Source organism: Phaeovulum sp., from assembly GCF_047638075.1.
Taxonomy (GTDB): domain Bacteria; phylum Pseudomonadota; class Alphaproteobacteria; order Rhodobacterales; family Rhodobacteraceae; genus UBA6197.
On record NZ_JBLJBV010000028.1, the window covers coordinates 1 to 56,518 of the forward strand.

The following is a 56,518-nucleotide window of genomic DNA, read 5'->3' on the forward strand; positions in this document are numbered from 1 at the left end:
AAGCTGACCGAAATTGGGTGAAAAAAACGGCTTGATCAAGACGGATACTCGAGGCTGTCACCATCGGTGAAGGCGGGGAGCCGCACTTCGTAGCCATGGCGTTGCGCCACACGACCCCAGTGATGCGATGTTGCGCACGCATCCATTGCTACAATGCAGGCAGGCTGCTCGGCTAAAATCGCGGCAAACCTCGCCCGTGAAAGCGCAATTCTAAAGAACCATCCCCTCTGGCCCGATCGCGCATACTTGCAAGCTGCCTTTTGCCAAGTCGATCGCCAGCATGCTGACCATCGTCGTCATCAATCTGCCCTCCAAAAGTGATTTATATAGAACCATCAGGGCATAAAAAAATCCGTTGGGGGGGGCATCCACCGCATCAGTTCAAACCTTTTGATGGCAATATCCCAAAGGTTCATCGTTCGGATGCGCAAGCTTACGTTGCCATAACCCGTTTTCTTCGGGATTTCCGTTGCAACGCCCTTCGACGTAGCTTCGGGGGGATACGAATGTAAAGCGCTTTACCGGGCTCCAAACCATCTGTCAGCCCAATTCCAGTAAGCCGCAGCAGGCCATCACCTATATTTTCAGCGACCAAGACGCCGCGCGTCTCCTTTATCGGGCCGATCCTTTGTGGTTGAGCCGTGAGCGTGCCTTTTGCGGCGGTTCACAACTTTCGCCGCAAACTCCCAAGATGCGTGCTGATTTCTCCAGCCCTATCCCCGATAGAGTTAACCGTAACAGTTGTGGTCTGTTGACTGAACTCGGTAGTGCCGTCGCCCCCCTTCACCGCCAACGACGCCGTCATCGGCAAACCCTTCATTGAATGTGATCACATCGCGATCACCTCCTCCACCAACAAGATGATCATCCCGCCCGCCTTCAAGGCTGACACACATTTTGAGCCGATCTGCACTGTTTTCAGATAGCCACAAAGCACCGCCGACGGTGCTCTGCGACATTCCGAAACGGTGAGGATAAGTCCAATCCGTCGGCAAGAAATTCGAGGCGTTCGGCGTTTGGCCCGACACCTCAAAGCCCGCGCCTATCGCGCTATTTCAGGGTTTCGCGCGATGACGATCATCTCGACGCGCATACCCGGCCGGGCCAGGGCAACGCCGCCTGTCGCGCGTGCGGGCGGGTCTTTACGGTCGACCCATTCATCCCAGACCGCGTTCATTCCGGCAAAATCGCCCATGTCTGCCAGCCAGACCTGAACCGATGCTATGTCGGCCTTGGTTGCGCCGACCTTGGCAAGAACTGCATCTATATTGTCCAGAACCTGCCGGGTCTGAACAGAGATGTCGGCAGAAAGGTCATTGGGAACCTGCCCCGCCAGATAGATAATATCGCCAAGGATAACGGCTTCACTCATGCGCGGGCCGGGGTTCAGACGTGTGAGGGTCATGCTATGTCCTGATCAATCATTGTCGCTGGTGGTCGCCCCGGCGCCGCGGCGCGAGGCATCGGACGCCGGCACGGTCGTGCGCAGCGCAAGGGCATTCAGCCCGCGGAGCGTCGAGGCCGACAAAGCGGGTATTGCCGGTGGCGCAGAGGATGCAAGAAGCTTGCTTTCGTGCCGGGGCTCAAGGGTCAGATCCGCGGATGCCACGCCCGAAAGTTTGCGCATCGTTTGGTTGTCGAGGGCTCCATCTGCCGATATTACCGCCGCTCCACCGTCCCACATCAGCGCCAGATCCGAACCAGTAACTTGGGCCGCCCGGGCCAGAAACGGCACGATAAGCACGGGTTGGCTGACCGCCGCCGTGGTGATCGGCGCGTGGGCCGGACCGGACTCGAGGGCGGCGTGATCGTCCAGCGCGGACCCCAGGGCAATCGGGCAAAGGGCGGCACCTTGCGTTGAATGCCAAAAACGGTCGCGGATTTCGAGGGAGGGCACTGGGAAGCGACCGTCCGTGAAAGCGACAAGATGGGTCAGCAGCGCGGTCGCACCATCAATGCCGTTTGCCGCCAACCAGCCTGCCGCAAAGCCTGCCTCTTCGGCCACCCCCCAAGGCATGCCCGCGCCGCGCGCTGCCTTTAGGCAAAGCGTCTCGATCTCATTACGCGACAACTGGGTCAGCGGCGCGGGGTTGGCCGGATAGACCGTCGCAGACACGGTTGGATCACAGGGTTCTTCGCGGCTCACAAGTAGTCCTCCTGGCTCAGATCTTCCGGGTAAGGCATGTCCTGGAACAGGCTGATCCGCACCCATTTATCGGATCGCGGGTCAAACCTGCTCGCGCCAAAGAATGCCAACTTGCAGCGCATCAGGTCGATAGGCAGCATCTGTTCACCGATCAGATTGTCGCACACTTCGGCAAAGGGATGACGGGCCGTAATCTGCACCCGGCGCAAGATAAACCGGTGTTCGGGAAAGCGCATCAGAAAGGCGGCAACCGTCAGGGTATCGTCCTGTTCGGCCAAGGCTGAATGCAACTCGCTTGCCAGCCGCGCGGTGCATAGCGGCTGTTCAAGGGCGGCGCCCTCTTCCAGCATACGGTCACCTATCCGGGGTTCGAGCTTTTCTTCCGAGACATACCAGAACTGAGCCGAATTCTTCGGTTGTGCAAAATCAATCTCCAATGCCCAGCCATAGTGGTCGCGCAAAAGACCGCGCAGGGTTGCGATGGACATGGCCCCGTCGATCCGCTGGTTGGCTGTTTCGTCGGCAGACATGCACGCGCCCAGATCATCAATCAGATCGCCGTGCGGTTCCAGCATCAGTGACAATAGCGCCTCTTGCCCCTCAAGGCTGAGGGCGCCCTCCCCCCAGCGCCAGAGCGCATCCCAAGGGTGCCCCCCGGGGCCAGGCCATTGGGCAAGCCGGATATCTATCTGTGTCAGGTCAGCCCGCAGATCTGCCAGCTTGGCAACTTGTATTGGATGCTCGGACCGCCACAGATCGGCGTTTTGCTGAAAGGCTTGAAGGGCGCCCTGCAGCGCCTGGACGCGCTCAGGGCTTGCATCTTGCTGCGCGCGAACGCGGGCCAGGGCCTCTTCGCGGGCCATGGCCCAATTGTTCAAGAGCGTCGGATGGCGCACGAGAAAGGGGGCCATACCGAGGCCGGTGGAATTTCCGACACCCAACGACCGCTTGATCGCAGGTGCCAGCCGGACCGCTTGCGCCCCGCCTTTTGCGGCAGCCATATGATCTACAAGGTCGGCACAAAAGGCCCGCGTCAGCCAGACTGACAGCATCTCGGCCTGAAATGGCGCGCACAACTCCTCGCGCTCGGAAATCTGGGCGCGGTCGGCGGCGCCGAACTTGCCGGTGCCGTAGACGGCAGTGGTGCGCATCAGATAGCCGACGGCCTCCACCTCGGCGCGATCGGGTTGCAGACCCTGCGACAACCGTTCAATCACATGCGCAAAAAGCCGGACCGAACGGTTGGCGCGGCTAAGGGACAACTCTTTGGGTGAGATGCGGCCCGCCTCTTGCAGCGGCACGTTCGCTTGTAGACGGTCCAGATCGGCGGGGCTCGGGTCGCCGTCGAATAGTGTAAATGTCGCATCCCAAGCGGTGGCGATAACCCGGTCGGACCGCATGCTTTCAGGCAGATCATGGGCAAAAGCCACCAGGCTGTAGGTGCGCACCGGGCCAATCGCACGATAGACCGCGCGCCCCACGCCCCTTGCGTCGATTTCCCATAGGGGGCGATCAAAGCACCAGCCATCGGCCTGCATCCGACGCAGCATCTGGCGCAGGAACGACAGCCGCGTGGGATGGGCCGAGCCCATCCGGTCAAGACGCATAACCTGCGACGGCGGGCGGCGGAACGCTGCGGGTTGGGGCATTTGGGTCGAAGGCGCGCGGTTCATCGGGTTCAATCCTTCCAGGATAGTAAGGCGGGGGCAGCCAAAGCCGCCCCTGCGACGGATCAGATCACTTGCGACCCAGCATCAGGGTGATGCGCAGCGCGTCCCAAAGCGAGGGCAGCAGCACCAGAGAGACCGGCACCGCCGTCACCACGATAAAGCTTTGCAGCTTGCCGATGCCGCCCGCCCCCGTTGAGATCAGGATGAGCGCCATCACCCCCATTGTCAGACCCCAGAAGGCACGCAGCGGGGTGGACGGCTCGCCGTCGGACATCGAGGCCGAGATGACATAGCTCATTGAATCGCTCGTGGTTGCCACGAACATCATCGTCAGAACCAGAAACAGGATCGACAGGACCAGACCCGAGGGCATCGCCTGCGTGATGGCCAGCAACCCGGCAGGCAGGTTGAAGCCCTCGAACGGGCCAGAGATGATACCGGGTGTGGTCATCTCGAACGAGATGCCTGAACCGCCGATGATGGTGAACCAGAAGTTGGTGATCAGCGGGGCGGCGATCGACAGGGTCAGAATGATTTGGCGGATCGACCGACCGCGGCTGACACGGGCGATGAAGATGGCCATCAGCGGGCCATACCCCATGAACCAGCCCCAGAAGAACACGGTCCACCAACCCAACCAGCCGGGATCACCGAACACGCCGGCTTCGCCACGATAAAGCGCCATCTGAAAGAAGTTCTCAAAATAGACGCCCATGCCACCCACAAAGCCCGACAGGATTGCCGCCGTCGGCCCGAACACCAGAAGAAAGCCCAGAAGTCCAAGTGCAAGGATCACGTTAAGCGTGGACAAAAGCTGAATGCCTTTCGACAGGCCCGAAATGGCCGAGATCGTATAAAGGGCAACCAGCGCCAGAATGACCACCGCCTGCGTGGCAAAACTATCGGGAATGCCGGTCAATGCGTTCAACCCATAGGACATTTGCAGACCCAGAAAGCCGATCGGGCCCACGGTTCCCGCCACCACGGCGATGACGCAGGACGCATCGGCAATCAGGCCAATCGGCCCATGTATCGCACGCTCACCGAAAACCGGATAAAGCAGTGTGCGCGGTGCCAGCGGCAGCCCTTTGTCATAGTGGTAATGCATCAGCATAACGGTGGTCAGCGACCCCAGAATTGCCCAAGCCAGAAAGCCCCAATGCAAAAAGCTTTGCGCCAGGGCCGCGTTTGCACGCACCTGCGGATCAGTGCCCAGATCGCCAAAAATCGGCGGCGCAGACAGGAAATGCGCGATCGGCTCGCCCGCAGCCCAAAACACGCCGCCACCGGCCAAAAGCGTGCACATGATCATCGAGCCCCAGTTGAACAGTTTGAACTCGGGGACCTCCAGCCCGCCCAAAACGGCCTTGCCGCCGGGCAAGACACACAGCACCAACCCAATCAGGAAGGTAGCCAAAAGCAGTATCTGCCAGTAAAGGCCAAAATACCGCGCCGAGAAGGCAAACGCAGCGTCGACAAGGGCCGACAGGCCATCAATGTCGAGAAAGGCGTAAGCGCAAAACAGCAGGATGAACCCGCCCGTCACCGCGAATAGCGGTATATCCACCCGGCCAAGCCAAGTGCGACCTTCTGTTATGGTAATGTCTGCCATTTCCGTTCCTCCCCGAACGTACTGTGATGACTGCGCCCTATTCCGCAGCACGTCTTTCCCTGACCGAAGTCGCTACTTGCGGCCCAAAGCTCTTGTCGAAAAATGCGTGCCAGTTGCCACCCATGACCCCGCCTATGGTGGTGGCGTCCATGCCGCTGGCAAGCAGCCCGTCGCGGATGCGCCCGAAATCGCGGTTGTCGTGAAACCACGCGGGCATTGCAGGAAACCCCGGTGCATCGGCGCTGCCTTCGCCATAGTCGATGGTCTTGGTCCAACGCCCGACACGCATCCATTCCACGATGCTGTCGGGCTGATCCTGACAAAGATCCGTGCCAATACCAACGCCCGTCGGACCCACCAGATCGACGGCGCGCGCGACCATGTCGCACCAGGACTGCAAGGTGCAGGCGCTGCCATCCTTCAGGTGGTGCGGATAGGCCGATAGCCCCAGCATCCCGCCGCTTTCCCCAAGCGCCCGCAAAAGCCAATCGGATTTGTTGCGCAGTGCCGGATGCCAGCTTGACGGGTTGGCATGGGTGATCGTGATGGGACGCGCCGAATGTTCGATCGCATCCATGGTAGAGCGTTCGCCCGAATGGCTCATGTCCACGACAAGACCCACGCGGTTCATCTCGGCCACAATGGCGCGGCCCATCCGCGTAAGGCCGGTATCTTCGGCCTCGTAGCAGCCAGAGGCCAAGAGCGACTGGTTGTTGTAGGTTAGCTGCATGAAGCGCAGGCCCAAGGTGTGCAGCACTTCCACAAGGCCGATATCATCCTCAATGCAGGATGGGTTCTGCGAGCCGAAAAAGATTGCCGTCCGCCCCGTCTCGCGCGCCAGTGCAACGTCGGCTGCGTTGCGACCCTGAAAAATCAGGTCCGGGTGCAACTCGAACCAACGGTTCCAGCGCTCGATGTTCAGCACCGTTTCGCGGAAGGTCTCGTGATAGGTGATCGTGACGTGAACGGCATCGACGCCACCTTTGCGCATCTGGCGGAAGATTTTTTCCGACCAGTTGGCATATTGCAGACCGTCGATCAGCAGGCTCATTGCGGCTCTCCTGCGGCGACATAGGCAGTTTTGACGGTGGTGTAGAACTCGGCGGCATAGCTGCCCTGTTCACGCGGCCCAAAGCTGGAGGCCCCCCGCCCGCCGAACGGCACATGGTAGTCGGTGCCAGCGGTGGGCAGGTTCACCATCACACACCCCGCACGCATGTTGGCGCGGAAATGGCTGGCGCGCGACAAGCTGCGCGTCATGATACCGGCCGTCAGGCCAAACTCGCTGTCATTGGCGATGCTTAGCGCCTCGGCATAGCTGCCGGTCTTGATAACACAGGTGATCGGCGCGAACATCTCTTCACGGTTGATCGCCATGTCGTTGCGGGTACGGGCAAATACCGCAGGTGCCATGAACAGGCCAGTGGTTGGCCGTTCCAGCCGGTCGCCGCCGCAAAGCAGCTCGGCGCCCTCGGCACGGCCCTTGGCTATATAGTCCAGGTTCTGCACAAGTTGCCCTTCGCTGACAACCGGGCCGATCTGGGTGCCCTCTTCCAGTGCGTGACCCACCTTGAAGGCCTGTGCCGCCTTTACCAGGCGCTCAACGAAAGCATCGTGCACAGCTTCATGCACGATCAACCGGCTTGCGGCGGTGCATTTCTGCCCGGTGCCGCCGAAGGCCGCGCCTGCCGCATGGGCAACCGCCAGATCCAGATCGGCATCATCCATGATCAGCATCGGGTTCTTGGAACCCATTTCCATTTGCACCTTGGTCATATTGGCGACGGCGGCAGCGGCGATGCCACGACCAACCGGAACCGACCCGGTAAAGCTGATCGCATCGACGCTGCGGTTTTCCACCAGCCGCTGGCCGACCTCACGCCCTGAACCAAGGATCATGTTGAAAACACCCGCCGGAATGTCCTGCCGCGCGATGATTTCGCTCAGCGCCACGGCACTGGCGGGCGTCAGATTCGCAGGCTTCCACACCACCGCGTTGCCAAAGGCCAGCGCAGGCGCGATCTTCCAAGCCGGCGTCGCCACCGGAAAGTTCCACGGGCTGATGATTGCCACCACACCCACGGGTTCCCGGCGCACGTCGATCTCGACCCCCGGGCGGACACTTTCCGCCAGGTCGCCGTGGTTGCGCAGCGCCTCGGCGGCGTAATAGGTGAAGAACTGGCCAGCGCGGTAAACCTCGCCCTTGCCTTCTGCGGCGGGCTTGCCCTCTTCGCGGGCGATGATCTGCCCGATCTCCTCGGCGCGCGCCATCATTTCGGTTCCAATGGCCATCAGCACATCGTGACGCTTCTGGATACCCGCAGCCCACCAGGCAGGCTGGGCGCGGCGCGCGGCGGCAAGCGCCTGATCAAGCTGGTCTGCCCCGGCTTGCGCATAATTGCCGATCAGGTCGTCAAGATCTGACGGGTTGCGGTTTTCGATCGTGGTGACGCCTTCCTGCCAGCGTCCGTCGATGAAAAGATGGGTATTGGAGGTCATGGCGGCCCTTTCTGTTTGGAAAATCTATAGACCCTGCTGGTTATTTCAGGCAATCTGGAATTTCTTAACAAAACTTCAGAAGAGCTGTAATAAAATGAAACTGGAAATGTTGCGGGTGTTTCAGGTCACGGCCGAGCAGGGCTCGCTTTCCCGGGCGGCAGATATCTTGGGGCGAACGCCGTCGGCGGTGTCGATGATGCTGGCTCAGTTCGAGGAACACGTCGGCGGCGCGCTGTTTGAAACGGATCGCAAGAACCGCCTGACCGCGCTTGGCGTTCTGGTTCTTGAGGAAAGCAGCCGTGCGACCGAGGCGTTTGAGCGCAGCACCAACGCCATCCGCCGCCACGCGATGTCGCGCGCCGGATCGGTGCGCATTGCGGCCGTGCCATCGGCAACCGTCACCCTTTTGCCGTCCGTCGTCGCCGCATTTCGGCAGGCGCGCCCGGATGTGCGCCTTGAAATCAGCGATGTCGACAGTGCCGCCGTGCGCCGCCGCGTGCGCTTCGACGAGGCGGATATCGGCATCCTGTCTGCGTCGCCCACGGACGATTCCGGCGGTACGGTGATCTTGCGCGACGCGCTTGGCATCGTCTGCCGTGCCGATGGTCCGATCGCCCGGCGGCTTGCAGGCAGCGACCATCAGACGCAATGGGAATTGTTGACGCATGAGCCCCTGATCACCAACCCGCTGTGTCAGTTGGTCGATAACGAACGCGTTCAGGCCCTGATCGTGCGCAGCACCCTGGAGGCGCGAAACACGACCGCCCTTTTGGCCTTTGTGCATGCCGGACTGGGGGCAACGATCCTTCCCGAAAGCAGCTTGCAGGCCAAACCCGATGGGTTGCGGTTCATTCAGCCAACCGACCCGGCGGCGTTCCGCGATATCCGAAAAATTCAACCTGAGGGACGGCGGCTCAGCCCGGTCGCAAAGGCATTCTGGGACGCTCTGCCGATCTTGCAGGACGACTGACGGCAAATCGGGCTGTTTTGCGGTCAATGCGCCTATCGGCTTAAGGGGTTGTGCTTTTGCCATTAGCCGTTGAACGAACCCGCAGCTTTGTTCACGATCCCATGCCGACCCGCCAGAAACACTGACGGGCTTTGAGACGCGGGCGCGCAGTCGTGAGGCGTGTTCCCGTGCGCAATCCGTCCGGACTGGCAGCGGGTCGATAAAATATCTGGCCATTTCCATTCCCCGCAGACCCTCCTGCTACCTGCGAACCGATCGCGTGATCGCCATCCTTGGCCGGCGGATGTGGCATATTCGGCAAGGCCATGGCCTGAAACAGAGGCTCAGCACCGTGGGCCGCCGATAGTGCCGTCATTCCGTTCAAGTGCCTTGAGTACCGTTTGCCAGCCCAGAAGGCCCGAAACGCGCCCATCGGTCATGACGACAAGCGGGCGATCCCGGCGGGCCAATGCACCAAAGGCCTCTTCGACATTGGCCGAAGCTTCGATGGTTATGGCGTCTTCCAGTTTCGCTTCGCCGTTCCTTGCCCCGGTGCCAGCCCGCATCAAACCGTGCCCGCCACAGCCATCCGAAATAATGACCCAGCCCGAGGCGCCAGAGGCGGCCTGCGGGTTGGCAAAGACCTGCCCCGGTTCCGCCAGCGCGCCACAGGTGACGATCCGTGCCCGGTTCACATCGCGCACGAAACGAGCGACGTAATCATCGGCCGGGGCCATCAGGATGCTTGCACCGGTTCCCACCTGCCGCACCATCCCGTCCTTGAGGATCGCGATATGGTTGCCCAGCAGCAACGCCTCATCAAGATCGTGGGTTATGAAGACGATGGTCTTGTGCAGCCGCGCCTGTATATCGCGTAGCTGCATCTGCATGTCATGCCGGATCAGCGGGTCCAGCGCGCTGAAAGCCTCGTCCATCAAAAGTATCTCGGCATCCGTCGCCAATGCGCGGGCCAGTCCGACCCGTTGCTGCATCCCGCCGGAAAGCTGACCCGGATGGTGGTTTTCAAAACCCGCGAGGCCAACCAGCTCGATCTGCTGCATCCCCCGATCGCGAGCCGCTGGCTTTGGCACGCCATCCATGATCAGGCCGTAGATCACGTTTTCCAGCACCGTCTTGTGCGGCAAAAGGGCAAAACGCTGAAACACCATCGACACTTTTCTACGGCAAAACCGGCGCAAGGCCGCCGGGTTCAACGCCAGCACGTCTTCGCCGTCCACCAAAATACGCCCGGCAGTCGGCTCGATCAGGCGGTTGAAATGCCGGATCAGTGTCGACTTGCCAGATCCGGACAACCCCATGATCACGAAGGTCTCGCCTTCACGAATATCAAGATTGATCTCGTGCAGGCCCAGAACGTGGTTCGAGGTTTCAAGCAACTCTGCCTTGCCCATCCCGGCCCGGACCTTGGCCAATGCCGCGGTCGGATTGCCGCCGAAAATCTTGGAGACATTCTCGACCCGGATTTTCAATCTTCCTGCCATGGCTCAGCCCTCCAGCTTCAGTGACTTTTGCATCCGCCGCCCATAGGATTGCGCGATGCGGTCAAAGATGATTGCCAGGAATACGATGCCCAGACCGGCAAGCAGGCCCTTGCTGATTTCCAGCCGCTGGATACCTTGCAAGACCTGATAGCCAAGCCCACCCGCGCCGATCATCGAGGCAATAACGACCATCGACAGGGCCATCATCGTGGTCTGGTTGATACCGGCAAGAATGGCCGGAAGCGCCAGCGGGATCTGTGCCGAAAACAGCACCTGGCGGGGCGAGGCGCCAAAAGCGCGCGTCGCCTCGATGATTTCCGGGTCGACCTGACGGATACCAAGATTGGTCAACCGGATCACCGGCGGAATGGCAAAGACGATGGTTGCCAGCAGCGCCGGTATCTTTCCCGGGCCAAAAAGCATGACGAAAGGGATCAGATAGACGAAAATCGGCATTGTCTGCATGATGTCCAGAATGGGCAGGGCAGTCGCCTGCATCCGGTTCGACCGTGACATCGCAATCCCGACAGGCAGCCCGATCAGCACCGCCAGCAAGGTCGCCACCAGCATCAGCGCGATCGTCGCCATCGCCTGCTCCCATACCCCGATCAACCCGATCCCGAAGGTCAGCGCCGCGACAGCCAGCGTCACACCCAACCGTCGCGAGGCGATCCAGGCAAGGCCCGTCAACCCCAAAAGCACCGCCCACCACGGCAGCCATTGCAAGGCACGCTCCATCCACAAAAGCATTCGCAGCACCGGCAGGAATAGCCACTCAAGCGTTTCACCGTAGGCGACGACAACCTGCGTGAAGGCATCATCCAGCGCGATCGAGAAGGCCCGCATATCAAGAAGTTCGGGAAAGCCCTGTTCCATTGATTGATCTCCGAATTGAGAGGAGGCCGGGCGGTACTGCCCGGCCACGGCGCTCAGAGTCGGGCGCGGATGCGCTCGGCCGCATCGGCGGGCACCCAGGCCGACCAGATTGCGTCATAGTTCTTCAGGAAATACGTTGCCGTATCTTCCGGGGTCAGGCGGTTATCGTCTGCATGAGCCAGCAGCGCGCTCAACTCGGCGTTGGGCACCTGCATATGCGACAGAAACTCCGCGACATCTGGTGCCCTTTCCTTCAGCGATGACACGACAGCCACGGCCACCTCGCCCACGGCCCAGCCGGTCAGTTGCGGATCGGCGCAGTTGGCATCGGTCAGGCAGTTGAATTTCTCAGGGTCACTCTCGGGCATCTCCAGCCGGACGAGGTTGTATTTGCCGATCACGTCAGAGGGACCAAAGTAGTAACCGACGATTGGCTGTTTGCGAGTGGAAGCGCGGGCAAAAGAGGCCTTCAGGTTCTCGCCCGATCCCGGTGAGAACAGCTCGAACGTCTCATTAAGGCTCAGCGCCTTGAACAGATTGTTGGTGATAATCTCGCAGCCCCAACCCGGCGGGCAACCGTAAAGCCGGCCCTGACCGGGGTTCGCCGGTTCGGCAAAGACCTCCCAATTGGCTTTCAGATCCTCGACGGACTTGATTTCGGGGTGTGCTGCGGCCAGGTAGTCGGGGATCCACCAACCCTCGGTACCGCCCGAGCCAAAAATGTCGCTGGCTTTGTAGACATTGCCCTTTTCCAGCATCTGGTCCCAGATCGTTTGCGCCGTTGAAACCCAAAGCTCCGGGGCCACGTCCGGCTGACCGCGGGTCAGCATCGAGGTGGCGGTGGGCACCGTATCACCGGGCACAAGTTGGGCATCGCAGCCATAGCCGTCAGCCATGATCCGCTGTGCGATATGGGCAAGAGAACTGGACGACAGCCAGGTCATCTCGGCAATGGTGACGGTTCCCGCCATGCCACAATCTGCAGCCCACGCGGGGTTGGTTGGCGCCATGCCAAAGGCGGCTACGGCGATGGTGGCGAGGGTAAGCTTATATTTCATCTTGTCCTCCTGTTGGTCGTTTTTATTGATTGTTATTATTTCCGGGTGCGACTTTCCCTCCGTGTCCCGACGGTCGACTGACCCCGGCCACAGTCAGACAGCACGAGCCACGCTGCCATCGCATTTGTTTGATCCGCCTGATCGCGGGCGCCGTTGCGGCGTTTGGGCGTTACCCTTTCACGGGGATTTCGTCAGTCTCGTAAAGAACATGACGCACGTTGCCCCGAAACATTGGCAGGAACTTCCCGACATCATCGCGCGCGCTTTGCCGGATATCCGAGCCCATCGCCCGGTCGAAATCCGCACGGCTGGCAAAGCCAAGCTCAAAGGCGTGGTAATATCCGGGCTCGGCACCATTCCAGGCAACGCCCTTGTGATAGCGCAGCGATTGCAGCCCCGGATAACGCGCCACCAGCGGCATATGGACATTTTTCACATAGTCGTCAAAACGTTCGCGGTCAGGTTCGGCAACGTCACCTTCATAATAGGCGCAAAGTTTAAGCATGGTCTTTCCTCCCGTTGAGCCGTTCAGGCGATTTCAAAAGTTCCGTCAAGTTCGACCGGAACCCCCAGCGGCAGCGAATTGACCCCGACGCCGACGCGCGTGTGACGCCCCGCATCCCCAAAAATTTCGGCCATGAGGTCCGAGGCGGCGTTCAATACGCGGGGATGGTCCAGAAAATCCGGCGTGCAGTTGAAGAAGGCGTTAAGCCGCACAACCTTGCGAACCCGGTCAAGATCATTGCCGCAGGCTGCGCGCAACTGGGCCAGCACATTCAGCGCGCAAAGCCGTGTCGCCGCTTCGGCCTCTTCGACCGACACGGCTTCGCCAATCCGCCCGACATATTTGAGCTTGCCGTCAAGAAAGGTCACCTGACCGGCGATTACCGCGAGGTTTCCGGTTACAACATAGGGCTGGTAGCTGGCCACCGGAACCGGTGGCTCGGGCAGGATAATGCCCAGCTCCTTAAGGCGTGCGTCAATCTTGCCGGTCATAGTCTTTCCCCTCCCAAGGCTGTCTGCACAAAGGCCGCATCAATGGCAGACTGTGCTTCTCAGTGATGATAGGGTGCGCTTAATTAATCTGACAAATGCAAAGAACGGATGGATTAATTAGTCTTATGTATTAATACGTCGATGCATTCATAATGGTGCGCTCAGCTCTATCTCGCGGGGGATCTGGGCGCGGAGGTAATCCCAGGCCCTGCGCGCCCCCTGTGACAGCGCCTCGTTTCGCCGGCGGATCAGGCAGAGATGGCGATGGACCACCGGATTCGTCAGCCGCCGAAAGACCAGTTCTGATTCCACCGCCGCCGGCCGCGCCAGTTCTGGCAGCAGCGTGATACCCAGCCCGGCGCGCACCATATCAAGCATGGTTACCATTGCCAGCACCTCGCCTGCCGGGGTCGGGCAGCGCTCGACAAATTCCGGCGAGTCCTGAAGTGCCGTATAGAACCCGGTGTCAGCCGCCATGACGAACAGTCGCCCCTGGTCGATATTGGCCCAGTTATAGGGGCCTTCCTCACTTGCCAGCGGATCGTCGCGGCGACAGACCAGACCGAACCGGTCCGAGGTAAGCGGCGTGAACTCCAACTCGGGGTAGTTGCGCCAGACGTTGCTGATGCCAAATTCAACCTCATGTTCAAGCACCTGCCGGTGGACGCCGCGCCCGTTGTCGTCCCGCAGCGTGATGCGGATTTCGGGATAGGCCTCGTGGAACCCCCGCACCAGCGCGGGCATCAGCCGTGTCGCAAGCGAAGGCAGCACCGCAATCGGAACCCGCCCCTGACGCTGCTTGGCCGACGCGGACACATCAGCCAAGGCGCGGTCGAAATCGGTGATAAGCCGTTCCGCAGCGGCCAGCAGGGTTTCACCGTCGACGGTCAGCACCACTTGGCGCGTCGTGCGGTTGAACAGCGCAACACCAAGATATTCCTCAAGCTGGCGCACGGTGACTGTCAGCGCAGATTGCGACAACAAAAGCCGCTCGGCGGCACGGGTAAAGCTCGACTCTCGGGCAACCGCCACAAAGGCCCGAAGGTGCCGCAGGTTGATTGCCGATTTCATCTTCACGCTCCAGGATTAATGATTTTTGATAATCAATATGCTGGACTTTTGCATTTAACAAATCAAGCCAGAACCTGTCATCTGGAAAACAGGATGCGTTAGCCGAGCATGGAGGAGCAAGTCATGGCGGATCTGAGTGTTGAATTCTCTGGCCTGAAATTAAAAAATCCGATCATTGTTGCCTCGGCCGAACCCAGCAACAGTGTGGAAAACATCAAGAAATGCATTGACCACGGCGCTGCTGCGGTGATCACCAAGACGATTGGTGACATTCCGGGCATGGCCAGGCTGACCAAGAATTCAAAATATGCGATCCTTAATGACAAGGGTACGCTGATCAAGGGCAAGGTTCCACGCTCCTTCGTGTTCTACAGCCGCTCGGGCTATATCAGCGAACCCGCGCAGGACTGGATTTCTTACCTGAAAGAAACACAAGCCTATGCCGAGGCGAACGGCGCGCACATCATCGGCAACATTTCCTCGGGCACCATCGAGGGTTGGCGAGGGTTGGCCCGCATGGTCGAAGATTGTGGCATTCCGATGCTGGAGGTCAACTATCAGTGCCAGCACCCCGCAGGGATGGCCGAAGGCGCCGAAGGCATCTGGATTGCCCAAGACCCGAAAGTGACCGCCGAAGTCACCCGCCAGATTGTCGATGCCGTAAACATCCCGGTAATGGTCAAACTCACCCCTGAATCCAACCGCATAACCGAGATAGCAAAAGCAGCAATGGATGCGGGCGCGTCCTCGGTCGCGGTCAACAGTCGCTTTGTGGGTTTCGCGGTCGATATTGACAACGCCTCCCCCTACATCGGCGGCCCGGCGGGCGTCGGTGGGCCTTGGGTCAAGTATATGACCCAGCGTTGGGTCAACGAGATCTACAGCAAGTATGGCTACGAGATCTCGGGGTCGAACGGCATCTTCGACGCGCGCGACGCGATCGAGTTCATCATGTCCGGCGCCAAGGTCATGCAGGTCGGATCGGTGCTGATGCTGAAGGGCATCGAATGGCTGCCGAAAGTCATCGACGGGGTCGAGCGGTTCCTGGACGAGAAAGGTTATTCCAATCTGGGCGACATCTACGGAATCGCTTCGGATCAGGCACTTAAAACACCCGACGAGATGATGTCGATGGAGCCGCTCTACTGCGAGATAGACCGCGAAAAATGCAAGTATCCGTCGTGTGACATCTGCATTCGCATGTGCTTTTACGACTCGCTGTTTTTCGGTGAAGGCCAGGTCACGACGACGCCTGACACATGTATCGGCTGCGAGCTTTGCTATAACGTCTGCCCCTTCGACGCGATCAGGATGGTGCCAAAATCCGAACGTGCCGAAAGATTGGCCGCCGAGTAATCAACGCGCTGTGGGAAAGGATTGGTCATGACTTTCGTCGTTACCGAGAACTGCATCAAATGCAAATACACCGACTGCGTCGAGGTCTGCCCGGTAGACTGCTTCTACGAGGGTGAGAACATGCTGGTCATTCACCCTGACGAATGCATAGATTGCGGCGTCTGCCAGCCGGAATGCCCGGCCGACGCCATCTTTGGGGATGATGCGGGCAATTACGACGAATGGATTGCCCTCAACAGGCGTTACGCCGAGATTTGGCCGGTCATTGCCAGCAAAATCATGGCGCCCCCCGACGCGGACACCTGGAAGGACAAGCCAGATAAACTACAGCTGCTCAGTTCTCTACCCGGTGGCTGCGACCCATCAATCCCCGCCAACCCGGCGCTTTCGGAAGGACGGATCCAATGACCGAACAAATCCATGTCAACGACATCACGGCAACCCCCGTTCGGACCCTGCCCGATGCGCAGACCGTCACCGCCGTCAGACACTGGACTGACCGGCTGTTTTCCTTCCGGGTGACGCGGCCTCAATCCTTGCGGTTCCGTTCGGGTGAATTCGTGATGATCGGGCTTTTGGGCGACAACGACAAACCGTTGCTGCGCGCCTATTCAATCGCCTCGCCGTCCTGGGATGAAGAACTGGAGTTCTATTCGATCAAGGTGCCGGATGGGCCTTTGACCTCAAAGCTTCAGCATATCCGGCCCGGCGATCAGATCATCTTGCGGCCAAAGCCGGTGGGCACGCTGGTCCATGATGCGCTGTTGCCCGGCAAGCGGCTTTGGTTTCTGGCCACCGGCACCGGTATTGCGCCCTTCGCCAGTCTGATGCGCGAACCTGAAACTTACGAGAAATACGACGAAATCTACATGCTCCACACCTGCCGCACGGTGGCGGAACTGGCCTATGGCCGCGAACTGGTCGAGAGTCTGAAAGACGATCCGCTGATCGGTGAATTGGTCGGCGACAAGCTCAGATACTACCCTACCACCACGCGGGAAGAGAGCCGTTACAGGGGCCGCATCACTGACAACCTTTCGTCCGGCAAAGTGTTCGCCGATCTTGGTATCCCGCCAATCGGCCCCGCCACCGATCGTGTCATGGTCTGTGGCTCGCTTGCCTTGAACATCGACGTCAAAGAGGTGCTCGAAGGTTTCGACCTGCGAGAGGGGGCTAATAGCGACCCAAGGGAATACGTGGTCGAAAAAGCCTTTGTTGGCGACGGTATCTGATCCCGGCATCGACGGGGGGAACACCGTCGGGCTGGCAGATGTCGCGTTCCCCTTAAATCTGACACAAGGCGCGCGGGCGGGCTTTTGTTGCCCATAAAAGTGGTATTTCGGGGCCTACGGGGTAATGCCTCGCCTTTTCCGCCGGGCAATCTGGCCGACCGCAACAAGCAAAGGCTCCTTCTCGTAAGTGCAAAGCAAGCCAACTCTTGCATGTCCATCGCTACCGATGCTGTCCCCCGGAAGATGTTGGGGGCTTCCCCGGTTACGCCGACTTCGTCGACGCCATGGCAGACCCCAAGCACGAAAAATACGGCCGGATGCTGGAATGGTATGGGAAAAGTCCGACCCTGAAGAGGCCGAAATCGGCTGCATCCTCGACAACTTCGAGCGCCTCGCCAATAAATCGGCCCCAACGCCGCGCAAACCAAAAGCCGCACCCAAATGTCTTTGATCACACGGCATCGCCACGGCCTTCGGCGGATGCTTACCTCTCAACATCCTCCCTGTCATGAGGAGTATCTCCAGCCTCTGTCGAGAGAGAAGCGAACCGGCGTAAAGCGACACGCAAACCATCCCCGAGAATGAGAGAAACGAGCGGAAAATCATTACTTTCCGCCTACCGGACGCCCAGATCACCGCCAGCAGGAAATATGCAGATGCGGCCAAAAGCGCCAGACAAACAAGAACGAGAAAGTTTATCATCGAGGAGCCCTCTGGATCTCTCGACGAAGTAAGGAAAACTTTTCAATGAGAAAAATGGCTCACCAGTTGCCCCGGTGAGTCATCAATATTTGCCGTAAGGGGCTGGTCTGCTTGGGGCGCCCTTTGCCGGGTTTTGGCCTATGCCTCGGCACCGTCAGTAAATTGCAGTCGCGCCAGACGCGCGTATAGCCCGCCTTCGGTCACCAGCGCATCATGCGTGCCTTGGGCGACGATCCGGCCCTCTTCGAACACCACGATCCGGTCAGCCTTTTTCACCGTTGCCAGACGGTGCGCGACAATCAGCGTGGTACGGCCGACGGCCAGCCGTTCCACCGCCGACTGAACCTCGCGTTCGGATTCGGCATCAAGCGCGCTGGTCGCCTCATCAAGCAGCAGGATCGGGGCATCGCGCAAAATAGCGCGGGCAATGGCGATGCGCTGCTTTTGCCCGCCTGACAGCATTACCCCGCGTTCACCGACATAGGTTTCAAACCCCTCGGGCAGCGCCATCAGGAAGTCATAGGCGTGGGCCGCGCGGGCGGCGGCCTCAACCTCGGCGTCGGTCGCCTCGGGGCGGCCAAAGCGGATGTTTTCACGCGCCGAGGCGGCAAAGATCACCGGGTCTTGTGGCACCAGCGCGATGGCGCGGCGAAAATCGTGGCGGGCCATATCGCGCAGATCAATGCCGTCAATGGCGACGCGGCCATTTTCAGGGTCCCAGAACCTTTGGATCAGCTGGATAACGGTGGTTTTACCCGCCCCCGACGGACCGACAAGTGCCACGGTTTCGCCCGGCTCGATATTCAGACTGACCCCCTCCATCGCAGAGGTATGGGGCCGCGACGGGTAGTGAAAGGTGACGTTTTCAAATGCAATGGCCCCACGCGCGGGCAGCGGCAGCGGGTAAGGGTGGGCCGGGTCCGCGACGGTGTCTTCGGCGGCCAGCAGTTCTGCCAGACGTTCGGTGGCACCTGCGGCGCGCTGAATTTCACCCCAGATCTCTGACAGGGCCCCGACCGAGCCAGCGACCATGACGGCGTAGATTACGAACTGGACCAGTTCGCCCACGGTCATCACCTCGGTGCGCACATCGCGCGCGCCGATCCAAAGAACACCGATAACACCCGAAAAGATCAGGAAAATAACGATCACCGTCATCACGGCGCGGGTTGAAATACGCGACAGCGCCGTTGCAAATGATTTTTCGGTGACATCGGCAAACAGTGCGCGGGTTTGTGCCTCATGGGTGAAGGCCTGCACCGTTTGCGCCGAGGAAAGTGCCTCAGAGGCGGTGCCCGAGGAATTGGCGATCCAATCCTGATTTTCGCGGCTAAGCCGGCGCAGGCGGCGGCCCAGCACGATGATCGGCACTACCACCGCAGGCACAAGCAACAGCACAAGCCCGGTCAGCTTGGCCGAGGTCAAAAGCAGCATCACCATGCCGCCGATCAGAATTAAAAAGTTGCGCAGCGCGACCGACACGGAAGAGCCGATAACCGACAGGATCAGCGTCGTGTCCGTAGTGATGCGCGAAATGATCTCGCCGGTCAGGATACGCTCAAAGAACGCGGGGCTCATGCCCATGACACGGTTGAAAACCGCCTTGCGGATATCTGCCACGACCCGTTCGCCCAGCCGCGTCACAAGATAGTATCGCGCGCCCGTACCCAGCGCAAGAAGCACCACGATAACCATTGCCGCCGTAAAATACTGGTCCAGCAGCATTGCGCCCTGATTGAACCCATCAACCACGCGGCGCACCGCCAACGGCAGGATCAGGCTGATCGAGGCGGTCAGCATCAGTGCCAAAAGGGCCGCTACCGCATAAAACCGATATGGGGCAATGAACGGGGCCAGCGCCCTGAGCGCGCCGATGCGTTTGGTTGTCGGGCGATCCTCCAGCGGTGCCTGAGGTCTGCGTGCCATGATGTATTCCTCTTCGCGTCAACGCGGGTTTAGGGAGTCATGCGCAAGGGCACAAGGGTCGTGTGGCCGCACCCGCCGCAGGCCTTCTCGGGTCATTCGCGGTGCCACGGTTATGCTGATGCGGAAGAGATAGGAATTGAACCCGCTATCAAAATAAGGTGACCATCTTTTCGCGGGCGTCGCCTTCATCCCCCATTTTGGCGGTCTGAGGCGCGGTTCAGGCGGCTCTTTTGCGCGGCCCGGCGCCTCATTTCATGGGCTAAAGTTGCGGAAAACGCGTGAGGGTTGCGGAAAACGCGGGGGTTGCGGAAAATACTGAAAGCACCCTCTGCGCATGGTCGGGGCGGCCGTTCCAGTAAATGCGATTGCCGCCCTGGCAGATGTGCCGGCGGCAAAGGCAAAAGTGACGCAGCGGATCAAGAGGACTATGAAGAGATGGTGCGGGCGGTGGGACTCGAACCCACACGGGCACAAGGCCCAACAGATTTTAAGTCTGGTATGTCTACCATTCCATCACGCCCGCATCTGGCGCTGGGTTCAGATTTCATTTCCGGGCTATCTGGGCCCTGCAAACGCTTTCATCATCACAGCGCCTTGTTCCATGAACACATTCCGGCAGAAACGCAAGGATTTCCCGTTTTGGTGCCCCCCGTGCCGCCGGCCGGGCCCAGGGTCCGATATCTGAACCCTCTGGCTCTTGTCGGGGATCGGCGCTAAACCCGGCCTGAACCTGACGAAAGGCACACAAATGGCCCCGAATCCGCCCGTAAATTCGCACCGCCACCTGATTACCTCTGCAATCCCTTATATCAACGGGATCAAGCATCTGGGCAATCTGGTGGGCAGCCAGTTGCCTGCGGATCTTTACGCACGCTACATGCGGGCGCGCGGCCATGAGGTGATGTTCATCTGCGCCACCGACGAACACGGCACACCGGCCGAACTGGCCGCCGCCAAGGCCGGCAAACCCGTGGCGGAATACTGCGCCGAAATGCACGAGGTTCAAGCCGAAATAGCCCGCGGCTTTCGCCTGTCATTCGATCATTTCGGGCGGTCGTCCAGCGCGCGCAACCACGCGCTGACCCAGCATTTCGCGGGAAAGCTGGCTGACAACGGCCTGATCGAGGAAGTGTCAGAAAAGCAGGTCTATTCAATCGACGATGGCCGCTATCTGCCCGACCGCTATATCGAGGGCACCTGCCCCAACTGCGGCTATGACCGGGCGCGCGGCGACCAGTGCGAGAACTGCACGAAACAGCTGGACCCGACCGATCTGATCAACCCGCGTTCGGCCATATCGGGGTCAACCCGGCTGGAAGTGCGCGAAACCAAGCACCTTTACCTGAAACAGCGCAGCCTGCGCGCCAAACTGGAAGCCTGGATCGACAGCAAACACGACTGGCCGATCCTGACCACCTCGATCGCCAAGAAATGGCTGAACGACGGCGAGGGGCTGCAAGACCGGGGCATCACCCGCGACCTGAACTGGGGCGTGCCGGTCAAACGCGGCGATCAGCCCTGGCCGGGAATGGAGGGCAAGGTCTTTTACGTCTGGTTCGACGCGCCTATCGAATATATCGCGGGCACCGCGGAGTGGGCCGATGCCCACGGCCTGCCCGACAGTGCATGGCAACGCTGGTGGCGCACCGATATGGGCGCCGATGACGTGACCTATACCCAGTTCATGGGTAAGGATAACGTGCCGTTCCATACGCTGTCCTTCCCCGCGACGATCATGGGCTCTGGCGAGCCATGGAAGCTGGTCGATTACATCAAATCGTTCAACTACCTGAACTACGATGGCGGCCAGTTTTCGACCAGTCAGGGGCGCGGCGTGTTCATGGACCAGGCGCTTGAGGTGCTGCCCGCCGACTACTGGCGCTGGTGGTTGCTAAGCCATGCGCCGGAAAACGCGGATAGTGAATTCACCTGGGAAAACTTCCAGACGGCGGCCAACAAGGATCTGGCCGATGTGCTGGGCAATTTCGTCTCGCGGATCACAAAATTCTGCCGCTCGAAATTTGGCGAGGCCGTGCCCGACGGCGGCACGATGGGCGACAGCGAGACGGCACTGATCAACGATCTGACCGCGCGTATCCGCACCTATGAGGGCTTCATGGAGGCCATGGAGATCCGCAAGGCTGCGGCCGAACTGCGCGCGATCTGGGGTCTTGGGAATGAATACCTGCAAGCCGCCGCGCCGTGGACCGTGTTCAAGACCGACCCGGAACAAGCAGCGGCGCAAACCCGGCTGGCGCTGAACCTTATCCGGCTTTACGCGGTGTTGTCGGCGCCCTTCATCCCCGATGCCAGTGCCTCGACGCTGGAGGCGCTTGGCACTGATGACGCAAGCTGGCCCGACGATGTGGCCGCCGCGCTGACCGCGCTACCGGTGGGCCACGCCTATACAACACCCGAGGTCTTGTTCCGCAAAATCACGGACGAAGAGCGCGAAGACTGGCAAACGCGGTTTTCCGGTATCCGCAGCTGACCACACAGCGGCAGGGGCGCGGCCCGTGATCTGCACAAAGAAAAACGGGGCCGGCCTGCGCCCGCCCCGTCTTCTGCAATTCCCGAAATAAATCAGGCCAGCGCGAGGTTGGTCGCGGATTCGCGGCCGTCGCGGCTGGTTTCGATGTCGAAGGTCACTTTCTGACCGTCGTTGAGGGCACGGATGCCAGCGCGTTCAACGGCCGAGATGTGCACGAACACATCCTTGCTGCCGCCATCGGGCGCGATGAAGCCGAAGCCTTTGGTCGTGTTGAACCATTTCACGGAGCCTGTAGCCATCGTGATTTCTCCTTCAATATGCCACCCGCTGAAGTGCGGCGGCCCGGCTCAGTCAGTGCAGAATCGAAAGACTGGCCGTTAAAGGAAAGTCGGGTCGATCAGGTAACGTCGCAGCATTCATATGAGCACGCCCTGATGAAAGCGCAAGGGGTTCGTGGGCCGGTGACAAAAATCCGATACGCCAAGACGTGGCAAATACCTTTTTGCGCATAAATCTTATACAATTTGGTAAAAGAATGATCTTTTTGTTAAAAATATTGACTTCAACCTGCCACCATTTGCGCAAATCCTAGGTCAAACGGAGGATCACATGACGAGACACTGTATTTTAGTCGGCGCACCAGTGGATAGCGGCCAGCGCCGTCCGGGCTGCCTGATGGGGCCAGCGGCCTACCGCGTGGCCGGGCTTGCCGCGACGCTGATGGAACTGGGCCATAGCGTGGAGGACCGCGGCGATGTGGCCCCCCGCGCGGTGACGGGGTCAGCCTGTGCCAACCCGGCGGTGCATCATCTGGATGAGACGATGGGCTGGACCGAGACGCTGACAGAGGTCGGTCAGGCTGCGATGGCCGACGGCTTTCCGATTTTTCTGGGGGGCGATCATTCGCTGTCGCTGGGGTCCGTTGCCGGGGTAGCGAAACATGCCCAGACGGCAGGGCGGCCGCTGTTCGTGCTGTGGCTGGATGCCCATTCGGATTTTCATACCGTCGAAACCACCGCCTCGGGCAACCTGCACGGAACGCCGGTGGGCTATATTGCCGGGCGCAGCGGGTTTGACCCGTTCCCGCCCTTCCCTGCCCCGGTTCCGGCGCGCAACATCTGCCTGTTCGGTATCCGTTCAGTCGATCCGGCGGAACATGCGGGCCTGTTGGCGCATGATATTGCAATGAACGATATGCGGGTGCTGGACGAACGCGGCATCGTCGCCCCCTTGCGCGAGTTTCTGGACCAGGTGCGGGCGGCGAATGGGATGCTGCATGTCTCTTTGGATGTGGACTTTCTGGACCCCGCAATTGCCCCTGCCGTTGGCACCACCGTGCCCGGCGGTACCACCTTCCGCGAGGCGCATCTGGTGATGGAACTGCTGCATGAAAGCGCACTGGTCACCTCATTGGATCTGGTGGAATTGAACGCTTTTCTGGATGAACGCGGGCGCACCGCAAAACTGATGGTCGATCTTGTCGGCAGCCTGATGGGCCGCAAGGTATTTGACCGCCCAACCCGGAGTTTCGGATGACAAAAATTGCTGTAACAGAGCCGTCCAGACTGGCACTCGTACCGTTCGTTTCAGTCGCCAACATGATGCGGCTGGTGCATCACATCGGACTGGAACGGGTGCTGACCGACCTTACCGCCGAGATTGAGGCCGATTTTCGCCGCTGGCCTTCGTTTGACAAGACGCCGCGCGTGGCCAGCCATTCCGACGTCGGCGTGATCGAGTTGATGCCAACCTCGGACGGGGAAACCTACGGGTTCAAATACGTCAATGGCCACCCGAAAAACGCACGCGAGGGGTTGCAGACGGTGACCGCGTTCGGGTTGCTGGCGGATGTGTCGACCGGCTATCCGGTGTTATTATCGGAAATGACGCTTCTGACCGCGCTGCGGACGGCAGCGACCAGCGCGATGGCGGCGAAACATCTGGCCCCCAAAGGCGCGCAGGTGATGGCGATGATCGGCAATGGCGCGCAGTCGGAGTTTCAGGCGCTGGCCCTTAAGGCGGTGTGTGGGATTACCGAGGTCCGCCTGTACGATATCGACCCTGCTGCAACCGCGAAATGCGCCGCAAACCTGGCAAAATCCGGCCTGAAGGTAACGCCCTGCACCACCGCGCAAAAGGCCATCGAAGGCGCACAGATCATCACCACCTGCACCGCAGACAAGCAATATGCGACGATCCTTTCTGACAATATGGTGGGCGCCGGGGTACATGTGAACGCCATCGGCGGCGATTGCCCGGGCAAGACCGAGCTCGCGCCCGGGATTTTGCGGCGTGCCGATATTTTCGTGGAATACCCGCCGCAGACCCGGGTCGAGGGCGAGATCCAGCAGATGCCTGCGGATCATCCGGTCACCGAACTGTGGCAGGTGATCACCGGGGCCACGCCGGGGCGGACCGGGGCGGCGCAAGTGACGCTGTTTGACGGGGTCGGGTTTGCGATCGAGGATTTCTCGGCGCTGCGCTATGTGCGCGCGGCGATGCAGGGTACCGGGCTATTTGAAGAGCTGGATATGGTGGCCGACCCGGACGATCCGCGCGATTTATACGGGATGCTGATGCGGGCACGTTAAGGCAGCGGGGGCCAGCCCCCGCACCCCCGGAGTATTTTCACCAAAAAAAGCGGTGGATCAGAGCTTTGCGCCGGGGCGGCGGGTTGAGAGCAGGATGTTGGTTTCAGAGGTGTTGACGCCGTCGAGGCGGCGGATCCGGGCCAGGATTTCATCAAGATCGGCAAGGGTCTGAGTGCCGAGTTCGATGATCAGATCCCATTTGCCATTAGTGGCGTGGACCGCCTGCACAGCCGGAAGGCCGAGCAGGCGGGCGATGATCCGGTCGGTGCCACGTCCTTCGATGCCGATCATCATCTGGCCGCGCACCGGGGCGGCCGTGACATCGGCGCGGGTGAGTACGGTGAAGCCCGAAATCTCGCCCCGCGCGACCAGCCGTTCGATTCGCGTACGCACTGTGGCGCGTGACAGGCCAAGCTGGGCGGCAAGGTCAGAGACCGCCGCCCGCCCGTCCCGGCGCAGTGCTGCTATCAGACGTTGATCCGTTTCGTCCACCCTGTCAGCCCCGCGCGGCGAGAACCGACGCCTCAAGGATATCCAACGCCTCGTCAAACACCGTATCCTGGATCGTCAGCGGCGCAAGGAAACGGATCACGTTGCCGTAAACACCGCAGGTCAGCAGGATCAGGCCGCGTTTCAGCGCCTCTTCGCGGACCCGGTTGGTGAAGGCGGGATTGGGCTCATCCTTGCCGGGCACGTTGAATTCGACCGCGTTCATGAAACCGGGGCCGCGGATGTCGATGATTTCAGGCACCGCATCACGCAAAGAGGCAAGGCGCTGTTTTAGCCGCCCGCCAAGGCGCATGGCCCGGTCGCATAGTTGTTCATCCTCGATCACGTCCAGCACGGCATGGGCTGCCGCCACCGCCAACGGGTTGCCCGCATAAGTGCCGCCCAAGCCACCGGGATTGGGGCTGTCCATGATGTCGGCGCGACCGGTCACAGCCGAGATCGGCAGACCGCCGCCAAGACCCTTGGCCATGGTCACGATATCGGCGGCAACGCCGTGGTGCTGCATTGCGAACAATTTGCCGGTGCGGGCAAAGCCGGTCTGCACCTCATCAGCGATCAGCACGATGCCATGATCGTCGCACAGTTTACGCAGCGTCGTCATGAAGCCCTGCGGCACCTCGTAAAAGCCGCCTTCGCCCTGCACGGGTTCAATGATGATCGCGGCCACGCGCGAGGGCTCCAGATCGGCCTTGAACAGCCGGTCAAGTGCGGCGAGCGCGTCTTCGGCCGAAACGCCATGTAGCGGGTTCGGGAAGGGAAGGTGCCAGACATCATTCATCATCGGGCCAAATCCGGCCTTGTAGGGCTGCACCTTGCCGGTCAGCGACATGCCCAGAAAAGTGCGCCCATGAAAGCCGCCCGCAAAGGCGATGACGGCGGCGCGTTTGGTGTAGTGACGCGCGATTTTAACGGCGTTTTCAACGGCTTCTGCACCCGTGGTGGCGAAGATGGTTTTTTTGTCGAAGTCACCGGGCAGAAGCGAATTCAGCCGCTCGGCCAGTGCGACGTAGTTTTCGTAGGGCACAACCTGGTGGCAGGTGTGGGTAAAGCGGTCCAGCTGCGCCTTGACCGCCTCGATCACGCGGGGGTGGCGATGGCCGGTATTGACGACAGCGATACCGGCGGCAAAGTCGATATAACGGTTGCCCTCTTTATCCCAGATCTCGGAGTTCTCGGCCCGATCTGCGTAGATCTGGGTAAGCACACCGACGCCTTTGGCGAGGGCGGCATTTTTACGGTCGGTCATTGTGGTCATGGTTATGCTCCCGATTCGGTCTTTGCATTTTTTCTGCAAGAAATTTCCCGTTCGGGATAGCCTATTTTTCGTTTCCCTGCCACATATATGTGTGGTCTGCGAAAAAGGTTTCACAAAGTAGGTTTCTGATGTCCGATGACCCTGACCCCACCCCTTATCGCGTGACCGAGGCGGCGCGCGCGGCAGGGGTGGCCCCTTCGACGGTGCGACTGTGGGAACAACAGGGGCTGATCGCGCCGCTACGGCGGGCATCGGGGCAGCGGCTTTATTCGGCGGCGGATGTGGCGCAGCTGTGCCGGATCGCGTTTTTGCGCCGTGAGGCGGGGCTGAACCCTGCCGCCATTCGTGCCGCCTTGTTGCAAGAGGCCGCAGACCCCGCGACGGATCCGGTCCCTGCCCCTGCCCCTGCTGACACATTGGGCGCGCGACTGCGGCAACTGCGGCTTGCACGCGGGGAAAGGCTGGATCAGATGGCGGAAACGCTGGGTATTTCGGCCTCTGCGTTATCAACGTTGGAACGCACCGGCACGGGGGTCTCGTTCAAGACGCTGGCCGATATTGCCCGCCATTATGGCACCACTGTTTCGCTTTTGGCCGGGCAGGATACACCCGGTGGGGCGGTGGTGCGTGACGGGGCGGCACAGGTTTGGCCCATGCCGGTTGAGGGGGTCCGCGTCGAAGTCCTGGCGCAGGGACGCCGTCAGATGGACTGCCACCGGTTTACGCTTGCGCCCGGCGCGGCCTCGGAGGGCGGATATGGCCATGAGGGCGAAGAATTCATCCATGTTCTGGCCGGCCGGTTTCGCCTGACGCTGGATGGGGTGGAAACCCATGACCTTGGCGCAGGCGATTCGGTCTATTTCGAAAGCCGCCGCCAACATGCTTGGGCAAATGCAGCCGATGCCGAATGTGTGTTGATCTGGGTGAATACACCGCCCAGTTTTTGACGCCTCGCGCCCCGGCGGTTTGGCGCCGGCGGCAAGGCGCGCGCGTATCGCCGGGGTTGCCGCGCGCATCAGTGCAGGGCATAGCGCACCCGACCCGATCAGGAGAATACCGAAATGACCCGTCTGTTGCCCTTTATCGCGCTGTTATCAATGGCCGCCTGTCAAGATGAGGGCGCAGGCGTTGACCCCCTTGCCGCGCTGCCCACGGGTAGCCAGTGGCAGGTTGTCAGCGTATCGGGCCAGCCGGTGCCCGAGGGCATCTTCGTCACGATCGAACGGCCAGAGCCTGCGGTGCTGGCCGGAACCTCTGGGTGCAACCGCTACAGCGCAGCTTTGGCGGCAAAGGATGGCAAGGTCTCGATTGGTGCGCTGGCGGGCACGCGGATGATGTGCCCACCCCCCGCGATGGAAACGGAAACGGCGTTTCATTCTGTCATCGGCAGGGTAACGGAGATGCGTCAAACCGGCGAAACGCTGGACCTGCTGGCGGGCGACACGGTGGTGATCAGCGCCCGGAAGTAAGGCTCGCGGGCAGCACTGTGACCGGCCCCGCATCCTTGACCGTGTCCATCGCCACATAGGTCGAGGTGGCGGTGACATGCGGCAGGGTTGATATCCGTTCCCCCATCACCCGGCGATAATCAGAAATATCGCCGGTGCGCACCTTCAGCAAATAGTCAAAGCCGCCGGCGATCATGTGGCATTCCTCAATTTCAGGAATGGCACGCACCGCACGGTTGAAGGCTTGCAAGGCGGCTTCGCGGGTGTCTTGCAGGCGCACCTCGACAAAGGCGATATGCGCCAGCCCCATGCGGATCGGATTCAGCACCGCCCGGTAGCCTGAAATCACGCCGCTTTCCTCAAGCCGTTTGACCCGCGCCTGCACGGGCGATTTGGTCAACCCGACGCGGGCGGCAAGTTCGGTGATCGGCATCCGGCCATCCCCCGCCAGCGCGGCCAGAATCGCCGCATCATAGCGGTCAAGATCAGGTGCCTTTTCTGACGGGTCATTTGGCATATGAATTGCTCCGTTTTCAGTCTTATCGCCTGCATTATCACAATAATCAGGAAATATGCCTGTGATATTCCCGCTATCATGCGTCAAACGCAAGGAGCGCGCAATGAACACTCTGTGGCAAGCCATCGAAACCGGAAACCTGCAACCCGAAGCGCCGCTGCTGCGCACGCTGACTGCGGGGGCGGCGCTGGACGCTGCGGCGCGCACGCGTATCACCGCGCGCGGCGCGGACCTTGTGCGCCAGATCCGCGCCGATGCCAAACCGGGGCTGATGGAGGTGTTCCTGTCGGAATACGGGCTTTCCACCGAAGAGGGCATTGCGCTGATGTGTCTGGCCGAGGCCCTGCTGCGGGTGCCTGACGCCGAAACCATGGATGCGCTGATCGAAGACAAGATCGCCCCGTCAAACTGGGGGCGGCACTTGGGCAAATCGGCCTCCAGCCTGGTCAATGCCTCGACCTGGGCGCTGATGCTGACGGGCCGCGTGCTTGAGGACAAGGAACCCGGTGTGGTCGGCCATCTGCGCGCCGCCGTGCGCCGTCTGGGCGAGCCGGTAATCCGCGTCGCCGTGGGCCGCGCGATGAAGGAAATGGGCCGCCAGTTCGTGCTGGGCGAAACCATCACCGCCGCCATGTCACGCGCCGAAAAGCGCGAAGCCGAGGGCTATAGCTACAGCTATGACATGCTGGGCGAGGCGGCGAAAACCGCGCATGATGCCAGCCGCTACGAGGCCAGCTATGCCGCCGCGATCACCTCTATTGCCAAGGGCTGCAAGGGCAGCGATGTGCGCGCGAACCCCGGCATCTCAGTCAAGCTGTCGGCGCTGCATCCACGCTACGAGGTGGCGCAAGAGGCCCGCGTGATGGCCGAACTGGTGCCGGTGGTGCGGCGTCTGGCGCGGATGGCCGCAAAGGCCGGGATGGGCTTCAACATCGACGCCGAAGAGGCGGACCGACTGGTCCTGTCGCTGAAGGTGATCGGGGCGGTGCTGGCGGACCCTGACCTGAAGGGCTGGGACGGATTCGGCGTCGTGGTGCAGGCCTACGGGCGGCGCGCGGGCGCGGTGATCGACTGGCTTCATGCCACCGCCAAACGGCTGGATCGGCGGATCATGGTGCGGCTGGTCAAGGGCGCCTATTGGGACGCCGAAATCAAGCGCGCCCAGGTGCTGGGGCTTGAGGATTTTCCGGTGTTCACCCGCAAGGTTTCAACCGATGTCAGCTATATCGCCAATGCGCGCAAACTGCTGGGCATGACCGACCGGATCTATCCGCAATTTGCCACCCATAACGCCCATACCGTCGCCGCCGTGCTGGATATGGCCAGCGGCCAACCCTATGAGTTTCAGCGCCTTCACGGCATGGGCGAACGGCTGCACGACATCGTTCTAAAGGCCGAAAAGACCCGCTGCCGGATCTATGCCCCGGTCGGCGCGCACCGCGATTTGCTGGCGTATCTTGTACGGCGACTGTTGGAAAACGGCGCCAACTCCAGCTTTGTCAACCAGATCGTCGATGAGGAAGTGCCCCCCGAGGTTGTGGCCGCCTGCCCGCTGACCGCTGTCGAGGCAATGAACGATCCGGTCAACCCGCAACTGGCCCGCCCGGCCGCGCTGTTCGCGCCCGAACGGCCCAACAGCATCGGGTTTGACCTGACCGATACCGCCACCCTTGCCACGATCGACGCCGCCCGCACGCCCGTTACCGCCGAAGCGGCCCCCCTGATCGCGGGCAAGGCGCAACCACTGGACGGCCAGCCGGTGCAAAACCCCGCCACGGGCGAAGTGGTTGGCACCGTCCACCCCGCTAGCGCCGAAGATGTGGCGACAGCACTTGCCGCCGCCAAACCATGGGATGCGCCCGCGTCTGACCGTGCTGCAATCCTGAACCGCGCCGCCGATCTTTACGAGGCCGACTTTGGCCCGATCTTCGCCCTTCTGGCGCGTGAGGCCGGCAAAACCCAGGCCGATGCCGTGGGCGAATTGCGCGAAGCCGTCGATTTCCTGCGCTACTATGCCGCCGGCGCCACCGCGCTGAGCGCGCCGCCACGCGGGGTTTTCACCTGCATCAGCCCGTGGAACTTTCCTCTGGCCATTTTCTCGGGCCAGATCGCAGCGGCGCTTGCAGCGGGCAATGCCGTGCTGGCAAAACCGGCTGAACAGACACCGCTGATTGCCGCCCATGCGGTGCGGTTGATGCACCGCGCGGGCGTGCCCGCGACCGCGCTGCAACTACTGCCCGGCGATGGCGCAACCGTAGGCGCCGCGCTGACGTCAGACGCACGGGTAAACGGCGTGGCCTTCACCGGCTCGACCGACACAGCACAGGCGATCCGCCGCGCGATGGTGCGCACAATGGCCCCCGACGCGCCACTGATCGCGGAAACCGGCGGGCTGAACGCGATGATCGTCGACAGCACCGCGCTGCCGGAACAGGCGGTGCGCGATATCGTCGCCTCGGCGTTCCAATCGGCTGGCCAACGGTGTTCGGCGCTGCGGTGTCTTTATGTTCAGGACGACATCGCCCCGCATCTGACTGAAATGCTGTTCGGTGCGATGGATGAGCTGACCCTGGGCGACCCTTGGGCGCTGACCACCGACGTGGGCCCGGTAATCGACACTGACGCTCATGCCACCATTGCCGCCCACATTGCCGCCGCCGACAGCGATCAGCGGCTGCTGAAGGAACTGCCCCGCCCCGACTCTGGCCCCCTTACGGCAGGTCATTTCATCGCCCCCACCGTGATCCAGGTCGCCGGCATTCAGGATCTGAAACGCGAAGTATTCGGCCCGGTGCTGCATCTGGCCACCTTCAAGGCCGAAGATCTGGGCAAAGTCATCGCTGACATCAACGCTACCGGCTACGGGCTGACCTTCGGGCTGCATTCGCGCATCGACAACCGCGTCGAAGAGGTGACCGAGGCGCTGCATGTCGGCAACCTTTACGTCAACCGCAACCAGATTGGAGCAGTAGTTGGCAGCCAACCCTTTGGCGGCGAAGGTCTTTCTGGCACCGGGCCAAAGGCGGGCGGGCCCAACTACCTGCCCCGCTTCACGGCGCCCGAACCGGTCAGCACCGCCGCCGCAGACACCGCCACCGCCGATGAGACGCAGGTTCAGGCCGCGCTGAACGCGGCACCACCGCCCCCCGCCCCGGCTGCCGCCCATAGCCTGCCCGGCCCCACCGGCGAATCGAACCGCCTGACCAGCCATGCGCGCGATCCGATCCTGTGCATGGGCCCAGGGCCCGAGGCCACTGCCGCCCAGATCGGCGCCGTCACCACCCTTGGAGGGCGCGGGGTCGCCAGCAACGGCGCGCTCTCGCCCGACGCTCTGTCCCGGCTGACCGGCTTTTCCGGCGTCCTTTACTGGGGGCCAGAGGCGCAGGCGCGCACCTATGCGCAGGCGCTGGCTACGCGGCAAGGCCCGATCATCCCACTCATCGGCGCCACACCCGACCGCGCCCATATCATGCATGAACGGCATATCTGCATCGACACAACTGCCTCGGGCGGCAATGCCGCACTTCTGGCAGGGGCAGGCACTGCCTAAGCCCACCTTGACGCCACGCCGCGGATCGGAAACTGTCGCGCCATGTTTCCGATCCGCGATCATAACCCGTCCAAGGGCACGCCCTTTGTCACCTGGGCGCTCATCACACTGAACGTGGTGGTGTTCGGGCTGACCGTGCCTTGGGGTGGCCATCCAGGCACGCTTTGGGAATACTGGGCACTTTACCCGGCAGCAGTAACCCATGGCGTCTACTTGCACGGGTTGGTCACACATATGTTCTTGCACGCGGGCCTTCTGCATCTTGCAGGAAACATGCTGTTTCTATGGATATTCGGCGACAATCTGGAGGAGCACCTGGGCCATCTGGGCTTTGGCGCATTCTATCTGTTGGGTGGTCTTGCGGCCGCTTTCGCACAAATCGCCGCCGATCCCGGATCAGGCGTGCCGATGGTCGGGGCCTCTGGCGCGATTGCAGCAGTCATGGGGGGCTATCTGCTTCTCTTTCCACGGGCGCGGGTCGATGTTCTGTTCATCTTCATCATTTTCTTCCGGATATTTCCGGTGCCGGCATGGTTGGTCTTGGGCGTATGGCTCGGCATCCAGGTGCTCAATGGCAGCACAGCTGGTATCACGGACGGAGTCGCCTATTGGGCACATGCGGGCGGCTTTGGTGCCGGCGTGCTGATGACGATCCCGGTTTGGCTGAAACACGGCGGCACAGCCTATTGGGGGCGCACACATGGCCGCCCCTCGCATCCTGGAAAAGAGTATACCCGCACAAACATACCGGTCGTGCGCAGGCGCCGCTGATCGGGCTTTTTTTTGGCCAAAATACTCTGGGGGGTGAATGGGCCGCAAGGCCCAGAGGGGGGCAAAGCCCCCCTCCCTTATGCCGGCTCGCGCAGCACTTTGCACAGCGGCGCAAACAGCTCGGCATTCGCCGCGATCACCGCCCCCGAGGCGAGCATATCGCGCCCCTCGCGAACCGGACCGACAAAGCCGCCCGCCTCTTTGACAATGACCAGACCGGCGGCCATATCCCAGGCGTTCAGCCCGCGTTCCCAATAGCCGTCATAACGGCCAGCGGCCACATAGGCCAAATCCAGCGCCGCCGCGCCCCAGCGTCGCACCCCGGCACAAACCGGCATCAGCCGGGCCAGATCCTGCAACGTCGCCGGCAGCGTCGGGCGCCCGGCAAAGGGCACGCCAGTCGCAAAAATCGCGTCAATCATGTTGCGACGCCCTGAAACCCGCAGACGGGTTTCGTTCATGAAGGCACCAAGCCCCTTCTCGGCGTAGAACATCTCATCCTTGGCGGCATCGAACACCACACCTGCCACGATCTCGCCCTTGTGCTCCAGCGCGATCGAGACCGCCCAATGCGGCAACCCGTGCAAGAAGTTCGTGGTGCCGTCCAGCGGATCGACGATCCAGCGGCGGGTCGGGTCTTCGCCTTCACCCTCGCCGGTTTCTTCCCCCAGCCAGCCATAGGACGGGCGCGCGGTGCGCAGATCATCCTTGATGATGCGTTCGGCCTCGCGGTCGGCCTTGGACACAAAGTCCCCCGGCCCTTTCGACGAGACCTGAAGGTTTTCCACCTCGCGGAAGTCTTTTACGAGCGAGCGGCCCGCCCGTCGGGCAGCCTTGATCATCAGGTTGAGGTTTGCGCTACCTTGCATCCGGGGGCTCCTTCACGGTCAGGCGCTGGCTATACGCGGGCGGGCGTGGGAATCCAAGAGGTTTGCGCACTGGGCGAGCCGCCAGACGGGGGGCTGTCTGCCCCCCAAGCCGCTTTTTTTCAAAAAGCGCCCCCCCCCGAGAGTATTTTTGCCAAAAAAAAGCGATCAGGCACGTTGCAGCTTGACCGGTTCGGTCCGGGCCAGGCGCAGGAAATGCGCCATGAAGGGTTCGGTGGCGTCCTCGGAACGGGTAGCGGCGTAAAGGCGTTTGGTCAGGCCTTTTTCGGTAATCGGGCGGGTGATGTAGTCGGGCTGGTATTTCACCTCGCGCAGCACCCAGTCTGGCAGAACCGAGATGCCGCGCCCCGAGGCCACAAGCATCAGGATAACGGCGGTCAGTTCGACCTGGCGCACGCTGCGCGGCTCTACCTTGGCGGGGCCAAGAAGTTCGCTGAAAATATCCAGACGGGCGCGCTCAACCGGGTAGGTGATCAGCATCTGGTCGCGAAAATCCTCGGCCTCGACGAAGGGTTTGGCGGCGAGCGGGCTGCTGGCGGCAGCGACCAGCATCGGCGCGTAATCGAACAGCGGGTGGAACACTGCGCCCGGCAAATCCTCGGGGTCAGACGAGATAACAAGATCCACCTCTTCGCGCATCAGTGCCGGCAGCGCGCCGAAGGCGAGGCCCGGGCGAATATCGACATCGACATCGGGCCAGGCGCGGCGAAACTGTTCCAGCACCGGAAACAGCCAGTCAAAACAGGCGTGGCATTCGATGGCGATATGCAACCGCCCCGCCCGACCCGACCGCAAGGCGGCAAACTCGGCGCCTATTGCGTCAATTTCGGGCAGGATCCGTTCGGCAAGGCGCAGCAGTTTTTGCCCCGCCGCCGAGAGTTTGAGCGGTTTGGAGCGGCGCACGAACAGTTCGACCCCGGCCTGTTCTTCCAGCCCCTTGACCTGGTGCGACAATGCCGACTGGGTAATGTGCAAGATGTCAGCGGCGCGGGCCAGCCCGCCCGCATCGTGAATGGCTTTTATGGTGCGCAGATGGCGCAATTCCAGATGCATGAGGTTCTGACCTACGATGTCTTTCATAATCTTCTTGAGAATTATGAATTTGTCTCACATTCATTTTTACGACACAAGGGGAGGAACAAAAGGAATTTCACCATGACCCCACCGCGTATCAGCTTTGAGTTTTTTCCGCCGCAGACGCTGGATGCATCCTTTCGGCTGTGGGAAACGGTGCAGGTTCTGGCGCCGCTGAAACCGGGGTTCGTATCGGTGACCTATGGCGCGGGCGGCACCACCCGCAAGCTGACGCACGAGGCGGTCACGACGATCGGCAAGAACTACGGGTTGAATGTGGCGGCACACCTGACCTGCGTCGATGCGACCCGCGCCGAGACGATGGAGATCGTCAATGCCTATGCCGAGGCGGGCGTGACCGAGATCGTGGCCCTGCGCGGTGATGCCCCCAAAGGCGCCGAGCGGTTCACCCCGCATGCCGACGGCTTTGCCTCATCGGTCGAGTTGATCGAGGCGCTGGCCGAAGACGGGCGGTTCACCATCCGCTGTGGTGCCTATCCTGAACCGCACCCTGATGCCACTGACGCCTTTGCCGATGTGCGCTGGCTAAAGCGCAAATGCGACGCGGGGGCGACCAGCGCCATTACGCAGTTCTTTTTTGAGGCCGACACGTTTTTTCGCTTTCGCGATGCCTGCGTGAAGGAAGGGATCACGGCAAAGATCATTCCGGGGATATTGCCGATCCAGTCGTGGGATGGCACCAAGCGGTTCGCCCAGCGCTGCGGCACTCAGGTTCCCGCGCGGCTGGACGAGGCTTTTGCCACCGCACGGCGTGACGGGCGCGAGGATTTGTTGGCGATCTCGCATTGCACGCAGCTTTGCGATAATCTGATGGCGGGCGGCGTGGAGGATTTGCACTTCTACACGCTCAACCGGCCGCATCTGACGCGCGATGTCTGCCACGCCTTGGGCATTACGCCCACCCCATGCCTTGAGAAAGTAGCCTGACGGGCAGATCCTGGGCAGGGCCGATAAAAAAGGTGAACGGGTGGGCGCTATGCCCGCCCTTTTTCATGGCCGGGGGCTGGCAGGGCAGTTCGGCGCGCGTTAGCCTGCGGGCGCAAGAAGGAGCCCTTATATGCCGCCACGCTACGCCCAGACACCCGGTGATTTTCTGACCTTGGCACAGTTGCGGGGAATGTCGGGGTTGGAGTTCATGCAGGCTTTGGCTGAGGGGCAGTTGCCGACCGCCACTATTGCCGGGCTGATGAATTACCGCATAGACGGGGCAGAGCCGGGGCGCGTCACCGTGACCGGCGCGCCGGAATTTGGCCACACAAACGCCTTTGGCGGGGTGCATGGCGGCTGGTATGGCACGGTTCTGGATACTTGCATGGCCTGCGCAGTGATGACGCTTTTGCCCAAGGGCCAGTATTACACGACGTTGGAATACCGGGTGAACATCATTCGGCCCGTTCCCTTGGGGATGCAGGTCACAGCCCTGGGCGAGGCGCAGCATGTGGGCCGGTCTACCGGGGTGGCAAGGGGCGAAGTGCGCGGCACCGAAGACGGTAAACTATACGCCACCGGCGCCACCACCTGCCTGGTCATGGGGGATCCGGCTTAGCTCGGCCTGACGGCGGTTTTGCTTGGCAAGCCAGGGCCATACGATCAACCGCCAGTCGCGCGGCGCGCCAAGTGCGCTTTCATGAATGCGTTCGGAGGGATCGCGGCCCACCACGCGCGGCGCCCGCAACACAAACATCTTGCCCCAGCCACGCCACGACCCGACCGAGGGTGCTGCGGGATCTGTTGGAAAGTCGTCGCGCCAGTTTTCAGGCAACGACAGATTGCACCCTTCGGCACATTCCAGCATCCAGACGAGCGGGATATTGGCCAGCGGGCGCGCCGACTCTTGTTTGCCCAACTGGCCACCGATATCGCCGTGAGAACCGCGAAACCAGACCTGTTCAACGCGGGACGCCCCCGATTCCCTGCAATCCCAAATCAGCGGCTCCAGCACTGATCGGTTTTCGTTCAGGGCCAGCGCCTGATAGCCACGCTTGACGCAGTTACCCAGATGGTGGTCATGGAAACGGTAGCGCGGCTCACTGATCAGCCACAGGAACGGCAGTTGCAGACCCAAAGCCATTACGGAATCAAACACGCCGATCATTTCCACCGGCGTCGTGGGGTGGCAAAAGCGACGATGAAACGCCGCGGCCGCAGGGCGTTGAACCGTAGCCTCGTAATAGCGCCAGGCCAGGCGGATATTGCGTTCGGTTGCGACGTCGGCCCGGACCAAGCCAACGCGGTCAATAACCCCGGCAAGCGAGCGGGCGGCAAAACCACCGCGCGAATAGCCCAGCAGAAATATTCGGTCGCCCGGACGGTAGCGGCTGGCAAGCCAGCCATAGGCGCGTAGAATCTGACGATCAACGCCCCAGCCCAGCATCACATCCGATAACTGACGCCATTCCTGCCATTGCAGCCCCTTGCCGTAATAGACCGAAGCGCGCGGGTTACTGCGTCTTAGCATCTGATAAATAAGGCCGATTGAAGTTTGCTCATGCGGGCGCAGGCTGCCCATCGTGCCATCCAGCAACACCACATGATCGACCGGATCGCGCTGAATACGCGCGGGCAAAGGGGCCGCGGCGGGGTCTACCGGGGTTGCGCCACGCAGCATCGCAACGAGGCGGCCAATCAATGCGCGCATCGCCTGCCCCTTGTGCCCCGTCCGGTATTACGCCGCAGTCGCATCGCAATGGCCCAAATGAAAGATCCTTGCCCTCAGTATAGGGCAAGGATCTTGTCAGGTCATTGACGAAGCCGTGTCCGTTTCAGGCCGTTTCAAAGCGCAAAGACATGGCGGTAACAGTTTCCATCGCCCCAAAACCGTTGAACCGGGTATTGGTCGCAGAGGAATAGGCGCCCATGCCGTGAAACACGACAAAGTCGCCCTCTTCAAGGTCGCCCGCCAGGTCCAGATCGCCCGGCAGACGATCGACGCTGTCGCAGGTGGGGCCAAAAACGACGCGGGGGATCGTTGCGCCCCGGCGAATTTTTCCTTCAGGTGAAATCACCTCAATCCGGTCGATATTACCAATCAGCGGTAATTCGGCCAAACCACCATAAACCCCGTCATTGAGAAAGACATGCACCCCGTCACGCAGCGCTTTGACGCGGGTGATATGTGAAAACGCATCGCCCACAAGGCCGCGGCCCGGTTCGCACACCAGTGCCGGGCGGGCATCGCCAAATGCCTCTGTGGCGACACGATCAATCAGGGAAAATATCGTCTCCAGCACGGGTGCGGGGCCGACGTTGCGGTGCGATGGAAAGCCACCCCCCACATTCAGCCGGCGGGGCTGAACACCAGCCTCAGCGCAGATCTGGGCGGCGGTGCGGATATAGGCATCCCACGCCATCGGATCCGTGCATTGCGTACCCGGATGAAAGGTCAGCGACGGAACGAAACCCGCCTGGGCCACCCGCGCCAAAAGCTGGGCGGCCAGGTCTGCGGTCGCGCCGAATTTGGCACCAAAGTTATAGGCCGCACCGCTTACCGGTAGCTTGAAGCGAACCGAGATTTCGCAATCTTCGGCAGGAACCTGCGCAATCAGTTTCTCCAACTCGGAGATCGAATCGACCGACCAGGATTTGACCCCGGCGGCAACCGCATGGGCAATTTCGCTGCGCGCCCGCACCGGGTTGTGATAGTGCAGCGCCGCCCCGGGTGCGAGGCGACGGATCAGATCAATTTCAAACGGGGACGCGACGTCAAACCCCTTGACCCCCGCGGCAACCAGATTCTGGATTACCATCTCATCGGGGTTGGATTTTACCGCATAGGTCACGAGCCCGGGAAAACCGGCCAGAAACCGCCGCGCGGTCGCCTGAAGAACGGTGGGCGCAAACACCAGAACCGGGTGATCGGGTTCCTTGATGCGGATGATTTCGGAAGGCATAGCCCAAATAGTTTTCGAGAGTCCCATCAGCACGCTCCTGCCAACAGAACGCAGCCACCTCTTGCCCCGGCTTTACGGGTCGGGAGACGCTTACGCGTTTCAACCAACCAGGCCAGGTGCGGATGAGCCGCCCTTTTCCTGAACTTTCGTCAGGGCGATATGGGGCACAAGTTTACCGATCTAAAGACTAGAAGTGTGGTGTTGGATGGTTATAATGACGAAAACTCCGGTCAAACTGTTGGTGAGGGCAAATGGACGAACTGGATCGCAACATTTTGGGCCTGCTGGGCGGCGATGCGCGCATGTCAGTGGCCACGCTGGCGCGGCGATTGAAGGTTGCGCGCTCAACGATTCAGGCACGGCTGGAGCGGTTGGAAACAACCGGCATGATCGCCGGCTACACTGTCAAGCTGGGCGAAGCCGCGCGTCAGGGGCGCATCCGGGCGACCGTTTTGCTGACGATCGAGCCACGGGCGCAGGCGGGAATTCTGACGCGCCTGAAGGCGGTGCCCGAGGTCGAGCGAATCCACACCACCTCGGGCCGGGTGGATCTGTTGTTGCAACTGGCCGCGCCCTCCACCACGCAACTTGATATTGTGCTGGATCATATCGGTGAGATGACCGGAGTGAAGTCGTCAGAGAGCCTGATCCATCTTTCCACAAAAATGGATCGCGCCGTGTAGAGCCGGGTATGAGTATTTGGGCCAACGAAAAGGGGCAAAGGCTTTCCCTCGGCGGGGGGGTTCGTTAAACAAGCGACAACCAAGCAGGATGCACGACGATGCCGATGGAAAAAACCTACCACCCGACCGAAGCCGAAGCCCGTATCGCCGCCCGATGGGAAGCGGCGGGCGCCTTTGCCGCGGGGGCGAATGCCTCGCGCGATGAGACGTTTTGCATCATGATCCCGCCGCCGAATGTGACCGGATCGCTGCATATGGGCCACGCGTTCAACAACACGCTTCAGGACATTCTGGTGCGCTGGCACCGGATGCGCGGGTTTGACGTGTTGTGGCAACCGGGGCAGGACCATGCCGGGATTGCCACCCAGATGGTGGTTGAGCGGGAGTTGGCGAAAAATGGCCAGCCAAGCCGGCGCGAGCTGGGCCGTGAGGCGTTTTTGGCAAAGGTCTGGGAGTGGAAAGAGCAGTCGGGTGACACGATCATCAACCAGCTCAAGCGGTTGGGCGCATCTTGTGACTGGTCGCGCAACGCCTTTACGATGGATGCGCATTTCCAGCAGGCGGTGATCAAGGTCTTTGTCGAGATGCACAACAAGGGTCTGATCTACCGCGGCAAGCGGCTGGTCAACTGGGACCCGCATTTTGAAACGGCGATTTCGGATCTGGAGGTCGAGAATGTCGAGGTGAAGGGCCATATGTGGCACTTCAAATACCGGCTGGCCGGAGGCGAGACCTATGAATACATCGAAAAGGACGCAGACGGGGCCATAACCCTGCGCGAGACCCGCGATTACATCTCAATCGCCACTACGCGGCCGGAAACGATGTTGGGCGACGGCGCCGTTGCGGTGAACCCCCTGGACACACGCTATGCGCCGATTGTCGGCAAGATGGTGCATCTGCCGCTGTGTGATCGTCTGATCCCGATTGTCGTGGACGAATACCCGGACCCGGATTTCGGGTCTGGCGCGGTAAAGATTACCGGCGCGCATGATTTCAACGATTACCAGGTGGCCAAGCGGTGCGGCCTGCCGATGTATCGCCTGATGGATACCAAAGGTGCGATGCGGGCAGATGACCAGCCCTATGAGGAGGCCGTGGACCGCGCCCGCGAGATTGCCGCCGGGCGCGCCGCCTCGGAGGCCGAGGTGGACGGGTTGAATCTTGTGCCGGAAAAATACCGGGGGCTGGATCGGTTTGAGGCCCGCAAGGCGGTGATTGAGGATATCAACGCCGCCGGGCTTGCCGTGATGATCCATGAGACACACGAGACCGATGACGGCGAAGAAACCGTTTTGGTGCCCTATGTAGAAAACAAATTGATCATGCAGCCCTTTGGCGACCGCTCGAAAGTGGTGATCGAGCCGATGCTGACCGATCAGTGGTTTGTTGACACCGCCAGAATCGTGCAGCCCGCGATTGACGCGGTGCGCGACGGGCGCACCCAGATTTTGCCCGAACGCGATGCGAAGGTTTACTTTCACTGGCTTGAGAATATCGAACCGTGGTGCATTTCGCGCCAGCTTTGGTGGGGGCACCAGATCCCGGTCTGGTATGGTCTTGATCTGGGGTATGAGGCGCCAATAGGCGAAGAAGGCGACCTTGACGAGGTGGACCTGCTGAAACTGCTGATTGATGGCGGGATGGTTCATGCCGGCGAAGTGACCCATTGCGCAGCCTCATTCGAGGAGGTGGAGGGCGCCTTTCGCGACGAGATAGCCGACACCCCAAACCCGATTGCCCATGCCAAGATCATCGAGGTTGCAGACAAACACACCGCCATGCTTCGTCTGGCCGACGCACTGGCGGAGTACGCGGTGGATCAGGATCCCTCAAAGCTGGTATATCCGGTTTGGCGTGACCCGGATGTGCTGGACACCTGGTTTTCATCAGGGCTTTGGCCCATCGGCACGCTCGGCTGGCCCGAAAACACGCCCGAGTTGCAGAAATATTTTCCGACCTCGGTGCTGATCACCGGCTTTGACATCATCTTTTTCTGGGTCGCACGGATGATGATGATGCAGCTTGCCGTGGTGGGCGATGTGCCGTTCCGCACCGTCTATGTGCACCCGCTGGTGCGCGACGAGAAGGGCAAGAAGATGTCCAAATCGTTAGGCAACGTCCTGGACCCGCTGGAGCTGATTGACGAATACGGCACGGATGCGGTGCGCTTTACCCTGACCGCGATGGCAGCAATGGGGCGCGATTTGAAACTTTCGACGCAACGGATTGCCGGCTACCGCAACTTTGGCACCAAACTTTGGAACGCTACCCGCTTTGCCGAAATGAACGGCGTGTTTGAGGCCGCCGCGGTGGTGGGCGTGCCCGAGGCCAGCCATACCGTGAACCGCTGGATCATTTCGGAAACCGCGCGGGTGCGCGAAGCGGTTGACGAGGCGCTTTCGAACTACCGTTTCAACGATGCGGCAAACGCGCTTTATGCCTTTGTCTGGGGCAAGGTCTGCGACTGGTATGTGGAATTTGCCAAGCCCCTGTTTGACGGCGAGCACGCCGCCGAAACCCGCGCCACCATGCGCTGGGTGCTGGATCAGTGCTATCTGCTGACCCACCCGATCATGCCCTTCATCACAGAAGAGCTATGGGCGCTGACCGGAACCCGGGCCAAGATGCTGGCGCATGGCGATTGGCCGACCTATGGCGCCGAATTGATAGATGCCGAGGCAATGCGTGAAATAAACTGGGTGATCGGGCTGATCGAAGATATCCGCTCGGCGCGCACACAGATGGGGGTTCCGGTAGCGCTGAAGCTGCCGATGCTTTTGGCCCAGGCGGATGACACCGCCCGCACAGCCCTGACCCGCAACGAGGCGTTGATCTTCCGTCTTGCCCGGATCGACAGCGTGACCGAAGGGGGCACCCCGAAAGGGGCAATCTCGATCGCGGTGCCGGGTGCGGAATTTGCCCTGCCGTTGGACGGGGTGATTGATGTGGCCGCAGAAAAGACTCGCCTGACCAAAACCTATGACAAGCTGGAAAAGGAACTGAGCGGGCTGCGCGGGCGGCTAAACAACCCTAAATTCCTCGCCTCGGCCCCCGAAGATGTGGTCGCGGAAAACCGCGAACAGCTGGCCGCCGGTGAAGAAGAGGCGGCCAAGATCCGTGGCGCGCTTCAGCGGCTGGCAGATCTGGGCTGATATTTCGGGTCTGAATACCCCGCGTCTGGGCGCATCTGCCATCGGGGGGGCCTATGACAGGGGTATTCAGACCCGACAAAGGCTAACGTTGATCAAACACAGCCGGGCGGTTGGCCAGATTGGCGGCGATGACCTCCATCTGATCAGGTTTCCCCACAAGGCCGGTCTGTTCGCGCGATTCCGCATTCAGCACCGTGGCCGCATCGGCGGTAAGGGCCAGCCCGATCAGGCGCTTGGCCGCGCGAACCGCCGAGGGGCTTTTGCCCGCGATGGTATGCGCAAGCGCCATCGCGCGGGCCAGCGGATCTGCCGCGATCTCGGTGACGAGGCCCCAGCGTTCGGCCTGGGCGGCGGCGATGGGTTCGGCGGTGTAGGTCAGGTGGCGGATGACATCGCCGCGCGTCAGTTCCGGCAACAGCACCATACCGCCCATATCGGGGATCAACCCCCATTTCATTTCCATCACCGCAAGCCGTGCTTCCGGAGAAGCGACGCGGATATCAGCCCCCAGCGCCAGTTGAAACCCCGCGCCAAAGCATGCGCCATGCAGCGCTGCGATTACCGGCACCGGCAAGCTGCGCCAGACCAGCGCAAAGTGCTGAAACCGGTTGGCGTCACCGTGGCTGCGCGGCATGATCAGGCCCTCGGGATTGCTTGCCGCGAGCATCGCGAAGCTGGCCACATCAAGGCCCGCACAAAAGGCTTTGCCCTCGCCCGAAATCACCACAGCGCGCAGGCCCTCAACCCCGGCCAGATGGTCACCCATTGCCAGAACCGCATCCAGCATTTCCATATCGACGGCGTTCATCTTTTCAGGGCGGGACAGGGTAACATGGGCTACACCCTTGTCCATGGTCAGGGTCACGCGGGTCATCGGCACCTCCTTTACTGTCGGCCAATGATAGCGGTGGCGGCGCGCCGGGTCACCGCCCTTGCACCGGGCCGTGACGCAAAGTCATGTGAGCGGCCACGCCCTCTTGCGAGGCGCGGGAATTCGCCTTACGGCTGATGGCATGATCGGCCCACGCTACACGCCCCTTGTTCAGACCCTGCCCGCCTCTGTGCCCTTCGTCGGCCCCGAGACGCAAGAGCGTTTGCGCGGACGGGCCTTTGCCGCCCGGTTGGGTGCGAATGAAAATGGTTTTGGCCCATCGCCCCGCGCAGTTGCGGCGATGGCATCGGCGGCCGCCGAAGTCTGGATGTACGGCGACCCGGAAAATCACGATCTGCGCAAGGCGTTGGCGGCGCATCATGGGTGTGGGCCGCAAAACATCGTTGTGGGCGAAGGCATCGACGGGCTTTTGGGGTATCTCGCGCGGCTGTTGGTGGGGCCGGGCGATGCGGTTGTAACCTCGGACGGGGCTTATCCCACGTTCAACTATCATGTCGCGGGCTTTGGCGGGCTGCTGCACAAGCTACCCTATAACGGCGACCACGAAGACCCCGAGGCGTTGCTGACCGCGGCGCACCGGACCGGGGCCAAACTGCTTTATATTGCCAACCCCGACAATCCGATGGGCAGCCACCACCCTGCCGCCACCATTGCCGAGATGGTCGCGCGCACACCGCAAGGCACGCTGATCGTGCTGGACGAAGCCTATATCGACCTTGCCCCGAAAGGCACCGCTCCCGATCTTGACCCTGACGATCCAAGGGTCATTCGCATGCGCACCTTTTCCAAAGGCTATGGCATGGCGGGGGCGCGGGTGGGCTATGCGATCGGGGCGGCACCGCTGATTGCCGCGTTCAACAAGATCCGCAACCATTTTGGCATGTGCCGGATCAGTCAGGCGGGGGCGCTGGCGGCGCTGGCTGATCAGGGCTGGCTGGCCCATGTCTGCGCCGAGGTGGCGGGCTCCAGGCGCCGTCTGGCCGAAATCGCCGTGGCCAACGGGCTGATCCCATTGCCGTCAGCTACCAATTTCGTCACCATGGATTGCGGCGCAGACGGTGCCTTTGCCCGATCGACGCTGGCCGCACTGACCGCAAACGACATCTTCGCACGGATGCCCTTTATCGCGCCGCAGGACCGTTGCATTCGTGTTTCCTGTGGGCCGGTGGTAGCGATGGATGCTTTTGCGCACGCACTACCCCTTGCGCTGGCTATCGCTCGCGCCTGAATGTGGGGGGCTTGGCCGGGTCGCTTTGAAGTGCCGTCAACCCCGGCCGACAAAGGGCATTGTCGTCGCCATAACGGTCATCCGCAGCACATTCGCCCCCGCAGGCAGGCTGGCCATATGCAACACCGCACTGGCCACATCGGCCACCTCCATCATCGGTTCCGGGCGGATACTGCCATCGGCCTGGGGCACGCCCTTTTCCATCCGGGCCGCGAGGTCAGTACGCACGTTGCCGATGTCAATCTGGCCCGCCGCAATGCCGTAGGGCCGCCCGTCAAGCGCGAGGCTTTTGGTCAACCCGGTCACCGCATGTTTGCTGGCCGTATAGCATACCGAACCGGGGCGCGGCGTCGTCGCCGCGATCGAGCCATTGTTGATGATCCGGCCACCTTGCGGGTCTTGGGTGCGCATCTGCGAAAAAGCGGCCCGCGCAGATAGAAACATCCCCGTCAAGTTCACATCCAGCGTGCGTTGCCACTGCTCCAGACTGATTTCATCAATCAATGCGCCGGGGGGAAAGCTGCCTGCGTTGTTGAACAAGACATCAACCCGACCAAATCTTGCCACTGTGCTTGCAAAGGCATTCGCAACGGCCGCTTCATCGGTAATATCGCACGGCAGCGCCAAGCCATCAGACTGCCCGCCTGCAATTTCCTCCAACAGATCCGCCCGCCGTGCCAAAAGTGCCACCTGCCAGCCGCTTGCCAACGCGCGTTCGGCGACCGCACGGCCAATACCGGAACTGGCGCCGGTAATCACCATGACCCCCATCAGAATGCCCGGAACGTCATTGTGGTCAGTGTCCGGCTGATTCCCGGAATATCGAACAACGCCTTGGTCAGGAACTGCCCCACATCCTCGTCTTCGGGGATGTAGACCTTGGCAATAAGATCATATTCGCCCGAGGTTGAATAAAGCTCACTTACCACCTCGCGGTCATAGACGGCATCGGCCACCTCGTAGGTCTTGCCCGGTTGGCACCGAAATTGAACGAAAACGCAGCGCATCCGCACCCTCCCCTGAAACGATCGCCCCAAGACTAGGCCGCCCGGCCGCACCTTTAAAGCCCCAGCCTTCTTTTTGAGGATTAATCTTCGTCGGGGGCCAACGACAAGGGGGCAGTGCCCCGCGGCAGGTCATCGGTCGAAAGCGGCGCCAAGGGACGCGCAAGACGATTTTTCACAACCCAAAGCAGGCGATGCTGCGCACGGGTGATGGCGACATAGGCGAGGCGCTTCCAGAGGGGGATTCCCGCTTCGGTGCGGCCCGCGCGGTAGGCGGCGTAAAGGTCAGGGGCAAAGACCTGCACATTTTCCCACTGCGAACCCTGCGCCTTATGGATGGTCACCGCCGCGCCGTGCAGAAAGGCGGCCCCCATCCGCGCGGCAAACGGAATGAAGGGTTCTTCCTGATCCGGGATTTCGATCTTGATGATCGAGGCCGCCGAGATCCGCGGATCTTCGGCACCAATGACATGCAGCCGCGAAAATCCCGGCTTCTTGCCGGGGCCAAGGTAGATGACTTGCGCCCCTTTGATCAGGCCGCGGGCCTCCAGGTCGATGCGTTTCTTGCGGTGTTTGAGCGGCAGTTCGATCCCGTCGCAAATCAACGGCTCGCCGGGCAAAAGCACATCGGCGGGGGCCAGGTGGGCGTTGCGGAACGCCTGAATCAGCCTGATCCGCGTTGCATTGCGCCAGACCAGCACCGGGCTGCGCGCCATCAAGTCGCTTTCCACCCGTTCGGCCCAGACCACGCGGTCATCGCACCGCGCGGCCTCTTCTACCATCCGCTCGAATGCCTCGAAGGTCAGGGAATCATCTCCCAGCGCATGGGCAAGGTCAAGGATCGGGCTATCCTGCGTCTGGCGGTGGATACGGTGCAGGATCAGCTTTTTCTCGGCGCCCAGGCGCTCAAACACCATCTCGCCCGATTGGTTGACCGGGGCCAACTGCGCCGGATCGCCAAACAGCACAAGGGTGGGAAAGATTTCGCGCAGATCATCGAACTGGCGCTCATCCAGCATCGAGGATTCATCGACAAACCCAATATCAAGCGGGTCTTCACGCCGCTTCCACCCCTGAATGAAGTCTGACCCGCGCAAACCAGCCGAGGCCAGTGCACCGGGGATGGATTTGACCTGATCGTAAAATGCCTTGGCCCGGTCCAGTGCCTCTTCGGTCAGCCCGTTGATCCCCAGACCATCCAGCGTGGGGCGCGTGCCCTGCCCTGCCAGCCATTCGGCAATGCGCTCATACTGCGGGTCATAAACCGGCGTATACAAGATACGGTGAATGGTCGTCGCTGGCACGCCCCGATTGCGCAGCACGGAGGCGGCTTTGTTGGTCGGGGCCAAAATTGCCAGTGTGCGTTTATCCTTGCGCTTCTTGCTTTCGTAATCGCCCGAAACGGTTTCGACGCCCGCCGCCTCCAACGCCTTGTATAGCGCGGCCAGCAGCATCGTTTTGCCCGACCCCGCCTTGCCGATCACCGACAAGACGCGGTTTCCGCCGCCGTCGGGCATGGTCGTGGCCTCGGTCAGGTCCACCCCTGCTGCGGACAGCGCGTCGGCAACCCGGTCCCAAGCCTCGGCCTGATCTTCGGAAAACACAATCGCGGGGGGGGACGGGGTATGGTTCATGGCTGCAACCTTAAAGCCCGGCGCGGCAAGGCGAAAGAGGCGCGAGGCCACGCGCGCCAAAGGTTTTGCTACTGCCTCAAACCGTGGCACACTGGCCGCATCAACATGGAGAGAGGCAATGAAACCTGCCACGGCCCTGCTGGAAACCGCAATCTACGCCAAGGATATTGACGCCGCCGAGGCGTTTTACCGCGATGTCTTTGGCCTGACGGTGGTGTCAAAGGCGGATGATCGCCTGGTGTTCCTGCGTTGCGGCACCCAGATGCTTTTGGTGTTCAATCCCGCATTTTCAGCGCACGAAGATCCCGCCATCGCCATTCCGCGCCACGGCGCAACAGGGGCGGGGCATTTTTGCTTTCGCGCGCAGGATGCCACAGAGGTCGGCCAATGGCGTGACCATTTTCGCAGTCTGGGGATTGCGGTTGAACACTACCACATCTGGCCCAACGGCGCCCATTCCGTCTATATCCGCGACCCGGCCGGAAACTCGGTCGAGGTGGGTGAAGTCAAGCTATGGGATCTGGAGTGATCGCAACATGGCAAACCCGCGCCAGAGGTCTGACGCGGGCCTGCACTGACGCTCAGGGCTTGGGGCTGGCTTCCAGCGCATCGTCAAAGGTGCGCAGACCGGCACGCGGAGATTGCACCAGAACCGCCATATTGCCGGGTTTATGCTGATTCTTGTACATTTTCATATGCGCCGAGGGGATTTCGGCCCATGGGAAAACTTCGCTCATACAAGGGTCCAGCCGGCGTTCCAGCATTAGTTTATTGGCCGCCGACGCCTGCTTGAGGTTGGCGAAATGGCTGCCCTGCACACGTTTTTGGTGCATCCACAGATAGCGCACATCAAACGTCAGGTTAAACCCGGTGGTGCCTGCGCAGATCACCACCATGCCGCCGCGCTTGACCACAAACACCGAAACGGGGAATGTTGCCTCGCCCGGATGTTCAAACACCATATCGACGTTGTTGCCCTTGCCGGTGATGTCCCAGATCGCCGCGCCAAATTTGCGCGCTTCCTTGAACCAGGCGGCGTATTCGGGGGTATTGACCGTGGGCATCTGCCCCCAACAATTGAAATCCTTGCGGTTGATGACCCCTTTGGCCCCCAACCCCATGACGAAATCGCGTTTATCCTCTTCCGAGATCACGCCAATCGCATTTGCCCCCGCCGCATTGATCAACTGGATCGCATAGGAGCCAAGCCCCCCTGAGGACCCCCAGACCAGCACATTATCACCGGGTTTAAGGATATGCGGCCGGTGGCCAAACAGCATCCGGTAAGCGGTGGCCAGCGTCAGCGTATAGCAGGCACTTTCCTCCCACGTCAGATGTTTTGGCCGCGCCATCAACTGCTGCGCCTGCACGCGGGTGAACTGCGCGAACGATCCGTCGGGGGTCTCATAGCCCCAGATCCGCTGGCTGGGCGAAAACATCGGGTCGCCGCCGTTGCATTCTTCGTCGTCGCCATCGTCCTGATTGCAGTGGATCACCACTTCATCACCGACTTTCCAGCGCTTTACCTTGTCACCCACAGCCCAAACGATGCCCGCGGCATCTGAACCGGCAATGTGGTAGGGTTGCTTGTGGCCATCAAACGGGCTGATCGGAATACCCAGACCGGCCCAGATACCGTTGTAATTGACCCCGGCGGCCATCACCAGAACCAGCACTTCCTGACTGTCGATCGTGGGGGTGTCCACGACCTCGACCTGCATGGCCTTGTCGGGCTCGCCGTGGCGTTCACGACGGATCGCCCACGCATACATCGACTTTGGCACATGCCCCAGGGGCGGCATTTCACCAACCTCGTAGAGGTCTTTTTGTGGCGCGTCGTAGGGCGCAATCCCGGTTTTGATGTCCAGAGCCATGCGGGCCTCCTGTCTGCTGTTGCCGCACCGCAGAATCGGCGGGCTTTGACCTAGGGAATACGTTTCACCGCGCAACAATGCAATACGAAACGCGACATTTTTGTAATTATATGACCCCGCAAGCGCAGCATTCTGGGCGAAACGGGGTCATACAGATGTGCAAAGGGACTTATTTGAAGGTCAACTCACCTGTAGTGCAGGCGTCGAAACCCTCTTCGATGACCTCATCACCGTCTTCGAACACGGCCCGCAGATCAAAGATGCAGTAGTTGCTCGCATCATCAAAGTTGATTGTCACCGTGTCATTCGGCCCCAGCACCTCATCGCCAAGAATATCTTCCTCCCAGGAATCGCTACCGGAATTTGAGCCGTAAAACTCAATAATGGTGTAATTCGTCATATTGGTGACGTTGACCTTGCGGTTCGCAGCCACTGCCGGACACGCCAGCGAAATCGTCAAAAGCACCGCAATGGCGGACGTGGAAATATAGGTCAGTTTCATTTCATACCCTGTAAACAACCATTCGCCCTGACGCATGCCAAGGCGCGCGCACCCTGCCCGAGCGCCCGATGATTTGGCAACATCTATTGCGCACGGCAGAACTATTGCCCGGCATATCTTATAATGCCGCATCGCAGCGAATTGACAGCGACACATTCTTCCGCATAACTCAGCAGTAACCGCAACTTTCTTGCGACAGGAATCGGAGACCGCCATGACTGACGCCGCCCCCAAAGCCGCACCCGCCAAGGATAAACCCTGGCTTTTTCGGACCTACGCGGGCCATTCCACGGCGGAAAAGTCAAACACGCTTTACCGGGGGAACCTGGCCAAGGGGCAGACAGGCCTGTCCGTCGCCTTCGATCTGCCCACCCAGACCGGGTATGACAGCGATCATATCCTGTCGCGTGGTGAGGTTGGCAAGGTCGGCGTGCCGATCTGCCATCTGGGCGATATGCGCACGCTGTTCGATCAGATCCCGCTGGACCGGATGAACACCTCAATGACAATCAACGCCACGGCACCATGGCTTTTGGCCCTATATATCGCCGTGGCCGAGGAACAGGGCGCCGATATTCACGCCCTGCAAGGCACGGTGCAAAACGATCTGGTGAAAGAGTATCTGTCGCGCGGCACCTATATCTGCCCGCCAAAACCATCGCTGACCATGATCACCGATGTTGCGGCCTATACCGCCCGTCACCTGCCCAAATGGAACCCGATGAACGTCTGTTCCTATCACCTGCAAGAGGCGGGGGCGACACCGGAACAGGAACTGGCCTTTGCGCTTGCCACCGGCGTGGCGGTGCTGGACGATCTGAAGGGCAAAATCGCCCCGGCCGAATTTCCCGCAATGGTGGGGCGAATTTCGTTTTTCGTGAACGCGGGCATCCGCTTCGTGACCGAACTTTGCAAGATGCGCGCCTTTACCGAACTGTGGGACGAAATCTGCCGCGAGCGTTACAATATCGAAGAGGAAAAATACCGGCGTTTTCGTTACGGCGTGCAGGTCAACAGCCTTGGCCTGACCGAACAACAACCCGAAAACAACGTCTACCGGATCCTGATCGAGATGTTGGCGGTAACGTTGTCGAAGAACGCCCGCGCCCGCGCGGTGCAGCTTCCGGCATGGAACGAGGCTTTGGGCCTGCCGCGCCCTTGGGATCAGCAATGGTCGCTTAGAATGCAGCAGATCATGGCCTATGAAACCGACCTGCTGGAATACGGCGACCTGTTTGATGGCAACCCGGTAATCACCGCCAAAGTCGAAGCGTTGAAAACGGGCGCCCGTGAAGAGCTGGCCACGCTTGACGGAATGGGCGGTGCAATTGCCGCCATCGACTACATGAAGGGCCGCTTGGTGGAAAGCAACGCCGCGCGGCTGGGCCGGATTGAGACGAATGAGACCGTGGTTGTCGGGGTGAACCGCTGGCAACAGGGTGAGCCGTCGCCGCTGACGGCGGGCGATGGCGCCATCATGGTGGTGGAACCGGGCGTCGAAGACGACCAGATCGGGCGGCTGAATACCTGGCGTGCGACGCGCGATGCCAAGGGCGTAGCCGCAGCGCTGACCGCCCTTCGGGCCGCAGCGACTGCGGGTGAAAACATCATGCCCCCCTCGATTGCCGCCGCCAAGGCCGGGGTGACGACAGGCGAATGGGCTGGCGTCATGCGCCAGGTTCATGGCGAATACCGTGGCCCTACAGGCGTGTCGCGCAACCCCTCCAACCGCACCGAGGGGCTTGAGGAAATCCGCGCCGCCGTTGATGTCGCCTCATCGAAACTGGGGCGGCGGCTGAAATTTCTGGTTGGCAAGCCGGGGCTTGACGGCCACTCCAACGGCGCTGAACAAATCGCCTTTCGTGCCCGTGATTGTGGCATGGATATCACCTATGACGGGATCCGCCTGACCCCCGAACAGATTGTCGCCAAGGCGATCGAAGATGAGGCTCATGTGGTAGGCATCTCAATCCTGTCAGGGTCGCACATTCCGTTGGTCGAAGAATTGATGACCCGAATGCACGACGCCGGGCTGAGCCATATACCTGTCGTCGTCGGCGGCATCATCCCCGAGGAAGACGCCGAAAAATTGCTCGGTTTCGGCGTTATCCGTGTTTACACGCCCAAGGATTTCGAACTCAACCGGATCATGATGGACATCGTTGCCCTTGCTGTACCTGCGTCAATTGCGGCACAGTAGCTATGCTTTTCGTTGGCGGAAATACTCCCGCCGGAGGCTTCTGTGGCGGCCACCAGGAGCCTCCGGCGGGAGTATTTCCGCCAACGAAATTTGACTTGGGCATCTATTTTTGCTGCCGCAACGCCATCAGCGCGATAACGGCCCAAACGCCCGTCCGCATGATCATGGCGCCGGTGGTGCGCGTTTCGTGTGCGCCTCCCCCCAAGACATGGGCACCGTAGGCCAACCCTACCAATAATGTGGCAACAAAGATCGCCACAGCCAGCGATGCGGCCCAGGGTTTTCGGGACAACAGCCCGTAACCAGCCAGCATATAGGCAAAACCCGCGCTGAAATTGAACCACAGGACGAAAGGCACAACAGCCCCCATATCAGCGCCGCCAAACAACGCTCGTCCGCCAGCGACAACAGTCAGCGCGCCGAAAATCAGCGCCACCCATCCCAACGTTTTACGCCCCGTCATGATGACATCTCCATCAGGCTTGCAGTGTCCTGCTCCAGCCGCCCGTCGCGCAGGTGAAACAGCTTGTCAAAGCGGTCAAGGATCTTTTCATCATGAGTCACGGCAATGATGCAGGCATCCTGTTCGCTTGCGAGTTTGCGCAAAAGATCCATCACGATCCCGGCACGTTTACTGTCAAGGGCTGCCGTTGGCTCATCGGCCAGAATGATGCGTGGGCTATTGGCCAACGCGCGCGCGATTGCCACGCGCTGCGCCTCGCCGCCCGATAGTAGCGCGGGCATTGCACGGGCGCGGTGGCCTACTTCAAGGTAGTCCAGCAATTCTTGTGCGCGGGCCTGCGCGGCGGCAGCCGGGTGGCCGGCCAGATGCAACACAAGTGCTACATTTTCCAGCGCTGTCAGAAACGGCAACAGGTTATGCGCCTGAAAGATGAACCCGATCTTATCGAGCCTCAACCGCCGCAGATCGCCGCGTAACCAACGGCCGTCAAACACAGTCTCTCCATCCAGCACTACCTGCCCCGCTGACGGGTCGATGATACAGCCGATCACGTTCAGCAGTGTCGTTTTACCTGATCCCGACGGCCCCAGCAGCGCCACGACCTCGCCGGCGCTGACCGATAGGTCCAGCGCACGCAGCGCATCCACGCGGGTATCGCCCTCACCATAGTGTTTTGAGACACCCTTCAGATCGACAATTACGGTTCCTTTATGTTCTACCATTGTTCAGCCTCCGAGTGCCGTAGCGGGATCGACCTTCAACGCGGCGCGCACGCCGAGCCCGCTGGCCGCAATACAGACCCCGAAGATGATTGCACCCAACACCGCAACGTTTATCGGCTCCAGCACCACGCGGCGCGGGAAGTTGTCTTTCAGCGCCAGTATAAGCACGAGGCCAAAGCCCCACCCGACCAGCCCAAGCGCCAACGATTGCTGCACGATCAACCCGACGATAGTGCGATCAGGCGCCCCGATCAGTTTCAGCGTAGCGATTTGTTTCAACTTTTCCATCGTCATCGTGTAGATGATGAGCGCGATCACAACCGCCGAGACGGTCAGCAAGATCCCCAGGAAGAGGCCAATTTGACGCCGGGCCTTATCTACCACCGACTGGATCAGCAGGTCCTCTTGCTCGGCCTGGGTCATCGCCTCAAGGTGTTTCCACTGCTTTACCGTCTGGCCAAGCGCCGCGGAATCGGCAGAGGGTTCCAGCCGGGCGATCACCGCCGCAACCGTGCTTTCACCCCCTATTTTGCCATCCCGCGCGATTTTTATGCGTGCAGCAGCGGGGTCAAGCTGGCTTTGCAGCACCTGTGCGTCAGCAAGGGTTATGAAAACTGCGGGATCACCACCCGAGTTCATCGTATCGCGCACCAGCCCCACCACGGTAAAGCGGTTGCGCCCCAGCCGTATCGTGTCACCCAGCGTCAGGCCGGTCTTGGCGTCTGCAACCATCTCAAAGTGGCTTTGTTCCAACCCGCGCCCCTCGGCAATCTGCGCAGGGCCGCCCGGACGTCCGCGTTCATAACCAATGACATAGATCCGCACGGTGTCTGCGCCATATTCCGCCTCTACCGTCTGATAGGTGATCGAGCCCGCCTGGGCCACACCATGCAGCCGGGCCACCGCATCGCGCGTATCGGCCGGCACTTTCGAGGCTTCGGCAAAGGGGCCTTTGGTTCCCGCCTCGACCACCCAAAGATCGACCTGCGGCGCGCGCACGATATTCAGCGCATCGGCCACCAGCCCGTTATAAATGCCGATCATCGCCAAGACGACCGCCATCAACAGGCTAAGGCCCAGACAGGTCAGCAAAAAGCGAAACAGGTTGTGCTGCACATCGCGTAGCGCAAGGTTCATTGCCCGGCCTCCGGTGTGGTCGCACGCACAAGGCGCCCCTCGGTCAGACCCTTGATCGGGGCCGAGACGATCTTTGCACCGTCAGGCAGCCCAGCGACCACCTCGACGCGGGCATCTTCGCTGCGCGCGCCAAAGGTCAGGGGAAGTTGCGCCAATTTGCCATTGTTCACCACCCAGACCCGGCCGGTGTGCCCGTCGAAACCGTTGATCGCGATTTCTGGCACCATCACCGCCTGCGAAAGCTGGCCCAATGTTATACGCACCTCGGCCTGTTCGCCCAGAAACATCTGCGTGGGGCAATCGGTGCAGGTCAGCCAAACGCGGCGTTCTTCGTTTATCCGGTCGCTTTCAAGCCCGATCCGCGCAACCTCGCCGCTGAACGTCTGATGCGGCAGGGACCGAAGCCGAATCTCGGCGGTTTGCCCCAAGGCCAATGCCCCGGCGCGTTCCTCATCAATGTAGGCCAGAATCCAGATTGTTGCCGGGTCGATCAGGGTGAATATCGCGTCACCCGCCCGGACCACATCGCCCGCCTCGGCGTGACGTTCGACGATCACGGCATCAAACGGGGCCCTCAGGGCGCGCTGCGCCAACAGGGCCTGTTCATAAGATAGCGCGGCGGCGGCGTCCTCGGCCTGTGCCTGCACAACGGCCACATCAGCCACGGCAACCGCCTGATCGGCACGGGCCACATCAACATCGCGCTGCGATTCCTCGGCGGACTGGGCCGAGATCGTACTGCGCCCGGCCAATTCCTGTTGACGCAGGTTGGCAGCCTCGCGCTGAGCAAGCACCGCGCCTGCCCGCGCCACATTGGCCTTGGCCTTGGCCAGGCTGGCGCGCGCCGCTGTCAGTGCCGCGCGCGCACGCGCAACCCGTGCCTCTTGCTCGACCGTACTCAGCTGCGCCAGAACCTGCCCGCGGGTCACATGGTCACCGGCATCCGCCGCCAGATCCGTGACGCCAGCCCCCGCCTCGAACCCGATCCGCGCCAGGATTCGCGCCTCGACCGTACCAAGGCCATAGACCCGTAGCGCCACATCCTGCACCGATGCGGCCACCGGGACCGATAACGGCCGGCGCATCAAGAAGGCGGTGCCAAGACCAATGACAAGCACCACAATGCCAATTCCAATACCTGTCCGCATTGACCGCCGCATTAATTTGCTCCTTCAGGTTTGGGCGCAAACTGCGCCAGTTGCACCTTCAATAACCGTGCGCCCTCGTCTTGCAGCACGAACCCACGCGCCCCAAGCGACCACTTTATCGCCAGGCCCTGCACCAGCGATGTCAGCAACACCGCGCCATCATCGGGCGCCAGATCCGCGCCTATGGCCCCCGCGTCACAGGCCTGGGACAATTCTGCGGCCAGTAGCGCCTGAAATTCGGCTAGGCGGGTCTGAAACACCTGCCGCAGCGGGGCATTTTCGATATTCAGTTCACGCGAAAACAAGATCGCGGGCAGCGCCGGGGTCTGCGCGATCTGATGAAACTGCGCCGCGATCAGCGCCTCAATACGCTGCAAGGGCGTATCTTGGGGGTGCAGCGCCATTTGCCACGCCAGCGCCAGTGTTTCGGAAATATGTTCAGCAACGGCAAGCCACAGCGCCTGTTTGCTGGCGAAATGGCGAAAAATAGCGGGTTGCGTCAGGCCAACCGCGCGCGCCACCGCGTTTGTGGTCAGGCGGTCCGGCCCCAGTTCATCGGCCAGTCGCAGCGCCACGGCGATGATTTCACCCTTTCGGTCCTCGGCAGATTTTCGGATCAACATGTACGACTCGCTTAGTTAGTTATCTATCACTAACATTTGGGGGATGCGCGATCAAGGGCCTTCGGCGGAAAAGCAAACCGGCGCTTGCGCAGCCCGCCGATCGCAATACCGCCAACTGCAAAGCACCTTTGTTGACTCTGTCGTCCGATTTGCATAAGAACCCCCAGATTCCCCCGGAGGCATAAGGCTTCCGGTCCCTGATGCGGTCAGGGATCGCCATCCGTCAGCGCGTTGCGCCCACGGGTGCGATTGTCGTTTGATTGGCCGGTTTGCGGTATTTGCCCAAGGAGGGCCGTGAGATGTTCGAGAACCTTTCAGAACGCCTTGGCGGTGTCTTTGACCGACTGACCAAGCAAGGCGCGCTGTCCGAAGCCGATGTCAGCGCCGCGCTGCGCGAAGTGCGGGTCGCGCTGCTGGAGGCCGACGTGTCCTTGCCGGTGGCGCGCGATTTCATCAAGGCGGTCGAAGGCAAGGCCGCCGGGCAGGCCGTGACCAAATCCATCACGCCGGGCCAGCAGGTCGTAAAGATCGTCCACGATGAACTGGTCCGCGTTCTGGCCGGTGACGATGAACCCGAAGCGCTGAAAATTGACAACCCGCCCTCGGCCATTTTGATGGTGGGTCTGCAAGGGTCGGGTAAAACCACAACCACG

Annotated in this window: 53 protein-coding genes and 1 tRNA gene (1 of these 54 cut by a window edge); 20 read left to right on the top strand and 34 right to left on the bottom strand. The window is 61.0% G+C overall.

Annotated features, from left to right (window positions below):
* Positions 1–728 precede the first annotated feature (728 nt).
* The 7 genes from ACM62R_RS03955 to ACM62R_RS03985 all read right to left on the bottom strand — a co-directional run bounded on the left by ACM62R_RS03955 (position 729) and on the right by ACM62R_RS03985 (position 7,927).
* Entirely contained in the window at positions 729–959 is a 231-nt protein-coding gene (locus tag ACM62R_RS03955) for a hypothetical protein (RefSeq protein ID WP_415182760.1), read from the bottom strand.
* 83 nt (positions 960–1,042) lie between these two features.
* Positions 1,043–1,405: a RidA family protein gene (locus ACM62R_RS03960; RefSeq protein ID WP_415182761.1), complete on the bottom strand. Its 363-nt coding sequence runs from the start codon at positions 1,403–1,405 to the stop codon at positions 1,043–1,045.
* A gap of 12 nt (positions 1,406–1,417) precedes the next feature.
* On the bottom strand, positions 1,418–2,146 hold the full coding sequence (locus ACM62R_RS03965) for a DUF3726 domain-containing protein (protein ID WP_415182762.1): 729 nt from the start codon (positions 2,144–2,146) through the stop codon (positions 1,418–1,420).
* Positions 2,143–3,819, bottom strand: coding sequence for a hypothetical protein (locus ACM62R_RS03970; protein WP_415182763.1), 1,677 nt, complete (start codon positions 3,817–3,819; stop codon positions 2,143–2,145). The genes ACM62R_RS03965 and ACM62R_RS03970 overlap by 4 nt, the downstream gene beginning before the upstream one ends.
* A 64-nt stretch (positions 3,820–3,883) precedes the next feature.
* Positions 3,884–5,428, bottom strand: coding sequence for a BCCT family transporter (locus tag ACM62R_RS03975; protein ID WP_415182764.1), 1,545 nt, complete (start codon positions 5,426–5,428; stop codon positions 3,884–3,886).
* Positions 5,429–5,465: 37 nt separating this feature from the next.
* Positions 5,466–6,479 (bottom strand): membrane dipeptidase, encoded by a 1,014-nt coding sequence (locus ACM62R_RS03980; protein WP_415182765.1) that lies wholly within the window; start codon positions 6,477–6,479, stop codon positions 5,466–5,468.
* The gene (locus ACM62R_RS03985; RefSeq protein ID WP_415182766.1) at positions 6,476–7,927 is read right to left on the bottom strand and encodes an aldehyde dehydrogenase family protein; all 1,452 of its coding nucleotides are present in this window, start codon (positions 7,925–7,927) and stop codon (positions 6,476–6,478) included. Before ACM62R_RS03985 ends, ACM62R_RS03980 begins: the two co-directional genes overlap by 4 nt.
* Before the next feature lie 94 nt (positions 7,928–8,021).
* Between ACM62R_RS03985 and ACM62R_RS03990 the strand changes: the two genes are divergently transcribed.
* Positions 8,022–8,897, top strand: coding sequence for a LysR family transcriptional regulator (locus ACM62R_RS03990; RefSeq protein WP_415182767.1), 876 nt, complete (start codon positions 8,022–8,024; stop codon positions 8,895–8,897).
* A 323-nt stretch (positions 8,898–9,220) separates the two neighbouring features.
* On the opposite strand, the gene ACM62R_RS03995 is transcribed toward ACM62R_RS03990, so the two are convergent.
* The 6 genes from ACM62R_RS03995 to ACM62R_RS04020 all read right to left on the bottom strand — a co-directional run bounded on the left by ACM62R_RS03995 (position 9,221) and on the right by ACM62R_RS04020 (position 14,379).
* On the bottom strand, positions 9,221–10,378 hold the full coding sequence (locus ACM62R_RS03995) for a quaternary amine ABC transporter ATP-binding protein (protein WP_415182768.1): 1,158 nt from the start codon (positions 10,376–10,378) through the stop codon (positions 9,221–9,223).
* 3 nt (positions 10,379–10,381) lie between these two features.
* A complete protein-coding gene (locus ACM62R_RS04000) occupies positions 10,382–11,254 on the bottom strand; it encodes an ABC transporter permease (RefSeq protein ID WP_415182769.1) in 873 nt (290 codons plus the stop codon).
* Between the two features lie 53 nt (positions 11,255–11,307).
* The gene (locus ACM62R_RS04005; RefSeq protein ID WP_415182770.1) at positions 11,308–12,312 is read right to left on the bottom strand and encodes a glycine betaine ABC transporter substrate-binding protein; all 1,005 of its coding nucleotides are present in this window, start codon (positions 12,310–12,312) and stop codon (positions 11,308–11,310) included.
* Positions 12,313–12,481: 169 nt separating this feature from the next.
* Entirely contained in the window at positions 12,482–12,817 is a 336-nt protein-coding gene (locus ACM62R_RS04010) for an EthD family reductase (RefSeq protein WP_415182771.1), read from the bottom strand.
* Between the two features lie 23 nt (positions 12,818–12,840).
* Positions 12,841–13,308 (bottom strand): RidA family protein, encoded by a 468-nt coding sequence (locus tag ACM62R_RS04015; RefSeq protein WP_415182772.1) that lies wholly within the window; start codon positions 13,306–13,308, stop codon positions 12,841–12,843.
* Positions 13,309–13,455: 147 nt separating this feature from the next.
* On the bottom strand, positions 13,456–14,379 hold the full coding sequence (locus ACM62R_RS04020) for a LysR family transcriptional regulator (protein ID WP_415182773.1): 924 nt from the start codon (positions 14,377–14,379) through the stop codon (positions 13,456–13,458).
* A 123-nt stretch (positions 14,380–14,502) separates the two neighbouring features.
* On the opposite strand from ACM62R_RS04020, the gene ACM62R_RS04025 reads away from it, so the two are divergent.
* The 4 genes from ACM62R_RS04025 to ACM62R_RS04040 all read left to right on the top strand — a co-directional run bounded on the left by ACM62R_RS04025 (position 14,503) and on the right by ACM62R_RS04040 (position 17,479).
* Positions 14,503–15,735, top strand: a complete 1,233-nt coding sequence (locus tag ACM62R_RS04025; protein WP_415182774.1) for a 4Fe-4S binding protein — start codon at positions 14,503–14,505, stop codon at positions 15,733–15,735.
* Between the two features lie 27 nt (positions 15,736–15,762).
* Positions 15,763–16,143, top strand: a complete 381-nt coding sequence (gene fdxA, locus ACM62R_RS04030; protein WP_415182775.1) for a ferredoxin FdxA — start codon at positions 15,763–15,765, stop codon at positions 16,141–16,143.
* A complete protein-coding gene (locus ACM62R_RS04035) occupies positions 16,140–16,967 on the top strand; it encodes a ferredoxin--NADP reductase (protein ID WP_415182776.1) in 828 nt (275 codons plus the stop codon). The genes fdxA and ACM62R_RS04035 overlap by 4 nt, the downstream gene beginning before the upstream one ends.
* A 206-nt stretch (positions 16,968–17,173) precedes the next feature.
* A complete protein-coding gene (locus ACM62R_RS04040) occupies positions 17,174–17,479 on the top strand; it encodes an IS1096 element passenger TnpR family protein (protein WP_415182777.1) in 306 nt (101 codons plus the stop codon).
* A gap of 328 nt (positions 17,480–17,807) precedes the next feature.
* Here ACM62R_RS04040 and ACM62R_RS04045 read toward each other — a convergent pair whose 3' ends face one another.
* Complete coding sequence (locus tag ACM62R_RS04045) at positions 17,808–19,595, bottom strand: ABC transporter transmembrane domain-containing protein (protein ID WP_415182778.1); 1,788 nt, start codon at positions 19,593–19,595, stop codon at positions 17,808–17,810.
* Positions 19,596–20,031: 436 nt separating this feature from the next.
* Positions 20,032–20,118, bottom strand: a tRNA-Leu gene (locus tag ACM62R_RS04050).
* A 225-nt stretch (positions 20,119–20,343) separates the two neighbouring features.
* Here ACM62R_RS04050 and metG point away from each other — a divergent pair.
* Positions 20,344–22,086 (top strand): methionine--tRNA ligase, encoded by a 1,743-nt coding sequence (gene metG, locus ACM62R_RS04055; protein ID WP_415182779.1) that lies wholly within the window; start codon positions 20,344–20,346, stop codon positions 22,084–22,086.
* 92 nt (positions 22,087–22,178) lie between these two features.
* On the opposite strand, the gene ACM62R_RS04060 is transcribed toward metG, so the two are convergent.
* On the bottom strand, positions 22,179–22,385 hold the full coding sequence (locus ACM62R_RS04060) for a cold-shock protein (RefSeq protein WP_415182780.1): 207 nt from the start codon (positions 22,383–22,385) through the stop codon (positions 22,179–22,181).
* 310 nt (positions 22,386–22,695) lie between these two features.
* On the opposite strand from ACM62R_RS04060, the gene rocF reads away from it, so the two are divergent.
* Together rocF and ACM62R_RS04070 are read left to right on the top strand one after the other, a co-directional pair.
* Positions 22,696–23,622 carry an arginase gene (gene rocF, locus ACM62R_RS04065; RefSeq protein ID WP_415182781.1) on the top strand — a complete coding sequence of 309 codons (927 nt, stop codon included), beginning with the start codon at positions 22,696–22,698 and terminating at the stop codon, positions 23,620–23,622.
* Positions 23,619–24,677 carry an ornithine cyclodeaminase gene (locus tag ACM62R_RS04070; protein WP_415182782.1) on the top strand — a complete coding sequence of 353 codons (1,059 nt, stop codon included), beginning with the start codon at positions 23,619–23,621 and terminating at the stop codon, positions 24,675–24,677. Before rocF ends, ACM62R_RS04070 begins: the two co-directional genes overlap by 4 nt.
* Before the next feature lie 57 nt (positions 24,678–24,734).
* On the opposite strand, the gene ACM62R_RS04075 is transcribed toward ACM62R_RS04070, so the two are convergent.
* Both ACM62R_RS04075 and ACM62R_RS04080 read right to left on the bottom strand, forming a co-directional pair.
* Positions 24,735–25,169 (bottom strand): Lrp/AsnC family transcriptional regulator, encoded by a 435-nt coding sequence (locus ACM62R_RS04075; RefSeq protein WP_415182783.1) that lies wholly within the window; start codon positions 25,167–25,169, stop codon positions 24,735–24,737.
* A 4-nt stretch (positions 25,170–25,173) separates the two neighbouring features.
* Positions 25,174–26,442 (bottom strand): 4-aminobutyrate--2-oxoglutarate transaminase, encoded by a 1,269-nt coding sequence (locus ACM62R_RS04080; protein WP_415182784.1) that lies wholly within the window; start codon positions 26,440–26,442, stop codon positions 25,174–25,176.
* A 128-nt stretch (positions 26,443–26,570) separates the two neighbouring features.
* Between ACM62R_RS04080 and ACM62R_RS04085 the strand changes: the two genes are divergently transcribed.
* Both ACM62R_RS04085 and ACM62R_RS04090 read left to right on the top strand, forming a co-directional pair.
* A complete protein-coding gene (locus ACM62R_RS04085) occupies positions 26,571–27,389 on the top strand; it encodes a MerR family transcriptional regulator (protein WP_415182785.1) in 819 nt (272 codons plus the stop codon).
* A 114-nt stretch (positions 27,390–27,503) separates the two neighbouring features.
* Entirely contained in the window at positions 27,504–27,911 is a 408-nt protein-coding gene (locus ACM62R_RS04090; RefSeq protein WP_415182786.1) for an META domain-containing protein, read from the top strand.
* On the opposite strand, the gene ACM62R_RS04095 is transcribed toward ACM62R_RS04090, so the two are convergent.
* The gene (locus ACM62R_RS04095) at positions 27,895–28,407 is read right to left on the bottom strand and encodes an Lrp/AsnC family transcriptional regulator (RefSeq protein WP_415182787.1); all 513 of its coding nucleotides are present in this window, start codon (positions 28,405–28,407) and stop codon (positions 27,895–27,897) included. The two genes, ACM62R_RS04090 and ACM62R_RS04095, sit on opposite strands and share 17 nt — an antisense overlap.
* A 103-nt stretch (positions 28,408–28,510) precedes the next feature.
* Here ACM62R_RS04095 and putA point away from each other — a divergent pair, with 103 nt between their 5' ends.
* Both putA and ACM62R_RS04105 read left to right on the top strand, forming a co-directional pair.
* The gene (gene putA / locus ACM62R_RS04100) at positions 28,511–31,957 is read left to right on the top strand and encodes a bifunctional proline dehydrogenase/L-glutamate gamma-semialdehyde dehydrogenase PutA (protein ID WP_415182788.1); all 3,447 of its coding nucleotides are present in this window, start codon (positions 28,511–28,513) and stop codon (positions 31,955–31,957) included.
* A 42-nt stretch (positions 31,958–31,999) separates the two neighbouring features.
* The gene (locus tag ACM62R_RS04105) at positions 32,000–32,728 is read left to right on the top strand and encodes a rhomboid family intramembrane serine protease (RefSeq protein ID WP_415182789.1); all 729 of its coding nucleotides are present in this window, start codon (positions 32,000–32,002) and stop codon (positions 32,726–32,728) included.
* A 77-nt stretch (positions 32,729–32,805) separates the two neighbouring features.
* On the opposite strand, the gene ACM62R_RS04110 is transcribed toward ACM62R_RS04105, so the two are convergent.
* Positions 32,806–33,597 carry an inositol monophosphatase family protein gene (locus ACM62R_RS04110; protein ID WP_415182790.1) on the bottom strand — a complete coding sequence of 264 codons (792 nt, stop codon included), beginning with the start codon at positions 33,595–33,597 and terminating at the stop codon, positions 32,806–32,808.
* 165 nt (positions 33,598–33,762) lie between these two features.
* Entirely contained in the window at positions 33,763–34,668 is a 906-nt protein-coding gene (locus tag ACM62R_RS04115; protein ID WP_415182815.1) for a LysR family transcriptional regulator, read from the bottom strand.
* Positions 34,669–34,770: 102 nt separating this feature from the next.
* Here ACM62R_RS04115 and metF point away from each other — a divergent pair, with 102 nt between their 5' ends.
* Together metF and ACM62R_RS04125 are read left to right on the top strand one after the other, a co-directional pair.
* Positions 34,771–35,637, top strand: coding sequence for a methylenetetrahydrofolate reductase [NAD(P)H] (gene metF, locus ACM62R_RS04120; protein WP_415182791.1), 867 nt, complete (start codon positions 34,771–34,773; stop codon positions 35,635–35,637).
* Positions 35,638–35,767: 130 nt separating this feature from the next.
* On the top strand, positions 35,768–36,256 hold the full coding sequence (locus ACM62R_RS04125) for a PaaI family thioesterase (RefSeq protein WP_415182792.1): 489 nt from the start codon (positions 35,768–35,770) through the stop codon (positions 36,254–36,256).
* Here the strand turns inward: ACM62R_RS04125 and ACM62R_RS04130 are convergent.
* Complete coding sequence (locus ACM62R_RS04130) at positions 36,206–37,348, bottom strand: DUF2235 domain-containing protein (RefSeq protein WP_415182793.1); 1,143 nt, start codon at positions 37,346–37,348, stop codon at positions 36,206–36,208. The two genes, ACM62R_RS04125 and ACM62R_RS04130, sit on opposite strands and share 51 nt — an antisense overlap.
* A 124-nt stretch (positions 37,349–37,472) precedes the next feature.
* Positions 37,473–38,627, bottom strand: coding sequence for a type III PLP-dependent enzyme (locus ACM62R_RS04135; protein ID WP_415182794.1), 1,155 nt, complete (start codon positions 38,625–38,627; stop codon positions 37,473–37,475).
* A 224-nt stretch (positions 38,628–38,851) separates the two neighbouring features.
* On the opposite strand from ACM62R_RS04135, the gene ACM62R_RS04140 reads away from it, so the two are divergent.
* Together ACM62R_RS04140 and ACM62R_RS04145 are read left to right on the top strand one after the other, a co-directional pair.
* Complete coding sequence (locus tag ACM62R_RS04140) at positions 38,852–39,283, top strand: Lrp/AsnC family transcriptional regulator (RefSeq protein WP_415182795.1); 432 nt, start codon at positions 38,852–38,854, stop codon at positions 39,281–39,283.
* Positions 39,284–39,381: 98 nt separating this feature from the next.
* Entirely contained in the window at positions 39,382–42,438 is a 3,057-nt protein-coding gene (locus ACM62R_RS04145; protein ID WP_415182796.1) for a valine--tRNA ligase, read from the top strand.
* 82 nt (positions 42,439–42,520) lie between these two features.
* Here ACM62R_RS04145 and ACM62R_RS04150 read toward each other — a convergent pair whose 3' ends face one another.
* Entirely contained in the window at positions 42,521–43,312 is a 792-nt protein-coding gene (locus ACM62R_RS04150) for a crotonase/enoyl-CoA hydratase family protein (RefSeq protein WP_415182797.1), read from the bottom strand.
* A 139-nt stretch (positions 43,313–43,451) separates the two neighbouring features.
* On the opposite strand from ACM62R_RS04150, the gene ACM62R_RS04155 reads away from it, so the two are divergent.
* Positions 43,452–44,558: a pyridoxal phosphate-dependent aminotransferase gene (locus ACM62R_RS04155; protein ID WP_415182798.1), complete on the top strand. Its 1,107-nt coding sequence runs from the start codon at positions 43,452–43,454 to the stop codon at positions 44,556–44,558.
* Between the two features lie 36 nt (positions 44,559–44,594).
* Here ACM62R_RS04155 and ACM62R_RS04160 read toward each other — a convergent pair whose 3' ends face one another.
* From ACM62R_RS04160 to ACM62R_RS04170, 3 genes are all read right to left on the bottom strand, one after another.
* Positions 44,595–45,329: an SDR family oxidoreductase gene (locus ACM62R_RS04160; RefSeq protein WP_415182799.1), complete on the bottom strand. Its 735-nt coding sequence runs from the start codon at positions 45,327–45,329 to the stop codon at positions 44,595–44,597.
* Positions 45,329–45,565, bottom strand: a complete 237-nt coding sequence (locus ACM62R_RS04165; protein ID WP_415182800.1) for an Lrp/AsnC ligand binding domain-containing protein — start codon at positions 45,563–45,565, stop codon at positions 45,329–45,331. Before ACM62R_RS04165 ends, ACM62R_RS04160 begins: the two co-directional genes overlap by 1 nt.
* An 80-nt stretch (positions 45,566–45,645) precedes the next feature.
* A complete protein-coding gene (locus ACM62R_RS04170; RefSeq protein ID WP_415182801.1) occupies positions 45,646–47,196 on the bottom strand; it encodes an ATP-dependent DNA helicase in 1,551 nt (516 codons plus the stop codon).
* Positions 47,197–47,314: 118 nt separating this feature from the next.
* Between ACM62R_RS04170 and ACM62R_RS04175 the strand changes: the two genes are divergently transcribed.
* Positions 47,315–47,725 carry a VOC family protein gene (locus ACM62R_RS04175; RefSeq protein ID WP_415182802.1) on the top strand — a complete coding sequence of 137 codons (411 nt, stop codon included), beginning with the start codon at positions 47,315–47,317 and terminating at the stop codon, positions 47,723–47,725.
* A 52-nt stretch (positions 47,726–47,777) separates the two neighbouring features.
* Here the strand turns inward: ACM62R_RS04175 and ccrA are convergent, their stop codons facing one another.
* Positions 47,778–49,070, bottom strand: a complete 1,293-nt coding sequence (gene ccrA, locus ACM62R_RS04180) for a crotonyl-CoA carboxylase/reductase (RefSeq protein ID WP_415182803.1) — start codon at positions 49,068–49,070, stop codon at positions 47,778–47,780.
* 169 nt (positions 49,071–49,239) lie between these two features.
* Positions 49,240–49,572, bottom strand: a complete 333-nt coding sequence (locus tag ACM62R_RS04185) for a hypothetical protein (protein WP_415182804.1) — start codon at positions 49,570–49,572, stop codon at positions 49,240–49,242.
* A gap of 214 nt (positions 49,573–49,786) precedes the next feature.
* On the opposite strand from ACM62R_RS04185, the gene ACM62R_RS04190 reads away from it, so the two are divergent.
* Positions 49,787–51,772, top strand: coding sequence for a protein meaA (locus ACM62R_RS04190; protein WP_415182805.1), 1,986 nt, complete (start codon positions 49,787–49,789; stop codon positions 51,770–51,772).
* 103 nt (positions 51,773–51,875) lie between these two features.
* Here the strand turns inward: ACM62R_RS04190 and ACM62R_RS04195 are convergent, their stop codons facing one another.
* From ACM62R_RS04195 to ACM62R_RS04215, 5 genes are read right to left on the bottom strand one after another with little or no spacing between them, the layout of a single operon-like run.
* A complete protein-coding gene (locus ACM62R_RS04195; RefSeq protein WP_415182806.1) occupies positions 51,876–52,235 on the bottom strand; it encodes a hypothetical protein in 360 nt (119 codons plus the stop codon).
* Positions 52,232–52,957: an ABC transporter ATP-binding protein gene (locus ACM62R_RS04200; RefSeq protein WP_415182807.1), complete on the bottom strand. Its 726-nt coding sequence runs from the start codon at positions 52,955–52,957 to the stop codon at positions 52,232–52,234. Before ACM62R_RS04200 ends, ACM62R_RS04195 begins: the two co-directional genes overlap by 4 nt.
* 3 nt (positions 52,958–52,960) lie before the next feature.
* Entirely contained in the window at positions 52,961–54,094 is a 1,134-nt protein-coding gene (locus ACM62R_RS04205; protein WP_415182808.1) for an ABC transporter permease, read from the bottom strand.
* Entirely contained in the window at positions 54,091–55,254 is a 1,164-nt protein-coding gene (locus ACM62R_RS04210) for an efflux RND transporter periplasmic adaptor subunit (RefSeq protein WP_415182809.1), read from the bottom strand. Before ACM62R_RS04210 ends, ACM62R_RS04205 begins: the two co-directional genes overlap by 4 nt.
* Complete coding sequence (locus tag ACM62R_RS04215) at positions 55,254–55,865, bottom strand: TetR/AcrR family transcriptional regulator (RefSeq protein ID WP_415182810.1); 612 nt, start codon at positions 55,863–55,865, stop codon at positions 55,254–55,256. The genes ACM62R_RS04210 and ACM62R_RS04215 overlap by 1 nt, the downstream gene beginning before the upstream one ends.
* Before the next feature lie 299 nt (positions 55,866–56,164).
* Between ACM62R_RS04215 and ffh the strand changes: the two genes are divergently transcribed.
* Positions 56,165–56,518 carry the 5' portion of a signal recognition particle protein gene (ffh, locus tag ACM62R_RS04220; RefSeq protein WP_415182811.1) on the top strand. Its footprint extends 1,164 nt past the window's final position, so the window shows 354 of its 1,518 coding nt (coding positions 1–354); its start codon is at positions 56,165–56,167; its stop codon lies beyond the right edge, outside the window.

Bases quoted from the DNA above. Each gene is read 5' to 3' on its own strand.
- ACM62R_RS03955 (WP_415182760.1), bottom strand. From the start codon at position 959: ATGTCGCAGAGCACCGTCGGCGGTGCTTTGTGGCTATCTGAAAACAGT.
- ACM62R_RS03960 (WP_415182761.1), bottom strand. From the start codon at position 1,405: ATGACCCTCACACGTCTGAACCCCGGCCCGCGCATGAGTGAAGCCGTT.
- ACM62R_RS03970 (WP_415182763.1), bottom strand. From the start codon at position 3,819: ATGAACCGCGCGCCTTCGACCCAAATGCCCCAACCCGCAGCGTTCCGC.
- ACM62R_RS03975 (WP_415182764.1), bottom strand. From the start codon at position 5,428: ATGGCAGACATTACCATAACAGAAGGTCGCACTTGGCTTGGCCGGGTG.
- ACM62R_RS03980 (WP_415182765.1), bottom strand. From the start codon at position 6,479: ATGAGCCTGCTGATCGACGGTCTGCAATATGCCAACTGGTCGGAAAAA.
- ACM62R_RS03985 (WP_415182766.1), bottom strand. From the start codon at position 7,927: ATGACCTCCAATACCCATCTTTTCATCGACGGACGCTGGCAGGAAGGC.
- ACM62R_RS03990 (WP_415182767.1), top strand. From the start codon at position 8,022: ATGAAACTGGAAATGTTGCGGGTGTTTCAGGTCACGGCCGAGCAGGGC.
- ACM62R_RS03995 (WP_415182768.1), bottom strand. From the start codon at position 10,378: ATGGCAGGAAGATTGAAAATCCGGGTCGAGAATGTCTCCAAGATTTTC.
- ACM62R_RS04000 (WP_415182769.1), bottom strand. From the start codon at position 11,254: ATGGAACAGGGCTTTCCCGAACTTCTTGATATGCGGGCCTTCTCGATC.
- ACM62R_RS04005 (WP_415182770.1), bottom strand. From the start codon at position 12,312: ATGAAATATAAGCTTACCCTCGCCACCATCGCCGTAGCCGCCTTTGGC.
- ACM62R_RS04010 (WP_415182771.1), bottom strand. From the start codon at position 12,817: ATGCTTAAACTTTGCGCCTATTATGAAGGTGACGTTGCCGAACCTGAC.
- ACM62R_RS04015 (WP_415182772.1), bottom strand. From the start codon at position 13,308: ATGACCGGCAAGATTGACGCACGCCTTAAGGAGCTGGGCATTATCCTG.
- ACM62R_RS04020 (WP_415182773.1), bottom strand. From the start codon at position 14,379: ATGAAATCGGCAATCAACCTGCGGCACCTTCGGGCCTTTGTGGCGGTT.
- ACM62R_RS04025 (WP_415182774.1), top strand. From the start codon at position 14,503: ATGGCGGATCTGAGTGTTGAATTCTCTGGCCTGAAATTAAAAAATCCG.
- fdxA (WP_415182775.1), top strand. From the start codon at position 15,763: ATGACTTTCGTCGTTACCGAGAACTGCATCAAATGCAAATACACCGAC.
- ACM62R_RS04035 (WP_415182776.1), top strand. From the start codon at position 16,140: ATGACCGAACAAATCCATGTCAACGACATCACGGCAACCCCCGTTCGG.
- ACM62R_RS04045 (WP_415182778.1), bottom strand. From the start codon at position 19,595: ATGGCACGCAGACCTCAGGCACCGCTGGAGGATCGCCCGACAACCAAA.
- metG (WP_415182779.1), top strand. From the start codon at position 20,344: ATGGCCCCGAATCCGCCCGTAAATTCGCACCGCCACCTGATTACCTCT.
- ACM62R_RS04060 (WP_415182780.1), bottom strand. From the start codon at position 22,385: ATGGCTACAGGCTCCGTGAAATGGTTCAACACGACCAAAGGCTTCGGC.
- rocF (WP_415182781.1), top strand. From the start codon at position 22,696: ATGACGAGACACTGTATTTTAGTCGGCGCACCAGTGGATAGCGGCCAG.
- ACM62R_RS04070 (WP_415182782.1), top strand. From the start codon at position 23,619: ATGACAAAAATTGCTGTAACAGAGCCGTCCAGACTGGCACTCGTACCG.
- ACM62R_RS04080 (WP_415182784.1), bottom strand. From the start codon at position 26,442: ATGACCACAATGACCGACCGTAAAAATGCCGCCCTCGCCAAAGGCGTC.
- ACM62R_RS04085 (WP_415182785.1), top strand. From the start codon at position 26,571: ATGTCCGATGACCCTGACCCCACCCCTTATCGCGTGACCGAGGCGGCG.
- ACM62R_RS04090 (WP_415182786.1), top strand. From the start codon at position 27,504: ATGACCCGTCTGTTGCCCTTTATCGCGCTGTTATCAATGGCCGCCTGT.
- ACM62R_RS04095 (WP_415182787.1), bottom strand. From the start codon at position 28,407: ATGCCAAATGACCCGTCAGAAAAGGCACCTGATCTTGACCGCTATGAT.
- putA (WP_415182788.1), top strand. From the start codon at position 28,511: ATGAACACTCTGTGGCAAGCCATCGAAACCGGAAACCTGCAACCCGAA.
- ACM62R_RS04105 (WP_415182789.1), top strand. From the start codon at position 32,000: ATGTTTCCGATCCGCGATCATAACCCGTCCAAGGGCACGCCCTTTGTC.
- ACM62R_RS04110 (WP_415182790.1), bottom strand. From the start codon at position 33,597: ATGCAAGGTAGCGCAAACCTCAACCTGATGATCAAGGCTGCCCGACGG.
- ACM62R_RS04115 (WP_415182815.1), bottom strand. From the start codon at position 34,668: ATGCATCTGGAATTGCGCCATCTGCGCACCATAAAAGCCATTCACGAT.
- metF (WP_415182791.1), top strand. From the start codon at position 34,771: ATGACCCCACCGCGTATCAGCTTTGAGTTTTTTCCGCCGCAGACGCTG.
- ACM62R_RS04125 (WP_415182792.1), top strand. From the start codon at position 35,768: ATGCCGCCACGCTACGCCCAGACACCCGGTGATTTTCTGACCTTGGCA.
- ACM62R_RS04130 (WP_415182793.1), bottom strand. From the start codon at position 37,348: ATGCGCGCATTGATTGGCCGCCTCGTTGCGATGCTGCGTGGCGCAACC.
- ACM62R_RS04135 (WP_415182794.1), bottom strand. From the start codon at position 38,627: ATGGGACTCTCGAAAACTATTTGGGCTATGCCTTCCGAAATCATCCGC.
- ACM62R_RS04140 (WP_415182795.1), top strand. From the start codon at position 38,852: ATGGACGAACTGGATCGCAACATTTTGGGCCTGCTGGGCGGCGATGCG.
- ACM62R_RS04145 (WP_415182796.1), top strand. From the start codon at position 39,382: ATGCCGATGGAAAAAACCTACCACCCGACCGAAGCCGAAGCCCGTATC.
- ACM62R_RS04150 (WP_415182797.1), bottom strand. From the start codon at position 43,312: ATGACCCGCGTGACCCTGACCATGGACAAGGGTGTAGCCCATGTTACC.
- ACM62R_RS04155 (WP_415182798.1), top strand. From the start codon at position 43,452: ATGATCGGCCCACGCTACACGCCCCTTGTTCAGACCCTGCCCGCCTCT.
- ACM62R_RS04160 (WP_415182799.1), bottom strand. From the start codon at position 45,329: ATGGGGGTCATGGTGATTACCGGCGCCAGTTCCGGTATTGGCCGTGCG.
- ACM62R_RS04165 (WP_415182800.1), bottom strand. From the start codon at position 45,565: ATGCGCTGCGTTTTCGTTCAATTTCGGTGCCAACCGGGCAAGACCTAC.
- ACM62R_RS04170 (WP_415182801.1), bottom strand. From the start codon at position 47,196: ATGAACCATACCCCGTCCCCCCCCGCGATTGTGTTTTCCGAAGATCAG.
- ACM62R_RS04175 (WP_415182802.1), top strand. From the start codon at position 47,315: ATGAAACCTGCCACGGCCCTGCTGGAAACCGCAATCTACGCCAAGGAT.
- ccrA (WP_415182803.1), bottom strand. From the start codon at position 49,070: ATGGCTCTGGACATCAAAACCGGGATTGCGCCCTACGACGCGCCACAA.
- ACM62R_RS04185 (WP_415182804.1), bottom strand. From the start codon at position 49,572: ATGAAACTGACCTATATTTCCACGTCCGCCATTGCGGTGCTTTTGACG.
- ACM62R_RS04190 (WP_415182805.1), top strand. From the start codon at position 49,787: ATGACTGACGCCGCCCCCAAAGCCGCACCCGCCAAGGATAAACCCTGG.
- ACM62R_RS04195 (WP_415182806.1), bottom strand. From the start codon at position 52,235: ATGACGGGGCGTAAAACGTTGGGATGGGTGGCGCTGATTTTCGGCGCG.
- ACM62R_RS04200 (WP_415182807.1), bottom strand. From the start codon at position 52,957: ATGGTAGAACATAAAGGAACCGTAATTGTCGATCTGAAGGGTGTCTCA.
- ACM62R_RS04205 (WP_415182808.1), bottom strand. From the start codon at position 54,094: ATGAACCTTGCGCTACGCGATGTGCAGCACAACCTGTTTCGCTTTTTG.
- ACM62R_RS04210 (WP_415182809.1), bottom strand. From the start codon at position 55,254: ATGCGGCGGTCAATGCGGACAGGTATTGGAATTGGCATTGTGGTGCTT.
- ACM62R_RS04215 (WP_415182810.1), bottom strand. From the start codon at position 55,865: ATGTTGATCCGAAAATCTGCCGAGGACCGAAAGGGTGAAATCATCGCC.